The organism is Sphingobium sp. LMA1-1-1.1 (assembly GCF_040676365.1).
In the GTDB taxonomy this organism is placed as follows: domain Bacteria; phylum Pseudomonadota; class Alphaproteobacteria; order Sphingomonadales; family Sphingomonadaceae; genus Sphingobium.
In genome coordinates this window covers 573,971-630,617 of sequence record NZ_JBEGHS010000012.1, presented here as the reverse complement: position 1 = coordinate 630,617, position 56,647 = coordinate 573,971, and the positions used below count along the sequence as shown (strand labels likewise).

The 56,647-nt window shown below is 62.6% G+C and carries 53 protein-coding genes and 1 pseudogene (2 of these 54 cut by a window edge); 19 read left to right on the top strand and 35 right to left on the bottom strand.

Annotation, left to right across the window (positions count from 1 at the left end; all coding sequences use genetic code 11):
• Positions 1-717, top strand: the 3' portion of a protein-coding gene (locus MRBLMA1_RS10285) for an NAD(P)/FAD-dependent oxidoreductase (protein ID WP_363736576.1). 609 nt of this gene lie to the left of the window's left edge; the window shows 717 of its 1,326 coding nt (coding positions 610-1,326); its start codon lies beyond the left edge, outside the window; the stop codon is at positions 715-717.
• Between the two features lie 111 nt (positions 718-828).
• On the opposite strand, the gene MRBLMA1_RS10280 is transcribed toward MRBLMA1_RS10285, so the two are convergent.
• The 20 genes from MRBLMA1_RS10280 to MRBLMA1_RS10185 all read right to left on the bottom strand — a co-directional run bounded on the left by MRBLMA1_RS10280 (position 829) and on the right by MRBLMA1_RS10185 (position 23,495).
• Positions 829-1,977, bottom strand: coding sequence for a M20 aminoacylase family protein (locus tag MRBLMA1_RS10280; protein ID WP_363736574.1), 1,149 nt, complete (start codon positions 1,975-1,977; stop codon positions 829-831).
• A 9-nt stretch (positions 1,978-1,986) separates the two neighbouring features.
• Positions 1,987-2,481: an Lrp/AsnC family transcriptional regulator gene (locus MRBLMA1_RS10275; RefSeq protein ID WP_133651527.1), complete on the bottom strand. Its 495-nt coding sequence runs from the start codon at positions 2,479-2,481 to the stop codon at positions 1,987-1,989.
• 18 nt (positions 2,482-2,499) lie between these two features.
• Positions 2,500-3,885, bottom strand: coding sequence for an aspartate aminotransferase family protein (locus tag MRBLMA1_RS10270; protein WP_363736572.1), 1,386 nt, complete (start codon positions 3,883-3,885; stop codon positions 2,500-2,502).
• Between the two features lie 141 nt (positions 3,886-4,026).
• Positions 4,027-5,097 carry a tartrate dehydrogenase gene (locus tag MRBLMA1_RS10265; protein WP_363736571.1) on the bottom strand — a complete coding sequence of 357 codons (1,071 nt, stop codon included), beginning with the start codon at positions 5,095-5,097 and terminating at the stop codon, positions 4,027-4,029.
• 91 nt (positions 5,098-5,188) lie between these two features.
• Complete coding sequence (locus MRBLMA1_RS10260) at positions 5,189-6,652, bottom strand: NAD-dependent succinate-semialdehyde dehydrogenase (RefSeq protein ID WP_363736570.1); 1,464 nt, start codon at positions 6,650-6,652, stop codon at positions 5,189-5,191.
• A complete protein-coding gene (locus MRBLMA1_RS10255) occupies positions 6,649-7,506 on the bottom strand; it encodes a GNAT family N-acetyltransferase (RefSeq protein WP_363736569.1) in 858 nt (285 codons plus the stop codon). The genes MRBLMA1_RS10260 and MRBLMA1_RS10255 overlap by 4 nt, the downstream gene beginning before the upstream one ends.
• 203 nt (positions 7,507-7,709) lie before the next feature.
• The gene (locus MRBLMA1_RS10250) at positions 7,710-8,378 is read right to left on the bottom strand and encodes a haloacid dehalogenase type II (RefSeq protein ID WP_133651522.1); all 669 of its coding nucleotides are present in this window, start codon (positions 8,376-8,378) and stop codon (positions 7,710-7,712) included.
• A gap of 139 nt (positions 8,379-8,517) precedes the next feature.
• Positions 8,518-9,444 (bottom strand): 2-hydroxyacid dehydrogenase, encoded by a 927-nt coding sequence (locus MRBLMA1_RS10245; protein ID WP_363736568.1) that lies wholly within the window; start codon positions 9,442-9,444, stop codon positions 8,518-8,520.
• Complete coding sequence (locus MRBLMA1_RS10240) at positions 9,441-10,490, bottom strand: PepSY-associated TM helix domain-containing protein (RefSeq protein WP_363736567.1); 1,050 nt, start codon at positions 10,488-10,490, stop codon at positions 9,441-9,443. The genes MRBLMA1_RS10245 and MRBLMA1_RS10240 overlap by 4 nt, the downstream gene beginning before the upstream one ends.
• A gap of 100 nt (positions 10,491-10,590) precedes the next feature.
• On the bottom strand, positions 10,591-12,753 hold the full coding sequence (locus MRBLMA1_RS10235; RefSeq protein ID WP_363736566.1) for a TonB-dependent siderophore receptor: 2,163 nt from the start codon (positions 12,751-12,753) through the stop codon (positions 10,591-10,593).
• A gap of 375 nt (positions 12,754-13,128) precedes the next feature.
• Entirely contained in the window at positions 13,129-13,743 is a 615-nt protein-coding gene (locus MRBLMA1_RS10230) for a hypothetical protein (RefSeq protein ID WP_363736565.1), read from the bottom strand.
• Position 13,744: 1 nt separating this feature from the next.
• Complete coding sequence (locus MRBLMA1_RS10225) at positions 13,745-14,473, bottom strand: HupE/UreJ family protein (protein WP_363736564.1); 729 nt, start codon at positions 14,471-14,473, stop codon at positions 13,745-13,747.
• A 9-nt stretch (positions 14,474-14,482) separates the two neighbouring features.
• Positions 14,483-14,863, bottom strand: coding sequence for a hypothetical protein (locus MRBLMA1_RS10220; RefSeq protein WP_363736563.1), 381 nt, complete (start codon positions 14,861-14,863; stop codon positions 14,483-14,485).
• A gap of 28 nt (positions 14,864-14,891) precedes the next feature.
• Entirely contained in the window at positions 14,892-15,635 is a 744-nt protein-coding gene (locus tag MRBLMA1_RS10215; RefSeq protein ID WP_363736562.1) for a DUF4198 domain-containing protein, read from the bottom strand.
• A gap of 295 nt (positions 15,636-15,930) precedes the next feature.
• The gene (locus tag MRBLMA1_RS10210; RefSeq protein WP_363736561.1) at positions 15,931-17,730 is read right to left on the bottom strand and encodes an ABC transporter ATP-binding protein; all 1,800 of its coding nucleotides are present in this window, start codon (positions 17,728-17,730) and stop codon (positions 15,931-15,933) included.
• On the bottom strand, positions 17,727-18,554 hold the full coding sequence (locus MRBLMA1_RS10205; RefSeq protein WP_363736560.1) for an ABC transporter permease: 828 nt from the start codon (positions 18,552-18,554) through the stop codon (positions 17,727-17,729). The genes MRBLMA1_RS10210 and MRBLMA1_RS10205 overlap by 4 nt, the downstream gene beginning before the upstream one ends.
• Positions 18,551-19,531 carry an ABC transporter permease gene (locus MRBLMA1_RS10200; RefSeq protein ID WP_363736558.1) on the bottom strand — a complete coding sequence of 327 codons (981 nt, stop codon included), beginning with the start codon at positions 19,529-19,531 and terminating at the stop codon, positions 18,551-18,553. Before MRBLMA1_RS10200 ends, MRBLMA1_RS10205 begins: the two co-directional genes overlap by 4 nt.
• A complete protein-coding gene (locus tag MRBLMA1_RS10195; RefSeq protein ID WP_363736557.1) occupies positions 19,528-21,066 on the bottom strand; it encodes an ABC transporter substrate-binding protein in 1,539 nt (512 codons plus the stop codon). The genes MRBLMA1_RS10200 and MRBLMA1_RS10195 overlap by 4 nt, the downstream gene beginning before the upstream one ends.
• 187 nt (positions 21,067-21,253) lie before the next feature.
• On the bottom strand, positions 21,254-22,441 hold the full coding sequence (locus MRBLMA1_RS10190) for a DUF1624 domain-containing protein (protein WP_363736556.1): 1,188 nt from the start codon (positions 22,439-22,441) through the stop codon (positions 21,254-21,256).
• Between the two features lie 271 nt (positions 22,442-22,712).
• A complete protein-coding gene (locus MRBLMA1_RS10185; protein ID WP_363736555.1) occupies positions 22,713-23,495 on the bottom strand; it encodes an aspartate aminotransferase family protein in 783 nt (260 codons plus the stop codon).
• Between the two features lie 82 nt (positions 23,496-23,577).
• Here MRBLMA1_RS10185 and MRBLMA1_RS10180 point away from each other — a divergent pair.
• Positions 23,578-24,072 (top strand): annotated as a pseudogene (locus tag MRBLMA1_RS10180) (Lrp/AsnC family transcriptional regulator).
• Between the two features lie 55 nt (positions 24,073-24,127).
• Here the strand turns inward: MRBLMA1_RS10180 and MRBLMA1_RS10175 are convergent.
• On the bottom strand, positions 24,128-24,841 hold the full coding sequence (locus MRBLMA1_RS10175) for a copper resistance protein B (protein WP_363736554.1): 714 nt from the start codon (positions 24,839-24,841) through the stop codon (positions 24,128-24,130).
• Positions 24,842-25,128: 287 nt separating this feature from the next.
• On the opposite strand from MRBLMA1_RS10175, the gene copC reads away from it, so the two are divergent.
• Both copC and copD read left to right on the top strand, forming a co-directional pair.
• Positions 25,129-25,503: a copper homeostasis periplasmic binding protein CopC gene (gene copC / locus MRBLMA1_RS10170; protein WP_363736552.1), complete on the top strand. Its 375-nt coding sequence runs from the start codon at positions 25,129-25,131 to the stop codon at positions 25,501-25,503.
• A gap of 6 nt (positions 25,504-25,509) precedes the next feature.
• Positions 25,510-26,373 carry a copper homeostasis membrane protein CopD gene (copD, locus tag MRBLMA1_RS10165; RefSeq protein ID WP_363736550.1) on the top strand — a complete coding sequence of 288 codons (864 nt, stop codon included), beginning with the start codon at positions 25,510-25,512 and terminating at the stop codon, positions 26,371-26,373.
• Between the two features lie 20 nt (positions 26,374-26,393).
• Here the strand turns inward: copD and MRBLMA1_RS10160 are convergent, their stop codons facing one another.
• From MRBLMA1_RS10160 to MRBLMA1_RS10145, 4 genes are read right to left on the bottom strand one after another with little or no spacing between them, the layout of a single operon-like run.
• Positions 26,394-26,822: a GlcG/HbpS family heme-binding protein gene (locus MRBLMA1_RS10160; RefSeq protein ID WP_363736548.1), complete on the bottom strand. Its 429-nt coding sequence runs from the start codon at positions 26,820-26,822 to the stop codon at positions 26,394-26,396.
• Positions 26,791-28,128, bottom strand: coding sequence for a glycolate oxidase subunit GlcF (glcF, locus tag MRBLMA1_RS10155; RefSeq protein ID WP_363736546.1), 1,338 nt, complete (start codon positions 28,126-28,128; stop codon positions 26,791-26,793). The genes MRBLMA1_RS10160 and glcF overlap by 32 nt, the downstream gene beginning before the upstream one ends.
• Positions 28,129-29,274, bottom strand: a complete 1,146-nt coding sequence (locus MRBLMA1_RS10150) for an FAD-binding protein (RefSeq protein WP_363736544.1) — start codon at positions 29,272-29,274, stop codon at positions 28,129-28,131.
• A 25-nt stretch (positions 29,275-29,299) separates the two neighbouring features.
• Positions 29,300-30,793: an FAD-linked oxidase C-terminal domain-containing protein gene (locus tag MRBLMA1_RS10145; RefSeq protein ID WP_363736542.1), complete on the bottom strand. Its 1,494-nt coding sequence runs from the start codon at positions 30,791-30,793 to the stop codon at positions 29,300-29,302.
• 284 nt (positions 30,794-31,077) lie between these two features.
• On the opposite strand from MRBLMA1_RS10145, the gene MRBLMA1_RS10140 reads away from it, so the two are divergent.
• Complete coding sequence (locus MRBLMA1_RS10140; RefSeq protein WP_363736540.1) at positions 31,078-32,178, top strand: Gfo/Idh/MocA family oxidoreductase; 1,101 nt, start codon at positions 31,078-31,080, stop codon at positions 32,176-32,178.
• Positions 32,179-32,215: 37 nt separating this feature from the next.
• The gene (locus tag MRBLMA1_RS10135; RefSeq protein WP_363736539.1) at positions 32,216-33,118 is read left to right on the top strand and encodes an NADP-dependent oxidoreductase; all 903 of its coding nucleotides are present in this window, start codon (positions 32,216-32,218) and stop codon (positions 33,116-33,118) included.
• 58 nt (positions 33,119-33,176) lie between these two features.
• On the opposite strand, the gene MRBLMA1_RS10130 is transcribed toward MRBLMA1_RS10135, so the two are convergent.
• The 4 genes from MRBLMA1_RS10130 to MRBLMA1_RS10115 all read right to left on the bottom strand — a co-directional run bounded on the left by MRBLMA1_RS10130 (position 33,177) and on the right by MRBLMA1_RS10115 (position 37,272).
• Entirely contained in the window at positions 33,177-34,361 is a 1,185-nt protein-coding gene (locus MRBLMA1_RS10130) for an epoxide hydrolase family protein (RefSeq protein WP_363736537.1), read from the bottom strand.
• Positions 34,354-35,166: a metal-dependent hydrolase gene (locus MRBLMA1_RS10125; protein WP_363736536.1), complete on the bottom strand. Its 813-nt coding sequence runs from the start codon at positions 35,164-35,166 to the stop codon at positions 34,354-34,356. The genes MRBLMA1_RS10130 and MRBLMA1_RS10125 overlap by 8 nt, the downstream gene beginning before the upstream one ends.
• 69 nt (positions 35,167-35,235) lie before the next feature.
• A complete protein-coding gene (locus MRBLMA1_RS10120) occupies positions 35,236-36,078 on the bottom strand; it encodes an alpha/beta fold hydrolase (protein WP_363736534.1) in 843 nt (280 codons plus the stop codon).
• Between the two features lie 96 nt (positions 36,079-36,174).
• Positions 36,175-37,272: a helix-turn-helix transcriptional regulator gene (locus MRBLMA1_RS10115; protein ID WP_363736533.1), complete on the bottom strand. Its 1,098-nt coding sequence runs from the start codon at positions 37,270-37,272 to the stop codon at positions 36,175-36,177.
• Positions 37,273-37,369: 97 nt separating this feature from the next.
• Between MRBLMA1_RS10115 and MRBLMA1_RS10110 the strand changes: the two genes are divergently transcribed.
• The 3 genes from MRBLMA1_RS10110 (at position 37,370) to MRBLMA1_RS10100 (ending at position 40,140) form a co-directional block, all read left to right on the top strand.
• Positions 37,370-38,566 (top strand): DUF1214 domain-containing protein, encoded by a 1,197-nt coding sequence (locus MRBLMA1_RS10110; protein WP_363736532.1) that lies wholly within the window; start codon positions 37,370-37,372, stop codon positions 38,564-38,566.
• 37 nt (positions 38,567-38,603) lie between these two features.
• On the top strand, positions 38,604-39,767 hold the full coding sequence (locus tag MRBLMA1_RS10105; RefSeq protein ID WP_363736530.1) for a sulfotransferase family protein: 1,164 nt from the start codon (positions 38,604-38,606) through the stop codon (positions 39,765-39,767).
• 91 nt (positions 39,768-39,858) lie between these two features.
• Positions 39,859-40,140, top strand: a complete 282-nt coding sequence (locus tag MRBLMA1_RS10100) for an SDR family oxidoreductase (RefSeq protein ID WP_363736894.1) — start codon at positions 39,859-39,861, stop codon at positions 40,138-40,140.
• Positions 40,141-40,184: 44 nt separating this feature from the next.
• On the opposite strand, the gene MRBLMA1_RS10095 is transcribed toward MRBLMA1_RS10100, so the two are convergent.
• Complete coding sequence (locus MRBLMA1_RS10095) at positions 40,185-41,261, bottom strand: helix-turn-helix transcriptional regulator (protein WP_363736528.1); 1,077 nt, start codon at positions 41,259-41,261, stop codon at positions 40,185-40,187.
• A gap of 582 nt (positions 41,262-41,843) precedes the next feature.
• Here MRBLMA1_RS10095 and MRBLMA1_RS10090 point away from each other — a divergent pair.
• The 6 genes from MRBLMA1_RS10090 to MRBLMA1_RS10065 all read left to right on the top strand — a co-directional run bounded on the left by MRBLMA1_RS10090 (position 41,844) and on the right by MRBLMA1_RS10065 (position 47,553).
• Entirely contained in the window at positions 41,844-42,629 is a 786-nt protein-coding gene (locus MRBLMA1_RS10090; protein WP_363736527.1) for an SDR family NAD(P)-dependent oxidoreductase, read from the top strand.
• Positions 42,626-44,275, top strand: coding sequence for an AMP-binding protein (locus MRBLMA1_RS10085; protein ID WP_363736526.1), 1,650 nt, complete (start codon positions 42,626-42,628; stop codon positions 44,273-44,275). Before MRBLMA1_RS10090 ends, MRBLMA1_RS10085 begins: the two co-directional genes overlap by 4 nt.
• Positions 44,272-45,363, top strand: a complete 1,092-nt coding sequence (locus MRBLMA1_RS10080) for a tartrate dehydrogenase (RefSeq protein WP_363736525.1) — start codon at positions 44,272-44,274, stop codon at positions 45,361-45,363. Before MRBLMA1_RS10085 ends, MRBLMA1_RS10080 begins: the two co-directional genes overlap by 4 nt.
• Before the next feature lie 56 nt (positions 45,364-45,419).
• Entirely contained in the window at positions 45,420-46,610 is a 1,191-nt protein-coding gene (locus MRBLMA1_RS10075; protein ID WP_363736524.1) for an acyl-CoA dehydrogenase family protein, read from the top strand.
• A gap of 88 nt (positions 46,611-46,698) precedes the next feature.
• Positions 46,699-47,139, top strand: a complete 441-nt coding sequence (locus tag MRBLMA1_RS10070; RefSeq protein WP_363736523.1) for a nuclear transport factor 2 family protein — start codon at positions 46,699-46,701, stop codon at positions 47,137-47,139.
• 3 nt (positions 47,140-47,142) lie between these two features.
• Positions 47,143-47,553 carry a nuclear transport factor 2 family protein gene (locus MRBLMA1_RS10065; RefSeq protein ID WP_363736521.1) on the top strand — a complete coding sequence of 137 codons (411 nt, stop codon included), beginning with the start codon at positions 47,143-47,145 and terminating at the stop codon, positions 47,551-47,553.
• Here the strand turns inward: MRBLMA1_RS10065 and MRBLMA1_RS10060 are convergent.
• Positions 47,526-48,467 (bottom strand): TauD/TfdA dioxygenase family protein, encoded by a 942-nt coding sequence (locus MRBLMA1_RS10060; protein WP_363736519.1) that lies wholly within the window; start codon positions 48,465-48,467, stop codon positions 47,526-47,528. The genes MRBLMA1_RS10065 and MRBLMA1_RS10060 overlap by 28 nt on opposite strands.
• Positions 48,464-50,206: an N-acyl-D-amino-acid deacylase family protein gene (locus tag MRBLMA1_RS10055; RefSeq protein WP_363736518.1), complete on the bottom strand. Its 1,743-nt coding sequence runs from the start codon at positions 50,204-50,206 to the stop codon at positions 48,464-48,466. The genes MRBLMA1_RS10060 and MRBLMA1_RS10055 overlap by 4 nt, the downstream gene beginning before the upstream one ends.
• Positions 50,207-50,268: 62 nt before the next feature.
• On the opposite strand from MRBLMA1_RS10055, the gene MRBLMA1_RS10050 reads away from it, so the two are divergent.
• Both MRBLMA1_RS10050 and MRBLMA1_RS10045 read left to right on the top strand, forming a co-directional pair.
• Complete coding sequence (locus tag MRBLMA1_RS10050) at positions 50,269-50,913, top strand: TetR/AcrR family transcriptional regulator (RefSeq protein ID WP_363736517.1); 645 nt, start codon at positions 50,269-50,271, stop codon at positions 50,911-50,913.
• Between the two features lie 99 nt (positions 50,914-51,012).
• Positions 51,013-51,885 carry a VOC family protein gene (locus MRBLMA1_RS10045; protein WP_363736516.1) on the top strand — a complete coding sequence of 291 codons (873 nt, stop codon included), beginning with the start codon at positions 51,013-51,015 and terminating at the stop codon, positions 51,883-51,885.
• 145 nt (positions 51,886-52,030) lie between these two features.
• Here MRBLMA1_RS10045 and MRBLMA1_RS10040 read toward each other — a convergent pair whose 3' ends face one another.
• From MRBLMA1_RS10040 to MRBLMA1_RS10030, 3 genes are read right to left on the bottom strand one after another with little or no spacing between them, the layout of a single operon-like run.
• On the bottom strand, positions 52,031-52,267 hold the full coding sequence (locus MRBLMA1_RS10040; protein ID WP_363736515.1) for a ferredoxin: 237 nt from the start codon (positions 52,265-52,267) through the stop codon (positions 52,031-52,033).
• Between the two features lie 31 nt (positions 52,268-52,298).
• Positions 52,299-53,408 (bottom strand): Rieske 2Fe-2S domain-containing protein, encoded by a 1,110-nt coding sequence (locus MRBLMA1_RS10035; RefSeq protein WP_363736514.1) that lies wholly within the window; start codon positions 53,406-53,408, stop codon positions 52,299-52,301.
• 41 nt (positions 53,409-53,449) lie between these two features.
• Complete coding sequence (locus tag MRBLMA1_RS10030; protein ID WP_363736513.1) at positions 53,450-54,652, bottom strand: cytochrome P450; 1,203 nt, start codon at positions 54,650-54,652, stop codon at positions 53,450-53,452.
• A 154-nt stretch (positions 54,653-54,806) separates the two neighbouring features.
• On the opposite strand from MRBLMA1_RS10030, the gene MRBLMA1_RS10025 reads away from it, so the two are divergent.
• Positions 54,807-55,292 (top strand): nuclear transport factor 2 family protein, encoded by a 486-nt coding sequence (locus MRBLMA1_RS10025; protein ID WP_363736511.1) that lies wholly within the window; start codon positions 54,807-54,809, stop codon positions 55,290-55,292.
• 43 nt (positions 55,293-55,335) lie between these two features.
• A protein-coding gene (locus tag MRBLMA1_RS10020) for an FAD-dependent oxidoreductase (protein ID WP_363736510.1) crosses the window boundary here: on the top strand, positions 55,336-56,647 show its 5' portion. Its footprint extends 419 nt past the window's final position; only the first 1,312 of its 1,731 coding nucleotides appear in the window; it begins with the start codon at positions 55,336-55,338; the stop codon falls past the right edge of the window.

Below are 56,647 nucleotides of genomic sequence, written 5' to 3'. Positions count from 1 at the left end.
ACCATCGCCACGAACCTTGTGATTCATGCGGGCGGAGCATGGGCATCGTCGTTCATGCGGCAGCTTGATGTGCGTTTTCCGCAGGCCACCGTGCGCCAGTCGATCCTAGCGGTAGGCACCGGCCACATGAGTCTGCCGGACGCGTTCTATGGCGATTCCATGTCGATCACGCGGCGCGGCGACGGGGCCCATAGCCTGGCCTATAGCGGGCGGGCCAAGGTCGATCCGACCATGCAGTTCCTGCGGTTCCAGAAGCAGTTCATCCCGATGTTCAGGCAGCGCTGGAAGAAGGTGTCGCCCGGCGGGCTGCAGGGCTTTCGTGCAGGGCACGAAACGCTTTCGCGCTGGGTGCTTGACCGGCCGACGCCGATGGAGGCGCGCCGCATTCTCGATCCCGTTCCCGATCCCAAGACTATCCGGCTTACTGTCGAGCGCGTTTCTCGGCTGATCCCGGAAGTGGCGCGGGCGCCCATGGTGGGGGCGTGGGCAGGCTTTGTCGACAGCACGCCCGATGGCGTTCCGGTGATTGGCGAGATACCGGCCGTTCCTGGCCTTATCCTTGCGGCGGGCTTCAGCGGCCACGGCTTTGGTATCGGACCCGGCGCGGCGCATCTGGTCGCCGATATCGCCACGGGCCATGACCCAATTGTCGATCCGCACCCCTACCGGCTGGCGCGTTTCACGCCGGGCCAGAAGATCGACGTCTCGGAATTCTGAGGCGCTGCAGGTGGAACGGGCAGGAGGGGGCGATCAATGTCTCCTCCGGACGCGAGAAAAAACGCAACGGATCGACGCCGGGTCACAGCCAACGGCCCGCCAGGCAAAGGGTCAGGGCGCCAGATGACGCTCGGCCAGCGCCACATGGAGCCGAACGCCCAGTTCCAGTACATCGTCGTTGAAGTCATAATGCGGGTTGTGCAGCGGGGCAGATCCCTCCGCCCTAGCCTGCCCCAGCCAGATATAGGCCCCCTTGCAGGCCTGTAGCATGAAGGCGAAATCTTCCGAAGTGAAGGCCGGGTCCGGCGCAAGGACCGCAGTGCCCACCGACGCGGCGGCGGCGAATGCCTCCTGTGCGGACTCGGCATCGTTGATCGTCGCGGGATAATATCTTGTGTAATCGACCGAGACGGTGAGCTCCCCCGCCTGCGCGACGCCTGCGGCGATCTGCCGTATCGAGTTTTCGATCCGGTCCTGGACCTGAAGATCGAATGTCCGCACCGTACCGGTGACGGTGACGGCGTCGGGGATCACATTATGGGTGTGGCCTCCGTGGATCTGCGTGATCGACAGAACTGCCGAGGCGGTCGGCGGGATTCGACGCGATATGATGCTGTTCAATTGCTGCACCAGCGCGGCGGCGCCCAGTATGGCGTCCGGCGTGCTGTGCGGTATCGCCGCATGGCCGCCGCGACCCTCCAGCCGGATCTCGAACTTGTCGGCCGCGCCCATAATGGGTCCGGGACGCGTCGCGATCGTACCCGCGGGAAGGTCGGGCCAGTTATGCAGGGCGAACACCCGGTCGCAGGGGAAGCGGTCGAACAGCCCCTCCCGCACCATTTCGCCGGCGCCGCCATGGCCTTCTTCCGCGGGCTGGAAGATGAAATGGATGGTGCCGTCGAAATGGCGGGTTCTGCTCAGATGCTGCGCTGCGCCCAACAGCATGGCGACGTGCCCGTCATGACCGCATCCGTGAAAAGTGCCGGGCGTCCTGCTGGCGTAGGGCAGGTTGGTCTGCTCCTCGATCGGCAGCGCGTCCATGTCGGCGCGAAGGCCGATGCTGCGCGAAGACGTGCCGTTGCGCAGCACGCCCACCACGCCGGTCCGGCCGATCCCCTCATGCACCTCCAGCCCCAGCGCGCGGAGTTGTTCGGCAATTCGTCCGGCGGTTCGATGTTCGCGGAAGCCCAGTTCGGGATGGGCGTGAATGTCGCGGCGGAACGCCACCAGCGGTTCGATCAGGTCGGCAATGTCCGTCATGGCCATATTCTATCGCTGCTCGCCGAAGAGATGCTGGATGGGATAATGATGTTTGATGAAAGGGGATTTGATCACGACATAGCTGAAATATTTCTCGATGCCGTAGTCGCTTTCCAGCATTCCTTCGATGATCGACTGGTAATGGGCGACGCCACGCGTCACGAATTTCAGCAGATAGTCATAACCGCCGCTCACCAGATGGCATTCGACGATCTCGTCCAGCTTCCGGATGCGCGCTTCGAAGCGGGAAAAGTCGCCGGAACGATGCTCCGTCAGCGTGACTTCGGTAAAGACGGTCAGATATTCGCCCAGCTTGTGCAGGTTTATCTCGGCGCCATAGCCGGTGATATAGCCCGCCTTTTCCAGGCGCTTCACGCGCGTCAGGCAGGGACTGGGGGAGAGGCCGACCGCGTCAGCCAGCTCGACGTTAGTGATGCGGCCGAATTGCTGAAGCTGGGCAAGGATCTTGAGGTCGATCCTGTCCAGCTTGGGTCCAACCAACATTCTCGTCCCCCTTATGTGCTATCGTAACACGGCCCGAATATCCGCCTCTTCGAGCAGATCGTCCAGCGTCTTGCGGATACGTCCGAAAATCTCGTCCATCTCGCCGTCCGACGCGCAGAGCGCGGGGGCCAGGCCGATGATATTGTCCCCGAAGGCGCGGAAAATGACGCCATTTTCATAACCCTTCGCGAACAGCCGGTCGGGCAGGCCAAGCGTCGGGTCGAAGCGGGTCTTGCTCTGCCTGTCCGCCACCAGTTCGATCGCGCCGAGCAGGCCGCGCCCGCGCGTGTCGCCCACCATCGGATGGTCGGCCAGCCCCGCCAGCCCCGCATCGAAACGCGCAGCGACCCTGCGTCCGTTGGCAAGGATCCCGCCCTCGGTATAGAGGCGCAGCACCTCCAGCCCGACCGCGGCGCTTACCGGATGGCCGGAATAGGTCGCGCCATGGCCGATCACGACTTCAGCCGCAGCGCCATTGGCTATGCCCTGATAGACGGCGTCCGACATGAGCACGGCGCCCATGGGCACATAGCCGGAGGTCAGCCCCTTCGCCACGGTCATCAGGTCGGGCGCCACATCCTCCGCCTCGCACGCGAACATGGGGCCGGTGCGACCGAAGGCGGTGATGACCTCATCCGCCACCATCAATATGTCGAGATCGTCGCAAGCCTGCCGCATGGCCTTCAGCCAGCCGACCGGCGGCACGATCACGCCGCCCGATCCCTGGATCGGCTCGCAGAAGAAGGCGGCGACATTGTCCGCGCCAAGTTGCGCAACCTTGTCCTTCAGCTGCTGGACCGAGCGGGCGATGATGGCCGCGTCGTCCTCCAGGTCGCTGCGATAGGGATAGGGCGAGGGGATATGGTGCTGCCAGCGCAGCGGCAGGTCGAAGCCGCGATGGAAATTGGCGAGCGCGGTCAGCCCCGCGCCGGTGCTGCTGGAACCGTGATAGCCCCGTTCCAGCGCGATGCACTGTTTCTTGTCCGGCTTGCCGATGGCATTGTAATAATGGGTGATGTAGCGGATCGCACTGTCGACCGCATCGGACCCGCCCAGCGTGAAATAGACATGGTCGAGGCCCTCTGGACTGAGTTCGACCAGCCTTTGCGCCAGCCGCACCGCCGGCTCGCTGCCGAAGTGGAAATAGCCGGTGGCGTAGGGAAGGCGGCGCATCTGTTCGGCCGCCGCCTCGACGACGCTCTCCTGGCCATAGCCGACATTGACGCACCACAAGCCGGCAAAGGCGTCGAGCAGTTCCCGGCCCTCCACGTCCTTCAGCCACATGCCCTTGCCGCTGTCGAGCAGCAGCGCGCCATGCGCCTCATGACCGCGGAAGGACGTGACGGGGTGGATCAGGTGGTCGCGGTCGATATCGATCAGAGAGCGGTTGGTTTGCAGCGTCATCGGAAGGCTCGCCCTGGTGGTACTGAAGGTAAAACTAGCCCGATATCGCAGGGCGAAAGCCCGATCTGAGGCGGGCGGCGGCCGGCGGCGTGCCTAATCGCCGACTGCCGCGGCACTTTATGCCGCGGCCGCTGATGCAGATCAGCTCAACGCGTCCGCGATCGCCCGGCCGCATTGTTCGGTATTGGCCTTGCCCTGGAGGTCGGCGGTGCGGAGCGCCGGTTCGGCCAGAACCGTTTCAACCGCGCGCATGATCGCGGCGGCGGCTTCGCTTTCGCCCAGATGGTCCAGCATCATTGCCGCCGACCAGATCTGGCCGACGGGGTTGGCGATCCCCTTGCCCGCGATATCGGGGGCGGAGCCATGGACCGGCTCGAACAGGGAGGGGGCCGTGCGATCCGGATTGATGTTGGCCGATGGCGCTACGCCGATCGTGCCGGTGCAGGCGGGGCCGAGATCGGACAGAATGTCGCCGAACAGATTGGACGCCACGACGACATCGAACCGATCGGGGTTCAGCACGAACTGCGCCGTCAGGATGTCGATATGATATTTGTCATGGGTGATGGCGGGATAATTTCTGGCCATCTCCTCCACCCGCTCGTCCCACCAGGGCATGGTGATGGCGATGCCGTTGGACTTGGTGGCCGAGGTGACATGCCCGCGCGGCCGCGTGGCGGCGAGTTCGAAGGCATAGCGCAGCACGCGATCGGTGCCGTGGCGCGTCATCACCGTTTCCTGGATCACCACCTCGCGATCCGTGCCGGCGAACATCTTGCCGCCGACCGAACTATATTCGCCCTCCGTATTCTCGCGCACGACCCAGAAGTCGATGTCGCCGGGCTTGCGTCCGGCGAGCGGGCAGGGAACGCCGGGCATCAGCCGGACCGGACGCAGATTGACATATTGGTCATATTCACGCCGGAACTGGAGCAGCGAGCCCCAGAGCGAGATATGATCGGGCACCGTGTCCGGCCAGCCGACAGCACCGAAGAATATCGCGTCGGGATTGCCGATCTGCGCCTTCCAGTCATCGGGCATCATCTGGCCGTGCCGGGCGTAATAATCGCAGCAGGCGAAATCCTGCCACTTCTGCTCGATCGAAAAGCCGTAGAGGCTGGCCGCGCGCTCCAGCACGCGAATGCCCTCCACCATCACCTCCTTGCCGATGCCATCGCCGGGTATGACGGAGATGGAGTAGGTGCGGGTCATGGCGGTCGTTCCTTTCGGCGAAATGGGCAGGCGTTCGATGGGTCGTCAGCAAAGGATGTTCCCGCGGCGCGGGAACATGACGAGAGGATGATTAGAGCTTCAGACCCCCGATGTGGAACGTCTTGGTCTCCAGATATTCCTCGATCCCGGCATGGGCGCCCTCGCGGCCCAGCCCGGACTGCTTGATGCCGCCAAAAGGCGCCATCTCCATTGCAATGCCGCCGGTGTTGAGCACAACCATGCCCGCCTCCAGCCGCTCGCCTACGCGGAAGGCGCGGTGGAGGTTTTCGGTGTAGAAATAGCTTGCGAGGCCAAAGCTGGTGTCGTTGGCGAGGGCAATCCCCTCCTCCTCATGGGTGAAGCGGAACAGCGGTGCGACGGGACCGAAGGTTTCCTCGTCGGCCAGCCGCATGTCGCGCGTCGCGCCGGTAAGAATGACGGGCGTGGTGAAGCGATCGCCGCGTGCGCCCTCAGGCGCGCGGGCATAGAGGGTGGCGCCGCGGGCCAGTGCATCCTCGACATGCGCCTCCACCTTGTCGACGGCCGCCCGGTTGATGAGCGGGCCGATTGTCGCGCCGTCCTGATCGCCGGGCGCGACCTTCAGCGCGGATACCGCCTTTGCCAGTTTCCCGGCAAAGAGATCATAGACGCCGTCCTGGACCAGGATGCGGTTGGCGCAGACGCAGGTCTGGCCCGCATTGCGGAATTTGCTGGCCATGGTGGCGGCGACGGCAAGTTCGATATCGGCGTCGTCGAACACGATCAGCGGTGCATTGCCGCCCAGCTCCAGGCTCAGCCGCTTGATGGTGTCGGCGCTCTGGCGCATCAGCAGCGCCCCGACCCGCGTCGATCCGGTGAAGGAAAGCTTGCGCACCGTGTCGCTGCCGGTCAGCACGTTCCCGATCGGCGCGGCCTGCCCGGTCACGATATTGAAGACGCCCTTGGGAAAGCCCGCCCGTTCGGCCAGCTTCACCAGGGCGAGCGCGCTGAAGGGGGTCAGTTCGGACGGTTTGACGACGACCGGGCATCCTGCGGCAAGCGCGGGCGCGCATTTGCGCGTGATCATCGCGGAGGGGAAGTTCCAGGGCGTGATCGCCGCCGACACGCCGACCGGCTCCTTCATCACCAGGATGCGGCGATTGGCTTCAGGGGCGGGGATCATGCTGCCGTCGATGCGGCGGCCCTCCTCGGCAAACCATTTGATGAAGCTGGCGGCGTAGCGGATTTCGCCTTCCGCCTCGGCGGTCGGCTTGCCCTGCTCGGCAGTCATGATCCGTCCGAGATCGACGACATTGTCCATCACCAGCGCATACCAGCGCTCCAGCAATGCTGCCCGCTCGCCCGCTGTCCTGGACCGCCACGGCCCCCAGGCCGCTTGCGCCGCGTCGACGGCAGCCCGCGTTTCATCCTCGCCGCAGTCGGGAATGGTGCCCAGTACGGCGCCGGTTGCCGGGTTGTCGACGTCCAGTGTCGCGCCGGATGCCGCGCCGACCCATTCGCCGCCGATAAAGGCGCGTTCCACGAGCAGCGAGGGGTCGTTCAGGGAGAGAGTCATCCGAGTGCCTGTGTTGTTAGAGTGAAAGTCCTGACGGACGAGCCGGCTTTGACAGGCCTGCCGCGCCGCATGCGCAACACGCTGCCGACGCGGGGGAGGCCAAGCTCCTCCAGCCAGTCGGAAAGGCCGCTTTCCTCTGGCACGTCCAGGCGGCAGAACATGCCGCTGTTGAAGCCCAGCCAATGGGAGATCAGCGCCTTGGCGCCGCTGGTGTCGGGGGCGACGGTCGGCCCGACCACATAGCCGCGCCCGAACCGACGGAACAGCGCGAATCCGACAGGCTGGTTGCTGCGCGTCAGGACCACACCCTGCGCACCGGGAACCAGCGCATCGAGCAGCGCGTCACGGTTCATTCCGGTCGCTTCGCGGGCGAGGGCGCGCAACATGTCCATATCCTTGCTGCCCAGCGGCCGGACCCGTTCGTCGGGGATCAGTTCGGCCATGGGTACGGCGAAGGCGGCGCCCTGATGCTGGAAGACGGGGCCGACCTCTTCGAAGCCGAGCGCGCGGCAGAGTGGCACGCCTTCAGCGGGCGCGTTCAGCAAAACGGTGCGGTCGCCCAGTTCGTCCAGCACCGCATCCATCAGGCGACGGCCCGTTCCCTCGCCCCGCACGCCGGGCGAGACGATGACCATGCCCAGGGTGGCCGCATCCGTGCCATAGAGCCAGGCCATGGCCGTGCCGACCACCTTGCCGTCGCATTCCGCGACATAGCCGAAACCGAGCTGGAAGAGCATTTCCCAGTCCTCGATCCTGTGCGGCCATTTCTGTTCGCGGGACAGGTCGCGGGCAGCGGCCAGATCCCCGGCGACCATGCGCCGCAGATCCACCCTCGTTTCTATGCCTGCCACCATGCACCTTGCTCCTTCGGCGGCGAAGACCGCCCTTGATCCTGAATCGATGGCCGGGAAACTAGGCTGCGCCAACAAGCATTAGCTGCTGCCTTCGCCCAATTTTTGGAAGAAAATCGCGGAGATTTTCCTGCCCGCCCCGGCAAATGCCGCCCTGCTTGCCCCAGGGAGAGGGGAGGCAGGCAGGGCGGCCTTCCTCGACAATGTCAGAGGCCGACGACCGCCGGCAGGCAACCGATGTGCGGGATTTCCACGTCGCGATAGAAGGCGTTGGAAGGTTCATGCCCGCGACCCACGAACACGCGGCAACCGAAATGCAGGTCGGTGGCGGTATTCTGGTCGTAGCGGAAGCTGGAGGAAACATGCATCATTTCTTCCGGCTTCGCGCCCAGCTGGTCGAACATATATTCGAACGCCTGCCGGCGGGGCTTGTAGGCCTGAGCCATCTGCGCGGTATAGACGGCATGGAATGGCGCGCCCAGCAGGGCGACATTGTGGTGGATCTGGTCGTTCATCGCGTTGGACAGGATGACCAGCGGAATCTTGTCGCCGATCTTCGACAGGCCGCCGGGCACGTCGGCATGCGGACCCCAGGTGGGTACGCGGTGGTAGACGGCATCGGCATCCGCCTCGCGATAATCCACGCCCCACTGCTTGCAGACGCGGCGCAGCGAATTGCGAAGGACCTCCTGATAGGGTTCCCACGCGCCAAGCACCTGATCGAAGCGGTAGGTGGCCCAATCCTGGCAGAAGGCCGGAAGATTTTCGGCGGCGATGCGATCGGCCATGAATTCGGTGGCCATTTCAGTCATGCGGAAACGGGTCAAGGTTCCGTAACAGTCGAAGCTGATATATTTCGGTCGGAAATCAGTCATGGATCAATTCCCCCTGATTGGGTCGCTGTTCAACAGGATCATTACGCCACGTCCTGCCCGCAACATGTTTCCGATTGGTCCGGGCAGGACGGTTGTTCGGGCTTTTTGTCGGGGCCTTTCGGCATAGTTTGCCGTGCCTTCAATATCCCTGATTCCGATCGACTTCGCCATCGGGCGGCAGGCCTGCCTGAAGCCGCCTGATATTGGCGATCAGGGCGCGCGCGCCGCTGTCCGCGCGGGTTGAGCTGGCGATATGCGGGGTCAGGATGATGCGCGGATGGTCCCAGAAGGGGTGGGACCGGGGCAGGGGTTCCGTTTCGGTCACATCCAGCACGGCGCCGGAAATATGGCCTTCGTCCAGCAGCGGCGGCAGATCCTGCTCCACCAGGTGCCCGCCCCGGCCAGCATTGATCAGCGCGGCGCCACGCGGCAATCCGGAAAGGGTTTCCCGGCACAATATGCCCCTGGTTTCAGCCGTCAGCGGCAACAGGCAGATCAATATGTCGCAACCCGCAAGGAAGGCGTCCATCTCCTCCGGTCCGGCGTGGCAGGTGACGCCCTCGATCGCATGGCGCGACCGGCTCCATCCCGAAAGCGGAAAGCCGAACGGGCGCAGCGCCTGCAGGACGGCCTGCCCCATCTGGCCCAGTCCCATCACGCCGATCCGGCGGGCGGCGGCGGGAACCAGCTTGATCGCGTCCCAGCGATGCTCGCGCTGCGCAATGCCGTAATCGATGAAGTGGCGGTGCAGCATCAGCGCGCTGCCGCAGACATATTCGACCATGCCCTCGATCAGCCCCGGTTCGATCATGCGGATCAGCCGGACATGCGGCGGCAACTTGCTCATGTCGAACTGGTCGACGCCCGCTCCGATCGAAAACAGCACTTCCAGGCCGGTCAACCGTTCCAGCAGTTCGCGGGAGGGATCCCAGGCGGCGAGATAGCGGACGGCCGCCGGATCGCGCATCTCGTCCGGCGTCATGAAGCCGACATCGGGCGCCTCCGCCGCGAAGATGTCGCGCCATACGCGTCCGCGCTCTGCTTCGGAGGTGTAGAGGAGGGTCATGCAGTCTGCTTTCTGGAGGAGGACCGGCGGCGCGTGGCCTGCGCCTGCCACCACATCAGCGGTCCGGTTAGGGAAAGGGCAAGCAGCGTCAGCGCCGCGACCATCAGCACCACCGGGCCGATCACGCCGAAACTGTCGCCGGCATGCAGGGGCAACACCGTCATCCAGAGCGCGCGGCTGTCTTCGGCCCTCGTTACGCTGACAATATTCGGCCCGGCGATCGTCAGCACCGCGCGATGCACGGCGCGCGGATTGCGTTCGGGGGCGGCGAAATTGACGATGATGCGATCGCCGGTCAGGCGGAAATCGCGCAGGGCGCTGCGCGGGAAGGCCCTGTGCGCCCGCGTCAGTGCCCGGTCGATCGTCGTCGCGCTCGCCGTGGGCCGCAAGGATATGGGGGCGGCTGCGTCGAACAGGTCGGGTGTCGCCAGCAGCAGCCCGGTCAACGCCATGAACGCCAGCAGCGCCGACATGACCACGCCGGCGGTCCGGTGCAACTGTCGCAGCACCAGTCGAAACGCCAGCGTCCAGCGGACCGAGAGCTGCTTTGAAAGCGGGCCGCGCTTTGGCCACCAATAGGCAAGGCCTGTCACCGCCATCGCCAGCAGGGCGAGCGCGTTCAACAGTACGACAGTAGCGCCCGCCTTGCCCGTCATCAGCCGGTAGTGGATCTGGAGCGCGGCCTCGATCGGGAAGGCCCAGGTCGATCCGGCCCGCAATATGCGCCCGCCGGCCGGATCGACCGATGCATAGCGCTGTGCCCCATGGGGGCCGGTGAGTTCGGCAAGAAAGGTCGCGCCTTTCCCGCTGGGCGCGTAGAGGCGGGTGACGGCAAAGCCGGGGAACGCGCCCGCCGCGCGCGCTGCCGCCATGCCGGGGGAAATGCCGGGCGCTGATCCGTGGCTGACCATCCCCGCTGGATCGATCCAGCGCGCCACCGGCCCACGATAGAGCAGCAGCATGCCTGTCATCGCCTGCACCGCCAGCAGAGCCGCCATGGCAAGGCCGGTATATTTGTGCAGGCGAAGCCATTGCGCCCGGGTCATGGGTGATCTCCCAAAATAAAATACCGCCGGCGACCCTTCAGGCTTGGAGGGTGGGTCGCCGGCGGCCGTTCGGGCCTTGAAGGCCCGAATGAACGGAACGTCAGAAGTTGAACGAACCGCGGACCGTGAAGGAGCGGGGCGCTCCCGGCTGGATCCATAGCGCCGCATAAGAACTGGCGTAGTACTTTTTGTCGAAGAGATTATTCACGTCCGCCGATATCTTGATCTGGTCGGTGATGTTGAACGACCCTGTGACCTTCGCCACCGTATAGCTAGGCAAGAAGAAATGCACGGACCCTAGAAGAGGCACACCTGTTTCACCCAGGCGACGACCGACATAGTTCACGCCCGCGCCCAGCATCGCCTTGTGCTCGCCGACCGAGAAGGTCTTGAACAGCAATGCATTGCCCTGATGCTTGGGAATGTTGATCAGCGGGTCGTCCTTCATGACGTTCGCAAACGGGTAATTGTCTGCCCATCCGGCATCGGTATAGGCGTAGGTCAGGAACAGTTCGAACCCGGCCGGTAATTTGGCGTTGAGATCAAATTCCACGCCCTTGCTCTTGGCTGCGCCCACCGGCAGGGAGAAGCCCGCGTTGACGGGGTCGGTGGTCAGCACATTGTCCTTCTTCATCGTGAAGAGCGACAAGGTGCTGGTGATCTTGCCGTCCAGCGACACATATTTCGCGCCGACTTCATAGGATTTGCTGATTTCCGGATCGAAGGGCTGCCCGCTGAAGCCCGTTCCGCTGTTGGGACGGAAACCCTTTCCGTAGCTGGCATAGATGGAAACGGTCTTGGTGGGTTCGAACACGAGACCGGCCATCGGGCTGAACTTGGTATAATGCTTGCTCACGAAGGGGAGGGTGATGCTCGCCCGGTTGGCGATATCCTGCGAGAAATCATCATAGCGCCCGCCAAAGCGAACCTTGAACTGTTCCGTGATCTCGATCTGGTCCTGAGCATAGATGCCCCAGGCCTTCTGGATCTCGGTCGCGTTCTGAACCACGCCGGTTGGAGCGGGGCCAGGAATATTGTAGTTCGGATTGAAGATGTTGATCGAATAGGACTGATCGGCCACAGTCGGACGATAGCGCAATTGGAAGGTGTCGATCTTGAACCGATCCCAGTCCGCGCCTATGCGGATATTGTGCAGGATCGACCCGGTGTCGAACTTGCCGCTGATTTCGCCGCGGAACACCATATGGGTGGTGCTGTAGTCGCGATAGCGACGCTGGCGTGACAGGGTCTGGCCGTCAACGTAGATCATCTGGCGGCTCGGGACCAGTTCAGGATCGCTGGAATAACCGCGGAAGATGGTGTCCTTGTACCCGGCACCCAGCATCAATGTCCAGTCATCGCTGAAATCATGCTGATATTGCGCCTGATGCCCCAGAACCTTTACCTTGATAGGACCATTATTGGGATCGCCCAGGAACCGGGAATTGGGGATAAGGCCGAGCTGATAATTGGTGATCACGCTTCCGACAACTGTCGGAACGGCCACCACGCCGCGGTCGAACGGCACTTCCTGGTTCACATATTCCATTTCATAGGTGAAAAGGTCGTGGTCCGAGAATTTCGCGAGCAGCGACGGCGTCAGCACATATTTGCGGGTGTGCACCGTGTCGCGGAAGCTGTCGGCATCCTCGACCGCGCCATTCAGGCGCACCGCGAACATGTCGTTCAGAGGCAGGTTGAAATCGCCTTCGACCCGATAGGTGTTCCAGCTGCCGCCGGCCACGCCGAAGCTGCCGAAGGATTTTTCGAGGACCGGTTTCTTGGTCACGATATTGACGGTGCCGCCCGGTTCTCCGCGACCGAAGAGCGCGGAGTTCGGTCCCTTCAGCACTTCCACGCGCTCGACATTGGATGCATCGCGCGGACCGCCATAGCCGCGACCGCCGTTGAAGCCGTTGACCAGGAAGCCGCTCGGGAAATTCTCGTCCCCGGCGAAGCCACGAATGGCGAAGCTGTCCCACAGGCCGCCGAAATTATTCTGCTTCGAAATGCCGCTGGCCAGTTCCAGCGCGGTGTCGAGGCGGGTGATGTTGAGATCGTCCAGCAGCTTGCCGTCAAGGAACTGCACGGCCTGCGGAATTTCCTTGACTGGCGTGTCGCCGAAATATTGCCGCTTCATGGCGGTGACGACGATCGTGCCGTCCCCGGCATTTCCTGCCGTCTGGGCCTGCGCGCCCGATGCCAGGGCAAGGGAGGCGGTGCTGGCGGCCAGTGCTATTTGGAACGCTGAAATTGTCTTCATTTTATTACCCCTTTTCTGATCGCCATGTCCTAAGTCCTGCGAATTGGGGTGATCCGGCGATAAGTTTACCCCTCTCCCGTCAGACATCTTGCGTGTCCTTTTGGCCGGCGCCGGTCACGGAGCGTTTTGTCGCCTCTTATTGAAAACAGACTAAGGCTGGATTACAAAAATATTACCGCAAATTCATCTGCCGCCACGGTCGAAAATTGTGAGATGAAGAACCACACGGCAGAATCGGCCGGGCCGTTTCGAGAGATTGCGCAAGGTCCTGGATCCCCGGTGGACATTGGCTTTCCAAGGAGGAGGACAAGCGCGCCATCTCACGCTGCGATGCACTGGTGAGTGCCGCCGCAGGCCCTGTCCATCGCAAGGACGTCATTCGGATTCCGGCACGAAGAGATTCTTGTAGAAACCGACCGTCTTCACCGTAACGGTGACCGGCGTCTCCCCCTTGTTGCGGAAGTACCAACCGTGGGTGCCGTCGAAAGGAGCGGTGAAATCTCCCTGTCCGCCGGTCATTTCCAGTTCCTTCCAATAGTCGGTGAAGGAACCGTCCGTCGCGGCCAGCCTCTCGCCATGCATTTCCGCCTTTACGGGGCCGCCGGATGATTTCCATTGGAAGACGAAGCTGTCGCCCTTCGTCATATGGGCCTTCACTTCCCGGCCGCTGTGCGGCGCCAGGGTGATTGTCTGTTCGTCCTGTCGCCATGCAGTGGTTTTGGCGATTGCATCCTTGGTCGGCATGGGCAGGGCGCCCTTTGCGACGGGTGCCTGTGCTGGCGAGGGGATCTGCTTCGCTTCGCCGGACACCATGCCGGTCAGGCCCAGCGCGGTGCCGATGCCGGTCGGATCGATGCCATATTCCGCGGGCAGGACGAACAGCGTCAGGATTGCGATGGCGGCGGTCGCCGCGCCCCCGGTCGCTTTGGCCAGGCTGGAGCGGGAGGGAGAGATATGCGTGGGAAGCGTGGCAATGGTTTGCGAGTTCATGTCATGCTCCTTGCATGAAATAGCCCGAAAGCTGGAAACCGATCAGAACGAAGCCTGCCGTCATCAGCGCGGCGTTGGTGAAGATGGCGCTGCGGCGAAAGCTGTCGGTCCTGCGCCAGAAGTTCATGAGGATCAGGATGACGGTCAGTGCCATGAACTGGCCCATTTCCACCCCGATGTTGAAGCTGATGAGATTGGGGATCAGACCGTCCTGGGCAAGTGTCAGTTCCTGGATCTTCGTCGCAAGGCCGAAACCGTGAAAGAAGCCGAAGATCAGCACCGCTGCCTTGGGATTGGGCGAAAAGCCGAACCAGGTCCGGAATCCATCCAGATTGTCGATCGCCTTGTACACGACGGACAGGCCGATGATCGCGTCGATGAGGAAAGGATTGGCCCGGATGTCGAAAAGGACGCCCAGCAACAGCGTAGTGCTGTGACCGACGGCGAACAGCGTCACATAGGCGCCGACATCCTTCAGGCGATAAAGGAAGAAGATCACCCCGGCCAGAAACAGCAGATGATCATATCCGGTGACCATATGCTTGGCGCCCAGATACATATAGGGGATGATGTTGACGCCCGAAGCGCCTTCGATGAAGGCCTTGTCGTTTTCGTTGACGCCATGCGCCCAGATCGGGGAGCAGGCGAACAGCAGGGCCAGTCCCACGATGAGCAGCGCGACCCGCCGCACCGTGGAACCATCGAGCGGGGGGAGGGTCGCGTTGTTCATGCTCGCCTCTTACTTGGTCTGGAAGGTGGCGAAGGTCTTTGCGCCGCTCTTGTCGATCACCGCGACGACGACCTTGGCGCCTTTCGCGGGCTTGAAGCCCGGTGCGGTGAGCCTGTTGCCGCCGGCTGCCTTGAGCGGTGCCTCGGTCTTGGCGCCGCCGGCCGTCTGGGTCAGCTTTCCGGTGAATCCGGCCGCCGGGATCGGTTCATCCTCCTCGCTCAGATAGACATCGACGCCCTTTGGCCCGGTGACGAGTTCGAACATGGTCTCCCCGGTCATCTGCACCAGTCCGCCATGCTGCGGTTTCATGCTGCCATGGGCGATGGCCGTGGCAGGCAGGGCAGCAAAGGCGACAACGGCAAGTCCGGTGCAGAAAAGGTCGTATTTCATGGTGCTTTCTCCAAAATCAGACGGGCGATCATTCCGGCAGATGCGGCAGGACGAAGGCGAGCGAGGCGCGATATTCCTCATGATCGACCTTCTTGTCGGCCGTAGGGCCGACATAGATCGCCATCAGAACGTTGATGCCCTGGTTGCGCAGCTTGATCGTCGCTGTGCCGTCGGCTGCGGTCTTGGCAGGGGCGGCCTCGTCGGGATCGTTGACATAATCCTGCATGACGGTCGCTCCGGCGATCGGCTTGCCCTTGTAATAGACGCGCACCTTCATCGGCTCGCCCATCTTCTGGGGGATGTTGAGGTCCGCCGGCACGATCTGCAGCATATGGCCCTCGATCAACGGCACCGGCTTGGTCGGCACCTGGCCCAGATAGACGGCATATTTGAAATTATGCTCGGCCAAGGTCGCATTGGGCACTTCGTCGCGCCCCTTGTTGTGCCACTCGCCGTCGGGCGTCTTGCTCCAATAGCCATAATCCACGACAGCGGCCACCGCAGCGAGCGGTTCGTCGCTGTCGACCACGGGAATGGGGCCTGCCGCACGCAGGGAGGTGTTCACCGGCGCCCAGTCGGCGTCATAGCCGGTCACGGATTTGACCAGCGGCAGGCGCTTCACCATGTCGAGGTCGTCGGCGCCCACGCCATAGATGAGCGCGAGCTGCTTGGCGCGCTGCGCAAACCAGATGCCGTGAGCGCTGGCAGGAACGGCCAGTGCGGCCAGTGCGACGATGCCGATGCCGGCTTTTGCGATGCGGTGTAAGGCCATGTCCGAGCTTTCTCCATTCAACGGATATGCTACGGATGGTGTCTGACTTTCCCGACTTAATGTGCCAAAGTCATGGGTCGCCGGAGCCGAATATGTCAACCCATGGAGGCGCGTCCACATATTATTCTCCGATCTCTTTGCATCGGTCATCTGGAAACTTGCGATTGCATGATGATCGCCGCAGGTCGGGCGGCGAGATGCGTACCATCAGCCGGGAAAGGCCGTTCAGAGCGGGGCTATCGGCCAGCACAACCGCTCTTTTCTCTGTTGCCGGCTTCCCTGACTGGAAATCGCTTTAGGGCACGAGATCCTCTTCGGTCCGGTGACATAGTACCGCGTTACCGGCCGACATCGTGCGGCGTGGCGGCGGCAAGACATCGCAGATGTTCGCCATGGCCATGGGGCAGCGCGGCAGGAAGCGGCACAGGTCGGGCCGTTCCCCCATATGCGCAAAGGGTGCCCTCGCAACGGCGGTTTCGTCCGCCAGCCAGTCGGTACGCATTTCGGGAACGGACGAAATGAGAAGATCGGTATAGGGATGGTAGGGCGCGGCGGCATAGCTTTCGCACAGGCCGCTTTCCACCCGCGTCCCCCGGTAGAGCACGACGATTTCGTCGCACAGCGCCTTCACCGTGGCGATGTCGTGGCTGATGAAAAGATAGGCGACGCCCAGATCCCGGCGCAGATCGGCCAGCAAGTCGAGAATCGCGCCGCGAACGACAGTGTCGAGCGCGGAGGTCACCTCGTCGCAGAGGATCAGGTCGGGCTCTGCCGCCAAGGCGCGCGCAAGGTTGACGCGCTGCTTCTGGCCACCGGAAAGTTCGTCGCAACGGCGACCGGCCACATTGGCGGGAAGCCGGATGAGATCGAGCAATTCAGCGACCCGGCGTTGCGCATCCACCCGGTTCATGCCGTGGTAGAAGCGCAGCACGCGGCCGAGAATGTCTTCGACGCTGTGCGCCGGGTTCAGCGCCACGTCGGCGTTCTGGAACACGATCTGGATGCGGCGCAACTGTTCGCGCGTGCGCCCGCCGACCGTTGGGGCAAGCGGAGTGCCGTCCAGCGAAACGGTCCCGGCGGTCGGCGCGAGCAGGCCGGCGACGACGCGCGCGACCGTGGACTTGCCCGATCCGGATTCGCCGATGACCCCGACGGCGGCACCCCGGCCGACGCTGAGGCTGACGTCGCTCAATACCGGATGAGCCGGACGGCCCGCCTTGTCCACCGCGCCATAGCCGGCGAAAACGCCGTCGATCGTCAGCAGGGGTGCTTTCGCGCGCACGCCAGGGCCGCGTGCCTCGACCACTGGGTTGGCGGCCGCAATCAGCATTCTGGTATAGTCGTCGGCCGGCTCTTCCAGGATCCGGCCGACGCTGTTCTGTTCACGCACCCGCCCGCGATTGAGGACCAGTATCTGGTCCGCCATCTGTGCAACCACGGCAAGATCGTGCGAAACATAGACGCCGGTCGCGCCCTGATCGCGTACGACCTTGCGAAAGGCCTGCAGCACTTCGACCTGGGTGGTCACGTCCAGCGCGGTTGTCGGCTCGTCGAAGATGACGAGGTCCGGTTTCGTGATGAGCGCCATCGCCGCCATCAGGCGCTGAAGCTGGCCGCCCGACAATTCATGCGGATAACGGTTGCCGATCGTCTCCGGGTCCGGCAGCGCCAGCGCACGAAAGAGCTCGACCGCGCGGGCGCGGGCAGAGGCGGCGGATGCAGTGCGATGGATCAGGGCGGGCTCGATCACCTGGTCGATGACGCGGCGCGAAGGGTTGAACGCGGCCGCCGCGCTCTGCGCGACATAGGTAATGCGGTGTCCCCGCTGGGCGCCAAGCGACGCACCGCCCTGTCCGGCGAGGTGCGCTTCGCCGACGCGGATGTCCCCGCTGATGCGGGCGCCGCCGCGGCCATAGCCCATCAGCGACAGGGCGATCGTCGTCTTGCCGGACCCGGATTCGCCGATCAGCGCCAGCATCTCGCCGCGCGCGACGTCGAAGGAAACATCGTCGACGATGCGCAAGGGCCCGCCGTCCGGGCCGCGGACGGTGACACAGAGGTTGCGCACCTCCACATGGGGGGTAGTCCGGTTCATCCTTTCCCTCCCTGCGTCGCCGCGTCGATGAGCAAGTTGACGCCGACCGTCAGGCTGGCGATCGCCGTCGCGGGAACCAGAATGGCAAGCGCGCCTTCGCCAAGGCCCGACACATTTTCGCGCACCAGCGATCCCAGGTCCGCGTCCGGCGGCTGCAGGCCAAGGCCCAGGAAGCTCAATCCCGACAGGAGCAGCACGATGAAGACGAAGCGCAGGCCGATATCGGCGAACAGCGGACGGATCATGTTGGGGAGCATTTCCACCAGCGCGATGTGCAGGCGTCCTTCGCCACGGGCGCGCGCGACCTCGACATAATCGAGACGGGCAAGACCCACTGCAAGGGATCGGGCAATGCGAAAATTGCCGGGAACATAGGTGATGGACACGATCAGCGTCAGCAGCACCAGCGAAGAACCGAAAGCAGCCACCAGGACCAGCGCGAAAATCTTGCTGGGTATGGAGATCAGCGTGTCCATCGCCCGCGACAGCAGTTCATCCAGCCAGCGCGGTCCAACCGCCGCCGTGAGCGCCAGGCCCGTTCCCGCCGCGACCGCCAGCGTGACGGCGATTGCGGAAAGACCGACGGTGAACCGTGCGCCTGTCAGCAGGCGGCTCAACACGTCGCGGCCCAGATAGTCGCTGCCGAACCAGAAATGGCTGCTCGCGCCGGCGAAGACTTCCTCGCTGACGAAGGAGCCGGGCGGATAGGGTGTGACGAACGGGCCGACAATCGCGGCGATGATCCAGAAGGTCACAAGCGCCAGGCCGATCTTGCCCGACGGGGGCAGCGCGCGCGCGCGGCGAAGGAGGTTATGCGGTTTCATCCCTGGCGCAGCCTTGGATTGGCAAGGATCGCGATCGTGTCGGCGATCAGGACCAGCAGCAGATAGGTGGCACAGAATATCATTGCGCAGGCCTGAAGCAGGGGCATGTCGCGCGACGTGACGGCATTGACCATGAGGCTCGCGAGCCCAGGATAGCTGAAGATCGTTTCCACGATGATCGCACCTCCGAAAAGATAGGACAGGCTGAGCGCCATGGCGTTGACGATGGGGCCGACCGCATTGGGCAGGACATGCCTGACGATCAGGCGGTTCTGCGACACGCCTTTCAGCCGCGCCATTTCGACATAGGGGCGGTCAAGCTCCGCGATGATGGCGGCGCGGATCATGCGCCCAAGCTGCGCGACGACGCCAACGGCCAGCACCATGACGGGCATGGCATAGGCGCGCACGAATTGGCCGAAACTGGGATCCTGCGGCACCAGCGCGATGGAGGGTAGCCATAGCAGTTCCACCGCGAAGATCAGCACCGCTATGGTTGCGACCAGGAATTCCGGCAGCGCGACCATCGACAGGGTCAGGATATTCAGCGCGCGGTCCAGCTTGCGGCCGCGCGCGATGGCCGACGCGATCCCGATGAGAAAGGCGAAAGGCAGGGACACCAGGGCGGAAAGCGCCGCGAGCGTCAGCGTGTTGGGCAGGCGCTCCGAAATAATGTCGGCAACCGGCTTGTTGGCGACCAGGGATTGGCCGGGATCACCCACCATCATGCCCTGCAACCAGCGGACGTAGCGGACCGGACCAGGTTGATCGAGACCCATTTCATGGCGCAATGCGGCGACCTGTTCGGGCGTGGCGGTCTGGCCCAGAACCTCCTGCGCGGCATCGCCCGGCAGAAGGCCGCTGATCGTGAAGATCACCATCGAGACCAGCAGCAGCGTCAGCAGCGCCAGTCCAATGCGCCTGGCGATCAGCCGCAGCGGCCCGCGCCAACGGGAAGAGACGGCGGCGGCGCTCATGCGTCCCACCACACATGTTCACCGAAGGTATAGGCCATGAAGCCGCCCAGCGGGATCGGGAATATTCCCTTCAGGCGGCGGTCGAACCCGTCCATCAGGCTTTGGAAGGCCGGTATGGCGACGCCGCCATATTCATGGACCAACCACTGCATTTCGCCATAGATCTCCTTGCGCTTTGCCTCATCGGTCGATCGGCGCGCCTCCAGCAGCAGGCGGTCGAAACGCGCGTTGTTCCAGCCGGATTCATTGGCGAGCGCCTTCGACTGGAAAAACAGGCTGAACATCAGGTCCACGGTCGGCCGCGGATTGGTGTTGCCGAAGGTCATCGGGTGCTTCATCCAGTGCGTCGCCCAGTAACCGTCGCTGGGAACCCGATTGACCGCCAGCTTCAATCCGGCCTGTGCCGCATGTTCCTGAAGGATCGATGCCATGTCCACCGACATGTTCGCCGCCGGCGAGGCATAGACAGCCAGGCGCGCGCCCAGAAGCCCTGCGCGCTTCAGATGAAAACGGGCCCTGTCCGGGTCGAACGGCCGCTGGGGGATGTCGGGATTGTAATAGGGGCTGAAGGGGGGGACCGGATGGTCGTTGGCGATCGTGGCATAGCCGCGGAACAGCGCGCGCTTGATGAGTTCGCGGTCCTGCAGATATTTCATCGCCAGCACGAAGTCGCGATTGCCGGTCACCGGATGCTCCCGCCTCATGATCAGGTCGGTGAACAGGCCTGACTTCGTTTCCATGAAACTGTGATTTGGGGATGCCCGCACCCGCTTGACCGAACCGGGGCTGACGGCGTTGATCATCTGCACGTCGCCCGACAACAGCGCATTGACGCGTGAAATCTCGTCGGGAATGGCGATCACCTCTATCTCTTCCAGATAGGGGCGCCCCGGTTTCCAGTAATTGGGGTTGCGGCGGACGACGGTCCGGATGCCGGGCGCGAAGGCGCGGCAGATGAAGGGGCCTGTGCCGTTCGCCACGCTGAAATCGCGGCGGCCATTTTCGACGATCAGGAAGTGCGGCTGGGCCAGGATGACGGGCAGGTCGGGATTGGGGCCGGTCAGCCGGAATTCGAGTTCAAGCGGGCCGGTCCTGCGCGCGCCGGCAAATTGTTCGGCGACCGCCTGCACCTTCGATCCGGTGGCCGGGTCACGATGGCGCATCAGCGAATAGACGACGTCGTCGGCGGTCAGCGGCTTGCCGTTATGGAAATGGACGCCCTTTCGCAGGCGGATATGCCAGACGATATTGTCACGCGTCTCGATGCGTTCGGCCAGTCCCGGCAGGGCGCGCAGCTGGCCGTCATATTGGGTGAGGCCGCTGTAGATCAGGTACAACCGCATGAAGTCGGTCGAAAGATTGCCCTTGGCAGGGTCCAGCGTGTCGGCGGTCGAGGCGGCGATGCTGGCGACGCGAATGCGCCCGCCTATCCTGGGCCGACCTGTCACCGCGCCCGCACCGCTCAGGGTCGCGCCGGCGGCCAATCCGCCCAGCAGCATCCGGCGGGAAAGATCGGTGGAAATCACGTCAACCATAAGGGTCTTCTCATTCCTCACATATCTGCAATTTCCACCGCCAGCAGCAGTTTGCCGGGGTAACCATATTGTCGGACTGCGCCTCGATCACTGCATGAATAATGTTGATATGTCGGGGCAGCAGTTTCCGTGTTCCTCACGACCGGGTCGGGCGATGCGACATGTGGATCGCCCGACAGCATCGGCCTCAGAAATATTTGAGCCAGCTGATATCGCGACGGCGACGTTTCAGGCGAGCATACCATATCGTGGGCAGGTACAGCGGTACGATCATCGCGACATACCAGACCAACACCCAATTATAGTTGTTGAAGGCGTAGAAGGCGCCGCTGTTCGGTCCCCATATGCCGAGCGCGCTGTGATAGAGAATGCGCAATACGGTAAGGTGCAGGATGTAGAAGAACATTGGTGCGCCGCCGAATACGGCTAGGGCGGTGACCAGGCCTGACGTCCTGATCCGTTCGAACAGCACGAGCAACAATGCCCCCCCGCCGAGCGTCGGCATGAGAAAGAGCAGTGAGGGCGGATATTTGGTCAGCGAGATGAAGGCGATAATCGTGCGGACCGGATCGCCATCGACGACGGACCAGGGCTTGTCGCCATAGACATTGAGCAGGCGGAGGGCAATGAAGCCGGCGATCAGGCCAAATCCCAGGGTGAGAAGGCGTCGCTGCCGGGTTTCTTGCGAAACTTCCGGGCGGAACCAGGGGCCGATGCCGAAGCCGAGGGAAATGACGCCGATCCAGGGCAGGATCGGATAGGTCGTCTTGGCGACGAAGCCGAACGGCAGGGCAAAGGTGTCCCGCTGATGCAGCATGGCCCATAGCGGGAACAATGCATCATCCTGCGTCAGGCGGATCGGATCGAGCAGGTTGTGGAAGCAGACGAGCGCCAGTCCCAGGGCGATCAGCGCCGGCCGGGGCAGCCGCATCAGCGCGGCGAGGATGATCATGCACAGGCCGATGCACCAGATGACCTGTAGCCAGAATGTGGGTTGCGGAACGATGCCCCAATAGAGTTCGCTCAGATAGAAGACTTCGATCGCCATCAGCAGCAGGCCGCGCTTCACCAGATAGGAGGTCGTCTCCTGAACCGTATGATTGATGCTGAACAGATAGACGCCCAGGCCGGTAAGAGCGACGAATATCGGCGCGCAGAAACTGACGGCGAAGCGTGCGAAGCCGATCGCCGGCAAGATCGTGCGCGCGTCGATGGGATCGGTTACCGCATAATGGGCGAACCAGGTTTCGCGCAGATGGTCCAGCAGCATCAGTACCATCACGAAACCGCGCAGCGCGTCGATATTTTCCAGGCGGACTCGCGCGGAAGCCTTCGCGTTTCCTGAAGCGGCACTGCCGGCGGTTGGTAGCGCCATTGATATACTTCCCATCGTCCACTTCCTTCCCGCGGGTTCGATCTCCACGGCATCATCATGACGCGACAGCCAAGTGAAGGACATTGAGTTTGCGCCTGTTGCGGCGCTTGATGCTACATCTTGTCGCCGCTGTGGAAGAATCTGCCGCCCCGGGACTCGCGGTGGAACCGCAGGGACCCGGCCTGTGCCATGCAAGCAGGGCGGCGGAGTCTTGTATCCAGCCGCCCGCCAAAGTCGTCATGCAGGGAAAGCGCCGACCGTGCCGATCAGATCAGGCTTCCAGCGCCTTGTCGAGCACGTCGACGAACAGGTCGACATTCTCGCGGCTGAAGATCAACGGTGGCCGGATCTTCAGGATGTTATGATCTGCGCCGCATGCGCTGATGAGCACGCCATTGTCCCGCATCGCATTCACGACCCTGGTGGTGCGGTCGCGATCGCTGGCCTGGGTTTCCCGGTCGGTGACAATGTCGGCCGCGACGAACAGGCCGGCCCCGCGCACATTGCCCAGACAATCGTGACGCGCCCGCAGCGCGTCGACCTTGCTCAGCAGATAGGCGCCGACATCCCGCGCATTGTCCATGATCCGGTCGCGCCTGATGACCATCAGCACTGCCGCGGCGGCCGCGCACGACACGGCGTTGCCAGCAAATGTATTGAAATAACGAGACTTCTTGCCAAATTCCTCCACCACATCATGTCGGGTGAGAAGTCCGGCGATCGGTTGCCCATTGCCCATCGGCTTGCCCAATGTGATGATGTCGGGATCGATGCCGTGGCGTTGGAAGCCCCACATATGGCTGCCGGTGCGTCCGAAGCCTGGCTGCACCTCATCAGCGACGAAGATGCCGCCGGCCCTGCGGATCGCCTCCGCCGCGCCTTTCAGGAAGCCTGGCTCCTCCGGCAGGATGCCGTCGCTGGTGAAGATGGAATCGACGATCAGCATGGCGGGGCGGATGCCGTGGCGCTTCATGTCGGCGATCGCCCTTTCCACGTCGCGGGTGAAGCGGTCGGCGGAATAATTCCTCCTTTGGGTGGGCGATGAGAATATCAATCCGGTGTTTCGATGATGCTTCCCGACAGATTATGCTGCGGCAAAGCTTATAGCATGGCGCGATGCACACTGTCCCAGGGGGATGAAAGTGGAAAAGCTCGACCGGCTTGATTTCAAGATATTATCCTATCTCCAGGACCATGGCCGCGTCACCAATGTGGGCCTGGCCGATGCCATCGGCTTGTCGGCCAGTCCTTGCCTCAGCCGCCTCTAGCGCCTTGAAGATGCGGGCTACATCAGATCCTACGGCGCGCGCGTCGCGCTGGAAAAGCTCGGCGATTATTTGACGGTGTTCACGGAAGTGACGCTTGCGGACCACCGGATTGCCGACTTCGACCGTTTCCTCGCGCGAGCGCGGGAGATAGTCGAAATCGTCGAATGTCATCATGTCAGCGGCGGCTATGATTATTTCCTGAAGGTCGTCGCGCGCAGCGTCGTCCATTATCAACGGATCTTTGAGTCCCTGCTGGAAAGTGATGCGGGGATCGAAAAATATTTCAGCTATATCGTGCTTGATTCGCCGATCATGCGCGACGTCTATCCTATCGACAGCCTTTTCCGTCAGCGGCAGGAGTGACGTTTACCTCATGTCTTTCGCGCCGCAGTTTTGGGTGCGCCCCTAAGTTGTCGGGTCAGAGGTTGAAGCCGAAACCGATCACCGCCATTGTGGAGCCGACGCTCTCTCCCCCGGAGCGAGCCAGGCGGCGCGTGCTCCCGAGCAGGCGTTCGTGAACGATCGCGGTGTAGAAGGTCGCCTTCTGCGTCAGGCGATAGCGCAAGCGCAAAGACCCTTCCCCTTCAGTAAGACCCGGCTTTACCGACTCCTGGCCTATTGCCTGCGCCGACCAGCCGATCGCGATCCGCGGCTCCAGATAGAAGCGGCGTGAAAGCGGCAATTGATAGATGATCTGCGTTTCCCCGGTCAGATCGCCATCGTCGGACAGAAAGGCATAGCCCTCCCAGTTGAGGCGGGTGCCGACCGTGCCCTGCGCGCCGATCGCCGCATGGGTGTCGCGCGGATGGGGTCTGAAATCCTTGCGCACGCCTAGCAACATCGTCGTATTGCCAAGGCTACGACCGTAGAAGAGCCGCATCTGCACCTCGTCGATCTGCCCGCGCAGCGCGCCCCCGCCATTGGTCACCAGCATGAACTGGTCCCTGATATTGCCATAGGAAAAGGTGCCGTCCCAGAAGAACAGGTCATCTCCCTTGGTCCCGCGCAGTTCGAGCAGGTCGAAGCCGCCGCTCAGCGCCCATGTGCCGGCATCTTCATCCTGGGCCGCAGCCGGGCATGCCGTCAGCGCTGCGCATGACAATGACAAGCCCATGCAGGCGAAACGCAGCATCTACCCTGGTCCATTTTCCGTTTGATTGGGGGAGAGTAAGCGGCCGTGCCCGCCGCGTTGACGCAAAGCGTCCATCGACCCGAACGGTTGATGACAAATTGCAGCGTACGCGCAGCAGCTTATGCCGAACTGATTTTCATTATTAGCTGGCGGCCGAAGCGGGCGCCGACGAGGGACGGGCGTTCCCGCATGTCGATCGGCCCGCATGGGAAAAAATATGCGCGCAGAGTAAGGGATAATCTGGGCTGGTGCGTAGTTGCCGTCATCACCCCGATGGAGACAAAGCCATGACCCGCGCATTCCTGACCTTCGCCGCTGCCTTTGCGATGGCGTTGCCCGGCGTTGCCGCCGCGCACAGCAAGTTGGTCTCGTCCAGCCCGGCCGCCGATGCGACCGTGACGAAGATCAACAAGCTGACCCTCACCTTTTCGGAGACCTTCCTGGCGCCGATGAGCGGCGCTGAACTGACCATGACGGGGATGCCGGGCATGGCCAATCATGCGCCGATGCCGATCAAGGGCTTCAAGACCAGCGTCGAGGGCAAGACAATGACTCTCGCCTTGCCCCGCGCTCTGCCCGCCGGCACCTATAATCTCAAATGGCATATCGTCGGCGCCGACCAGCACAAGATGGAAGGCGGCTACAGCTTCACGGTCAAATAAGCTGCCATGACCGAGGGGGCGCTCATCGCCGCGCGCTTTGCGCTGATGCTCGACCTTGCCCTGCTCATGGGCCTGCCGCTCTTCTGGTGGGTCATGGGCATGGCGGGCCGAAGCGCGACGCTGATCATTCTCGCCATCGCCGGGGCGGCGCTGTCCGTGCTCTGGTTGATGGCCAGCGCGGCATCGATGACGGGCGCACCGATCACGTCGCCGGATTGGGCGACGGCACGGATATTGCTGACAATGACGCCCATCGGCCCCGTGCTGGCGGTCCGGGCCGCCGCACTGCTGCTGGCGCTCCTGCTTGCCGGCATCGGCTCGATCCGCCCGACACTCCTGCCGGCTGCCATTGCCGCTGCGACGCTGGCCTGGACGGGTCATGCGGGCGCAACCGAAGGGCTGGCGGGCACGATCCATCGCGTGGCGGATGTCGCGCACATCTGGGCCGCGGCAGGCTGGATCGCCGCGCTGGCGGTATTGCTTCACGCCCTGCTGACGGTGAATCCCACCCGCACGGAAGCGCGACGCGTCGCCAGGATGCTGGCGCATTTTTCCGTCATGGGTACGCTGCTGGTCGTCACCCTGGTGATCAGCGGCGCGGTCAACGCCGCCATGATCGTGGGGTTGTCCGATCTGCCCGCATTGAGGAGCAGCCGGTACGGCTTGCTGCTGGGCATGAAACTGACGCTGTTTGCCCTGATGCTGGCTCTGGCGGCGCTCAACCGCTGGCGGTTGACGCCAGCGCTGGAACGCGGAACACCGCAGCAGGCGACAAGGCATCTGCGACTGTCCCTGACGGTCGAGACGATCGCCGCCCTCGCCATCATCGGCCTGGTGGCCTGGCTTGGAACGCTTGACCCTCTGGGGTGACGATCATCGCCTTTCCGTGCCTAGGCCTGTGGCGAGAGACCTGCGGCCATGATGCCCGCGAGGACGGCCTTTTCATCATTGTCGGAAAGATCACCGGAAATGCCGACGCCGCCGATCGGCTGGTTATCCGCGTCGACGACGATGACGCCGCCGGCCGCGGGAATCAGGCCGCCCGCTGCGATCGGACCCAGCGAGGCGATGAAGGTCGGACGTTCCGCCGCCATGTCCGCGATCTTGCGGGATGAAAGACCCAGCATCAGCGCACCGCTGACCTTGCCGAGCGCGATCTGGAAGCGCCCTGTCGAGGCTCCGTCCTGCCGCTGATAGGCTATGACATGGCCCCCGGCGTCGACGACGACTGCGGCAAGCGGCTTGTATTTGGCTTCTGCGGCATGGGCGAAGGCGGCCGCGATGATCCTATTGGCCTGGTCGAGGGTGATGCGGGTCATGGGAATATCCTTTTTCCAGATGTTTGAGGGACGAAGGGGCCGGCCCTCCGCTTGCCCAATCGAGAAGTTCTATCGTGTGCGCGATGGGGGTCGCCGCCCGTTGGCCGATCTGCATCGCGCAACCGATATTGCCGGTTGCGATGACGTCTGCCTCGAGCTGGTCGAGATTGGCGGCCTTCCGCTCGCCGAGTTGGCCGGCGATGTCGGGCTGAAGGATATTATAGGTGCCCGCCGATCCGCAGCATAGATGCGCTTCGGCCGGACTGCGGACGGTAAAGCCCGCACGGGTTAGAAGCTGCTTGGGTGCTTCCGTCACCTTCTGGCCATGTTGAAGGGAACAGGCGGCGTGATAGGCGACGACGAGGCCATGTCCGTTTGCTGCCGGCATGTCCACCGTGGCCAGGAATTCGGAAATATCCTTGGCAATGGCCGAGACGCGCTGCGCCTTTTCGGAATAGGCGGGGTCGTTCCGCAGCATGAAGCCATAGTCCTTGATCGTCGTGCCGCATCCCGAAGCCGTGATGAGGATCGCGTCGAGACCGGCGCCGTCCATTTCGCGCATCCAGGCGTCGACATTGCGCCTTGCGGCGGATAGGCTTGCCTCTTCCCGCCCCATATGGTGGACGAGCGCACCGCAGCAGCCTTCGCCCTCTGGCACCGCGATGTCGAAGCCGGCGCGGTCCAGCACACGGATGGCGGCGGCGCGAAATTCGGGTCGGAGGACGGGTTCCGCGCATCCCTGCAACAACGCAACGCGGCCCCGCCGGGTGGCAGAGAGACGCTGCGGATCGGGAATTTTCGCGGCAATCCGGGCGGGCGCCAGTTTCAGCATCGCGGCGAGCGGGCGCAGGGCCGGCCATTTCTCGAACAGGGGCGCCGCGGGCCGTGCCAGCCTCGCCAGCCGCAGCGCAAGACGGAAACGTGCAGGATGGGGCAATGTCCACGCGAGCAGCGCGCGGAACAGCCGATCCTGAAACGGCCGCTTGTACCGGTCATGAATATAGGCGCGGGCATGATCCACCAGGTGCATGTAATTCACGCCCGACGGGCAGGTGGTCATGCAGGAAAGGCAGGAGAGGCAGCGGTCGATATGCTTGACGATTTCCTGCGTCGGTTGTGCCTGCTTCTCCAGCATGTCCTTCATCAGGTAGATGCGTCCGCGCGGACTATCCAGTTCGTCGCCCAGCAGGACGTAGGTCGGACAGGTGGCGGTGCAGAAGCCGCAATGCACGCATTTGCGGATGACCGCTTCGGATGCCTGCATTGCCGGGTCGGCCAGCGCCGCTTCGGAGAAATTGGTCTGCATCTAGAACCGCCCTGTTTCGAACACGCCGTTCGGATCGAAAGCGCGGCGCACCCGCGTTTCAAGCGCCGCGACGGCTGGCGCGGCGGGATGGAAGGCGGCGATCCGATCGCGCAAATCCGTTGAGCCGCGCACCAGCATGGCATGGCCGCCCACGCGCGCCGCCGCATCGCGGATGATGGCCGGATCGCCATCCACGGCTGCCCAGATCAGGCCGCCGCCCCAGTCCAGCATCCATTTCGCGCCCAGCGGCTCGATCGCCGCGACGATGGCTGCTCCTTCGCGTGGCGCCACGTTGATCCGCCAAAGGGGAGCATCGCCCGCCAGCGGCCTCAGTGTCCTGAGTTCGGACCAGAGATGATCCGCGACATCGCCGTCCAGCTGCGGCAGATTCCCGACGTCGGAAAAGAGCGCGTCCAGCATGGCGCACCGTGCCGTCACGGAAGGCCCGAATCCCTCGACCTTCAACAAGGTGAGCGACGCGCCGCCTTGGACCTGCCCCGGAATATGCGCCGCGGCCGAGACATCGGCCTGCGAGCCGAGCGCGCGTGACATCAGGCGTATGGCATCGGCGGCGGCGAGGCCTTCCATGGCTTTCGTCACGGAAAGGCGGGGCCGCGGCAACACTTTCAGCGTCACTTCGGTCAAGGCGACAAGACGCCCCCAACTGCCACTGACCAGCTTGGAAAGGTCGTAGCCGGTCACATTCTTGACCACCTTCGCCCCGGCGATGAATGTTTCTCCCCGGCCGGAAACTGCGCGGAAGCCAAGCAGATGGTCGCGGGCGCTGCCCTGGGACACGCGTTGCGATCCCGCAATGCCTGCGGCGACGACGCCCCCGATGGTGCTGGCGCCTGCGGGTCGGCCAAAGACAGGCCCGTAATCGAAAGGAGCGAAGGGCAGTTTCTGTTCGCGGCTGGCGACCAGCGCCTCCACCTCGGCGAGCGGAGTGCCCGCCCCGACGGTAAGGACCAGCTCCGCGGGATCATAGTCCACGATGCCGGAAAAACCGCGCATGTCCAGGCAGCGGGCATTTTCGACATGCCGGCCAATGTCGGCCTTGGTCGCGCCGCCGGTGATCGCCAGCCTTTCCCCGTCGCCTGTTGCCTGGGCAATCGCGTCGCACAGATCGGCCTCGGACCGAGGCATGAGGTTGTTGCTCATCGAAACCCTATCAGAAGCGCGGCAGGTCGGGGAAAGGAAGCTGGCCATGATGCACATGCATGCGGCCGAGTTCCGCGCAGCGATGCAATGTCGGAAATACCTTGCCGGGGTTGAGCAGCAGATCAGGATCGAAGGCGCATTTGACCCGTTGCTGGTGGGCAAGGTCGATTTCCGAATACATTTCGGGCATCAGGTCTCGCTTTTCGACGCCCACGCCATGCTCGCCGGTCAGCACGCCGCCCACCTCCACGCACAGCCGCAATATGTCGTTGCCGAACGCTTCGGCCCGGTCCAGCTCTCCCTCCTTGTTGGCGTCGTAGAGGATGAGCGGGTGCAGATTGCCGTCGCCGGCGTGGAATACATTGGCGACGCCCAATCCATAATGGTCCGACAGCTGCCGCATGCGTTGCAGCACTTCGGGCAGTCGACGGCGCGGGATGGTCCCGTCCATGCAATAATAATCGGGCGCGAGACGACCCACGGCGGGAAAGGCCGCCTTGCGTCCGGCCCAGAAGGCCATGCGCTCGCCTTCGTCCTGTGAAATCCGGCAAGACACTGCGCCATTTTCATTGGCGATGCGCTCCACCTCGCCGATCAGGTGGTCGCATTCGGCGGCCGGGCCGTCCAGTTCGACGATCAGCAAGGCTTCGACGTCGAGCGGATATCCGACCTGAACGAAGGCTTCGGCGGCGTGGATGGCGGGCTTGTCCATCATCTCCATGCCGGCGGGAATGATGCCCTCGGCGATCACGTCGGCCACGCACTGTCCCGCGCCTTCGACAGTCGAAAAGCCGATCAGAAGCGCGCGCGCGGTCTGGGGCTTGGGAAGGATCCGCACCGTCACTTCGGTAACGACACCCAGAAGGCCCTCGGATCCCACGACGACGCCCAGCAGATCAAGGCCCGCCGGATCCAGTTGCCGGCCGCCCAGCCGGACGATCTCGCCATCCATCAGCACCAGTTCGACGCCCAGGACGTTGTTGGTGGTCAGCCCATATTTCAGGCAGTGCACGCCACCCGAATTTTCCGCGACATTGCCGCCGATCGAACAGGCGATCTGGCTGGAGGGGTCGGGCGCGTAATAAAAGCCGCGATCCTCCACGGCCTGGGTGATGGCGAGATTGGTCACGCCCGGCTGCACGATGGCGATGCGGTCCTCATAGTCGATGTCGATTACGCGCTTGAACTTGCCAAGGCCAAGCAGGACAGCGTCGGCCAGCGGCAGCGCGCCACCGGAGAGCGACGTGCCCGATCCACGCGGCACCACCTTCACCCCCTCGGCATGGCACCAGGCGAGTATCCGGGACACTTGCTGCGTCGTTTCGGGAAGGACGACGAGCAGGGGCGGCTGGCGATAGGCGGTCAGCCCGTCCGATTCATAGGGGCGCAACCCGTCCGGGTCTTCGATCACGCCCTCGCCGGGGACGATCGCGCGAAGCGCCGCCGCGATCTCCGCCCGTCTGGCGATCACATGTTGGTCCGGGGCGGGCATTTTGAGCGACATCGCAAATCCTTCTAATCGAGCGTTAGAGGATGCGCCATTGCTGTTTCGACATGCAAATGGACGATGCCGCCGTGTGAAGCTGTGCCACAGGATGCTTTGGCAACTAAGGAAGGTGCTATCATCGAAATGCCGGGTTCCATGACGCCGGGATATGGTCTCCCCCTCTCAGACCGGGGCCATCGAACGATGCCGCGCCGGGTTCGGCGAGGGTATCGGGTCCGCCCATGCCGCATGGCCTCCAGCCTCTTTCGCTGACCGGCAATCGCATCGGGAGAGAAAAGTCCATGAAAGACCTGAAAGTTGCCGTTGTCGGCACCAACATCGGCTGCACCTTGCACATTCGCGCCCTGCGCGCTGCCGGCTTCACCGTGACCACGCTCGTCGGAAGGGATGCGGAGAAGACGGCGTATCGCGCGTCCCATTTCGGCATCCCCCATGCGCTGACCTCCTATGAGGCTGCGCTCGACAGCGACGTCGATGCCGTCGTGATCGCGACGCCGCCCCAGACCCACCATGATTTCACGATGCGCGCCCTGGCGGCGGGCAAGCATGTCATTTGCGAAAAGGCGTTCGCGCTTGATATCGGCCATGCGCAAGAAATGCGGGACGCCGCCTCGGAGGCCGGGGTCGCCAACATGATCAGCCATGAATTCCGCTGGTTCCGGCAAAATGCCCTGGCGCGGCGGCTGGTAAAGGAAGGAGCGCTGGGCGCCCCCATCCACGTCGTCGCGCAGTTCGATCATACGCTCTGTGCGCCTCGCTCGCTGGAACTGCCGGACTGGTGGATGACGCATGAGGGCGGGGGCGGCTGGCTGCGCAACTACAATGCGCATGGCATCGACCTGATCCGTTATATGGTCGGCGAATTCGCGGCGGTCGCGGGTACGGTGCATCCCGGATCGGACCGGGGCATGACGTCCGATGACAGCTATGCCTTCGCCTTCCTTCTGGACAATGGCGTCCAGGGCGCGATGACCGGGACGTGCAGGACGTGGGATCCGTTCGCGACGACGCGCATCACCGGCGCCGACGCCGGCGTATCGATCGGCTGGACCTATGATGTGGCGATGAGCAGTGCGGACGGCGTGCAGCAGGTGGCGGCGCCGGACGATCTGCTGCAGGAGCTTCGCGGCGGAGGCCCGGAGGTGAGCGCGCCGCAGGAAGCGCTTCCGACCATGGAGGATACGCCCTATGTGCAGACCCACAGCAGCGATTACGGCTTCGTGGAGATGGTTGGCCTGACGTCGGCATTCGCGTCCTGGATACGCGATCCCGCTTATCGGAATCCGGCCATCGCCACGTTCAGCGACGGGCTGGCCCATGTCAGGGTCATCGATGCGGTCGAACGGTCGCGCAAGGAAGGGCGCTGGATCGAGCTGGCCTGACCAGCGATGGAATTTCCACTGTTTTAAGGAGAGTGACGTGAAGGCTGTACAATTTGAAGAGCATGGTCCGCCCGAAGTGCTCAAGCTCGTCGAGCTCGACCCACCCATGGCGGCGGCCGGGCAGGTCCAGATACGGGTGACTGCGATCGGGGTGAACCCGGCCGACTATAAGTGGCGCAACGGCTTCAGCCTGCGCTATTATCCGCTGCCCCTGCCGCATGTGCCGGGTTATGACGTGGCGGGCACCGTGTCGGCCGTGGGGGATGGCGTGACGGCGCTGCGCGTCGGGGACCGCGTGTTCGCGACCGTCAATGGCGCCTATGCCGAATATGCCGTCGCCGACGCGGCGCATTGCGCGGTCATTCCGGACAATGTCGACGACGCGCAGGCCGCTGCCCTGCCTTGCCCTGCTTTGACGGGAGTCGAGATGGTGGAGGAGGGGGTGGCCCCGCTCGGTGGCCAGACTGTGCTGGTCACCGGCGCGACCGGCGGCGTGGGCCGCTTCGCCGCCTGGGCGGCCAAGGGGCTGGGATGCCGGGTCATCGTTGCTGTCCGTGACGCCTATGCCGATGAGGCAAGGGCGTTGGGCTTTGAGGAGGTGGTTGGTTTTGACGATCCGCTGCCTGACGATCTGCGCTTCGATCATGTTGCGGACACAGTGGGCGGAGCCGCAGTCGGCCGCCTTTGCCGCAACCTCAAGCCCGGTGGCAAGATCATCACCGTGGCCACGACGCCGATCGAAGGCGAAGGATTGCCTGCTGAGCCGAAGATCTTCGGCTATCATGGCGATGGGGAGCGGCTCGCCCGGATCGTCAATGCGATCGCCACGGGGGAAATGAAGATGCCCGTTTCACGGACATTGGCTCTCGCTCACGCAGCGGAAGCGCACCGCCTTGTCGAGGACGGCGGCGTGCGCGGCAGGGTGATCCTGATGCCCTGATCCTTGAACCGAGCCGGCGGCCCTCGTGCGGGGACGCCGGCCGGTGAGCCGGTTCGGCCTATCTGAATGCCCTGAAGAAGCCGGTCAGTTCTGCAACGAACAGATCCGCCGCATCCTGTGCCGGAAAGTGCCCGCCATGGGGATGAACCGCATAGTGACGCACATCATAGACACGCTCAAGCATGCTGCGCGGGACGGGCGGAATCAGGTCGTCGGCAAACAGCATGAAACCCGCCGGAACGCTGATCCGCGTTCCCGGCGGGATGACGCTTTCATGCAGGAACCCATAAAGCCACATCGGCGCCGACGGCCCGTTGATCCAGTATATCATGATGTTCACGAGCAGATCATCGATCGGGAAAGGCGGGCCACCATCGGCGGCGGGCGTGCTCCAGGACCTGAACTTGTCGATGATCCAGCTTGCCAGGCCCATCGGCGAGTCGCTCATCGCCATCGCCATCGCATCGGCTTTATGGCCCTGGATCGCCTGATAGGCATATTCGGGATCGGGCGCCAAAGCGCGCTCGAGCCACTGGGCTTCCTCCGGGCTAGGGCCGGGGCCAGCAGGATCGGGCGCGATAAATCCGCCTGACGTCGAGAACAGGAGCGCCCGCAACCCTTCGGGCGCAAGCTCCGCGAGATGCCGTCCCGCCAGACTGCCCCAATCGGACCCGAAAATGACATAATGATCCAGTTGTAGCTGGCCGCACAGCTTGTCCCACAGCGCGCTGATCTGTGCGGCCGATATCGGGCTGGCGGGCGGCGGGGAAAAGCCATAGCCCGGCATGGACGGTATGATGACGGTAAAGGCGTCCTCAACCGCCCCGCCATGTCGTTCCGGATGCGCCAGCCGGTCGATCACCCCGTCAAATTCGACGAAGGAACTGGGCCAGCCATTGAGCAGCACCAATGGCAGCGGGTCGGGGCCGGAACCCGGCTCCACCACGACATGAATGTCCTGCCCGTCGACGTTGACCATGCGCTGGGCAAAGCGGTTGAGGCGTTGCTCGTGCGCCCGCCAGTCGAAACCCTTGCGCCAATGGTCCAGCAGCTTTGCCGCCGCTTCCAGCGGCATCCCGTGCCGCCAGCCAGCGCCGGTTTCGACGCGTGGCAAGCGGGTCCGTGCCAGCCGGTCCGCAAGATCGGCCAGCACGTCGTCGGCGACGGCGATCCGGAACGGACGGCCCGCCTTCAGGCAGAGTTCGGCGGCAGTTTCAGCCTGCCCTTCAAAAGCATCAGACAAGGGCAGTCTCGATCTTTGCCATGTAGGAACGATAGGCCCTTGGCTCAGGGTCCTTGCGTGGATCGTGGAAAGGCAGCAACGCCTTGAGAATGCGGGGCAGTGCCAGTTTCATCACCTTTCGGCCAACGGCTTTGGATCGTTTATGCATTTCGGCGATCTGCTCGGGCGTCATGGCGAGTGAATCCTGGGTGAAGAGATAGTCCTTCACCATCCTCGACATGCCCTGCAGGTGCTTCAGCTGGAAGAAGAAGCCATGGATACGCTGGAAATAGCCGACGCCGAACATGCGCGCGACGTCGTGGCAGACGGTACGATGCTCATATTCCTCCATCAGGTGCCACTTCCACAATGTCACGACATTCTGATCCGCATTGCCGATCAAATCCTCTATCTCATCGAGCCAGACGAGAGCCATGGGCGGGCCGAGCGTCTCGAAGCCTTCGCAATAGGCGCACAGGAATTTGAAGGACTTCGTAGCCAGCAGCCGTTTGAACTCCGCTTCGAAATGGCGTTCGAAATGGGCGATATCATATCCCCCGCGCGGCAATATCGCGTTGAACGCGGCATGGAGCGCAGTGTGATTGCCTTCCTGGCGGATGAAGGTGCGAATGTCCGCCTTGAGCCGCGCATGCCCGGGCTTGGAAGCGTCGAGCTTCGCATTCGCCTGGGACATGACGCGGTTCAGAAAACGCTCGAGATGGGGAATCCAGAGCGACGAGGCGTTCATCTGCTGCGCGAATTCGCCATGGGGCGCCCATCGCGCGGAGGTTTGGGAAAAATCCACATCTGGCTTGCGAACGCGCATGACGAACAAACCTCCGGCTCCATCCTTCCAACATAGCAGTTTTCCGGCAACCGCCCCCGGCCGTCCGGACTATTCGCGGGTCAGGAACGCCATGACCGCGCTTTCGAACGCGGCTTTCTGCTCGATCATCGCCCAGTGGCCGCATTTGGGGAAAATGTGCAGTTCCGCATTGGGAATGAGGCGAAGGGGAAGCAGCGCTCCGTCCAATGGCGTGACCCGGTCGTCACGACCCCATGTCAGCAAGGTGGGCGCCTGGATCTTGGGGAGGTAGGCGAAGCTCTGGACGGCGTCGGGTCCGGCCATCGCCTGCGCGATGGCGGCAAGGCCGGCGCGGGAGTAGATTTTCCGGTTGGTTTCCAGCGCCTGGGGCTGCGTTGCGGTACTGAATCGCGCATCGATCAGCTCCTCGGTCAGGATCGACTGGTCGAACACCATCGAGCGGAGCCAGAGAATGATCTGCTCCCGCGTCGGGTTGGCCACGAATTCCGCGAGCCGTTCGACCCCTTCATAGGGGAAAGGGTTGAAGATCGGCACGCCCACGCCGCCGATCGTCACCAGCCGCGTGACGCGATCGGGATGGGCGGCCGCCAGCCGCGCCGAGATCAATCCGCCGAAGGAGTTGCCGACCAGGCTCGTGCGTTCGATCTTCAGGCTGTCCATCAGGTGGATGACCGCATCGATGGTGCCGGCAAAGGGATCGCCGGCGATGCCGGAACTCTCGCCATATCCGGGAAGGTCGGGAACGATGCACCGGAACCGCTCTGCGAAGATCGGAGCGTTGCCGGAAAAATTGCGCCACCCCGTCACGCCGGGCCCCGACCCGTGCAACATCAGCAGAGGCGCGCCGTCACCCATGTCATGATAGGCGATCTGGCCTTCGCCAAAGGGTATCGTCATCTGGGTTTCCGGCATTCTGCTTCTCCTTTCGCGAACTGATTCGCGAGGGGTGGACCAGAGCGTTCCGACCCGCCACGGCGGAGGGGACTAGATCGGAAATTTATTCGCCCGCTATTGGCTCATCGCAAGGGCGAGAACGCTGGTCAGCACGAACCGGACCACGTCCGCCTGCCCCCGGGCACCCATCTTGGCATAGATCCGCTTGGAATAGTTGCGAGCGGTCGCTTCCGAAATGCCCATCTGCGCGGCGGCCTCCGCAATGGATGCGCCGCGACAGATTGCGACGGCAAGGCGCGCTTCGCTGGGGAGCAGGCCGAACAGTTCCGCGATCTGTTCATGCCGGTCGACCATGGAATTTTCATCGTCCTGCAGGAATGCGGTCATCACGGCGGTTCGTCCCGTCGATGCGATGGGATTGGCGATGGGGACGAGCAGGAGGGAGAGCCATGGATCGTTGCTGATGCTGAGCGCCCGCGGCTGGGTTGCGCGGCGCTGCGCGATGTCGCTCACTGCAGTGGAGAGGCGCATGTTGAGATCCCTGCCCGAAGCCGTCAGTCTCCCCGAAGGAGAGACAGTGAGCGGTCCGTTGCGACGCAGCATATGACGCGCCTGATGGCTTGCCTCCACAATGGTGCCGGTGGCGTCCAGGCTGATCCAGCCGAAATTCAGACGGCTGATGGCATTGTCGGAAATCGCCGCATGCACGCGCTGATTTTCCATCGTCACATACGTCTGGAGCGAAATGCGGAAATGCGCGGCCACCTGCTTCAGAATGACCGAATGGTCGGGGGAAAATGGCAATTCGTCCCGGCCAAGATAGAGCCACGCGCCAATGCCGCTCGGTTCACGGACACGCACGCCCAACATATGGCGCAAGCCCCGCGGGATGAGCAGTTCGTCGACATAACGCCTGTGACCGGGATTTCCGTTGTCGATCAATCGGTCCAGTCCGTAGACTTCCCCTTCCTCCAGATTGCCGTTGAGATAGGGGTCTAGCCTGTAGAATCCCTCCTCATACATGCGGGGGATATCGGGCAGGGCGGCTGGACCGGCGAACAGTTCCAGGGGGCTGTTGGGCGGCCGGTCCATCGGTCGGAACAGAATACCGGCATAATTGGCATGGCAGACATCCCTCAGCCGATGCAGAAACCGATCCCATGGAGGCGTTTCGAACGGTCCCCCATGCAGAGCGATGAGCAGCTCGCTCATTTGCGTCACGTCCAGCACTGCGAGAGTCCCATTTGGTAGGTTCGGTACCGCCAAGCCATGCCTATCTTCCGCGCAAACAGCAAATGAGGAGAGTCGCATGGCTGCGGAACTGGAACAGGGTCATGACCAGATCTGGGCCGATTATCTTGCCGGGCAGAACATGGCCAGGGATATCTGGATGAACTCCCCCTGGGTTCGCGATCGGCAGGAACGAAGCAGGGCGTTGATGCAGGTGACGTCGTCAGCCCATGTGGCCTTCAACATCGCCATCTCGCCCCGACACAACTTTCCCTTTTTCGACAGGCATCCCTTTCATCATCCGGTTGCCTATAGCTGGGGACTGTGCTGCCCCGACTTTCACTATCGTCATGCATTTGTCGACGGCGCGCGCAGCTACAGGATCACGGGCCGCCGCGGCAGTTCCCCCTGGAACGAGTTTCACCTGATGTCGGAATTCTGGGGTGATCCCGACTATGTGCAGGCCGGCGCCTGGGATCTTGATGATTTCGAAATAGCGGATGATGGCCGCTTCGAGATCATCCTGTCGGCCGAGCATCATGACGGCAACTGGATTCCGCTGGATGCGAACCGCCACAATTACATGATCGTGGTGCGCGATGCCATTTGCGACTGGACCCGCGACCAGCCCTGCGAAGTGACCATAGAAACGATCGACCGGGATCCGAAGGATATCGGCTTCATAGACGAAGCCGATCTTTACCGGCGTATCGGCAAGGCGCGCAATTTCGTCATTGCTTCCGCCAGGCACTGGGTCCAGCGGACGCAAGATATTGTCGATGACGTCGGCTTTAACCAGTTCTGGGAGGGGCGCGAACAGAATCTGGGCGGTATCCAGCATGCCGGCTACCATTTCATGGTCTTTGACATCGACGACGGGGAAGCATTGGTCATTGAGGTCGAGATTCCGCGCAGGGCCCGTTTCTGGGCGATCCAGCTCGCGGATCTTTGCCAGCACACGCTCGATTACATGAATCACCAGTCGTCGCTCAACATGATGCAGGCGGATGTCGATCCGGACGGCAAGGCGCGCTTCGTCCTTTCCCTGTCCGATCCGAGCGTTCCCAATTGGCTGGACAGCGCCGGCAACAGGCGCGGCATCGCCGCATGGCGCTGGGTCCATGCCGATTTCGTGCCGCGGTCGACGGTGACGAAAGTCGCCCTGGCTGACCTGCACGACCATTTGCATCCCGATGGCCGAAGGATCTCGCCGGCGGAGCGGGAAGCAACGATCGAAGCGCGCAGGAGCGGCGTCAAGCGGCTTTACGGGCTTTGAAGCCGATCCGCGGCAGGCGCAAGGAAGGAGACGGAATTTGAACAGGATAGCGGATGCGCGCGCGCTGATGCATGGCGCAGAACTGGAAACCGGACGATCGGACTGGGATGCGCCATTTACGGGAAACCTGCTGGAGCCACTGACCATATTGGTTGATGACCTGAATTCGACGGCCCGTCTCCATGAATTGGGTGCTCGTCGCATCTATCGGCAAATACATGAAAATCTGTGCTCGCGGCTCGTCTACCTGGACGACCGCAAAAGATTGAAGGGGGTTGGGGACGAGCCGATCGACAGCCCAGTCTTCATCCTCGGTCTTCCCCGGTCAGGGACGACATTCCTGCACAATCTGCTGGGTTCTGATCCTGACAACCGTGCGCCGCGCATGTTCGAAATGCTGTCGCCCGGGCCGAAGAATCCCGATCCCATGCATCGGGCGTTGCGACTGCAACGGGCGCGGGAAAGCGCGCAGTTCAACGGGCTGATGGATGATGACTGGCAGGGCGTGCACCCCAGCGATGCCGATCGGGCGGAAGAATGTCCGTTCATGTGGGAAATGTTTCTGCAATCGGTCAACTATGCAGCGCGCGCACATATTCCGAATTTCGAGCGCCATGTCTTCTCCCGGGATTTCGCGCCGCTTTATCGGGAACAGCGCGCCCTGCTCCAATATCTGCAATATGGCGAGCCGCGTCGCCGGTGGATCCTCAAGACGCCGATCCACGTGCGCTTCCTGCAGGAGATCATCGATGTCTTTCCCGACGCGCTGTTCGTGCATTGCCACCGCGATACGGCGAAAATCTATCCTTCCATGGGCAGCCTGACCTCCATCCTGCATTCGAAGCATGGCGATCAACCTCCCGGCTCGGCCGCGGTGATCCAGGATTATGATGGAACCTGGGTTGATGCGCTGGCCTTCCGCAAGCGCCCTGGCATGGCCGATCGGTTCATCGATATCCAGTTCGTGGACCTGCAGGCCGACCCCATGGCGACCGTCGATAGCATCTACCGCCATTTCGGCATCGCGACCGACGACGGCCGACGGCAGGTGATGCGGCATTGGCTGGAGGAAGACAGGCGCATCAGGGCGGGCCGCAGCCATCACGCCTACACCCTGGAAAGCGCCGGCCTGACGCTCGACGACATAGACCGGATGACCGGGGACTATTTGCGGGCTTTCTCAGTGCCGCTCGAACGCTGAGACCATTTACGGACATATTTGCGGAACTTGGAAACAGAGTGGTGGTGGTGAGCCGCACCGCCGGAAAGATCGAGGAGGTCGTTGACACGATCTGCGGGGCAGGGGGCAGGCCATTGCCTGCACGGCCACCGTCAGCCGCGAAGACGATGTGGCGCATCCGATGCAGAGGTTCGGAACGATGGATGAGATCGCGGCAGCGACCGTCTGGCTCTGTTCCGATGAATCAAGCTATGTGACGGGTCAGATATTGCCGGTCGAGGGCGGCTATAGGGCATCATGCCTTACCGTGACAGCGCCGCCCGGAACGCAATATGACAGCTATCAGGCCGAGCATCAGGCATCAAATAAGATGGAGCGCGCTGCGTTGGATTAAACGCAGTGCGCTCCAGGCTGTCCGGGAACGGACAGGGTGATCTCCTATTGCAGCGGTGTCGAACTCATGCGCCCCAGCGGGACCAGGCTGTTGGCCAGCAGCGACACCAGTTGCGCCTGTCGCGACACGTCCGCCTTGGCGAACATCGAACGCAGATGCGCACGCGCCGTGTTGTGACGGATATTGAGTTGGGATTCGACGTCCTTCAGGCACAGACCCTTGGCCAGCCCGACCGCGAGATTGGCCTCCGTCGCGGTGAAGGAGAAAAGCTGCTGCAGCAATTTCTTGTCCGCTTCGCCGACTATTTCCTTGACCCGCAGGAAGATCAAGGCGGATGTCTCCGTCTCGCCGGAAATCATGGAACTGTGCCGCCGTGAACTGACGACGAGATGCAGGCGACGGTCGTCATCCCCGCTGTTGATCAGCATCGCCCGCGAACCGGCCGGCTCCTTCTCGCACAAAGCCGCCCGGAGCGCCTGCTGGAAGGCGCCATCGTCGGTGCGGTCCACGGCCCGCAGCCCGCGCGCCGTCAGTTCCAGACCGACGCCTTCATCCAGCGCATCCTGAGCCGTCTGATTCAGCAGGACATGGCTGCCCGCGCGGTTGATGAGAATGGCCGCAATGCCCAGGCTGTCCAGCGCCTCTGTCTGGAACTGGCTGACGACCTTGCTTTGCATATTCTGGCGGCGAAGCGCCATGGCGCGACGGAAATGCTCCGCAATCTGCCGGAAACTGTCCAGGTCTGCGGACCGGAATTCCGAATCTTCAAAACCCCTGCTGCAATTGAGCGTATATTGGGCATCATCGATTACATCGACGCATACGGTCGCTGTCACCGCGATATCATATCGCTGCAACAATTTGGAGCATTGAACGGCATTGCTGACAAGGCGCCAGTCGATGACGGTGGTTTCGCCTGGCTTGAGATCCTGCGGTAGCAGTTCCCGGGAATTTATCTGTTCCCACTCGCGAATGGAGTCTTCGGTCGCATGAGGTCCTGAGGCGAAAAGATATTGCCGATGGGTCTTGGATTGCTGCGCGATGCGCAGGCAGGCCACATTGGCCCCCAGATAGCCCCGAAGGATGTCGAGCGCCTCAGGCCAGGCATCGTCGTCGTCCACGCTGCGATATATTGCTGAGATAAGGGCGTCGTAGGAAATGCTGCTTTGGGAAGCAGGAAATTTCAATTGGGCTACCGCCATGCGTGCCTCTCCTATCGTGCTTACCGGCGTTGCCCTCGGCAGGCCCACCGAATCTTGCCATGCATTTAAATGCACATGAATGGAGAATTATGTCAATATGGCTTGGCGTCCTTTTGTAGGGTCCTGCGCCACGGTTCTCCTTATCCCAATATTCTCGATATCCCGCTGAAAACGGCCATTATGTCGGAATGTCCTTGCTGCATGGCAGCATTTTTTGTTCCCGAACCGCGCAGCACCAATCTCGGCTTTATATCCATATATTTACAAATATGGTCATTTAACGCCGTTGCCGCACGGCTGGCCGCGTGCGGCCTAGTTCAGTTGGACGAGGCGCATATCCGTGCGGCGTCTATGCCTCTGGCAGCCGCGACGCGGCACGTTCGGCCGATATGAACGGTCGGCTTGCGAACTGAATTCTGATCCTTGGGGATATTTGTACATGATCGGGCAAAAGGACGACTCCAACGTGCACCTTTCCTGCTTTCTCCATGGAGACGGCCAATGAGCGTTCAGGACCGGAAAGTCGCCATATTGACGGGAGCGGGAACGGGAATAGGCCTGGCGACGGCGCGTACGCTCGTCGCCAACGACGTCCGCATCGTCGCCGTGGGCCGCACGCGCGAGTCGCTTCAGCAGGTCGAGGACGAACTGGGGAGCGACTCCGTCGCCCTGCATGTCGCCGACATCACGGCGGCAGAGGCACCGGCGGCCTCAGTGGCCATGGCGATCGAGCGGTTCGGTCGTCTCGACTATCTCGTCAACAATGCAGGCAAGGGCAAGCCATCGCCCGTGCATGAAACCACGGACGAGATACTGGACGATTTCCTGGACGTGCTGCTGCGCGCGCCCTTCCGTTACTGTCGGGAGGCGATCGCCGTGATGAAGCCGGGTTCCGCCATCGTGAACGTGTCCTCGACCTTTTCGATCCTCGGTGGTCTGCGCGGCGGCGCCTATTCGGCGGCGAAGGCCGGCATCAATGGCCTGACCCTGCACATGGCGGCGCAATATGGCTTTGAGGGCATTCGCAGCAACGTCGTCGCGCCGGGCGTCACCGAAACGCCGATGACAGCCTATAATTGGGAGAATGAAGTCTTCCGGCGGATGAATTTCGAGATGACGCCGATGAACCGGACCTGCACGGCAGAGGACATCGCCAACGCGATCTGGTTCCTGCTGTCGGATCAGGCGGGCTTCATCAACGGTCAGATCCTGGCCGTGGACGGCGGCTGGACCACCACCAAATTCCTGAGCGAGGAAGCGCGTCTCGCCGAAAGGGTCGCGAAATGACGCCAGCGCAATCCGGCATCACCCGTCGCGTCGTGGATGGCTGGTCGATCAGGCACGACCCCGACCGCGAAGCGCAGGCGCGCGCGGGCGGCTGGTGGCTCGACACGACCATCGGCGAAGCGGCGGCCCGGCTTGCCGCGCAGGAGCCCGAACGGGTGCTGCTGATCGATGGAGAGATCCGGTTGACGGCGGGCGACCTCTATCAATCGGCACGCCGCCTGGCGGACGCCATGCGGCGGCGCGGCATCGGGCGGGGCGATGTGGTCTCCTTCATGCTGCCCAACTGGCATGAGGCCTGCGTCGTCTATCTCGCCACGGCATTGATCGGCGCCGTCAGCCACCCGCTGGTCACCAATTTCCGCAACGCCGAACTGCTGTTCATGCTTTCCGACTGCAAGAGCAGCGCGATCTTCATTCCCGCCGAGTTTCGTCGCGTCGATTATCGGACCATGATGGCGGAAGTGGGCGCGCAGATGGAAAGTCCGCCCCTTGTCGTGGTCCTGCGCGGCGATCCGGGTGACGGCGTGGGATATGAGCAACTGGTCGCGGAGGGCAGTCCCGAGGCGACGTTCGATCCGGTCGATCCGGGCGCCGTGCGGATGATCCTGTACACGTCGGGCACCACCGGTCGTCCAAAGGGTGTGCTGCACACGCATAACACGATCAATGCGGATATCGTCCAGCTTCACCGTTTCTGGAACCGGGGGGAGGATGCGCGCTATCTGGTCGCGTCTCCGGTCAGCCATATCGGCGGATCGCTCTATGCCTTCGAGATGCCGCTTCTGTACCGCACCAGCGCGGTGCTGATGGACATGTGGGACGGCGCGACCGCCGCAAGGCTCATCGAGCAGGAGCAATGCACGCACATGGCGGGCGCCACGCCTTTCCTGCAGCATTTGCTGGACGCCTGCCGGGTTTCCGGCGCCTGTCTTCCCAGCCTGCGTATCTTCATCTGCGGTGGCGCTTCGGTGCCGCCGTCGCTGATCCGCGAGGCCACGTCATGGTTCGATAACTGCATCGCCACCCGCGTTTATGGTTCGACCGAGGTGCCCACCATCACATTGGGGTCGATCGATGCGGGCGACACCGACCATGCGGCTGAAACCGATGGAAAGATCGGCGCGGCCACGGTGATCATCCCCGCCGCCGACGCGGAAGGCGTGGGTGAACTGCTCGCCAAGGGGCCGCAGATGCTGGTCGGCTATCATAATATCGAGGATGAGGCCGCAGCGTTCGACGATGCGGGCTATTTCCGCATGGGCGACCTGGGTCGCATCGTGGACGAAGACTATGTCGTCATTACCGGCCGGCAGAAGGATATCATCATCCGCAACGGCGAGAATATCAGCCCCAAGGAAATCGAGGATCTTCTGACGCTCCATCCCGATGTCGCGGAAGTGTCGGTCGTAGGGATTCCGAGCGAGAAGACGGGAGAGATGGCCTGCGCGGTCGTTCTGCCGGCAAGTTCCGCAAGGCCGACATGCGCCGACTTTGCTGCCTTCCTGGCGGATTTCGGCATTGCCAAGCTCAAATTTCCTGAACATGTCGTCTTTCGCAACGATCTGCCCCGCAATGCGACGGGCAAGGTCCTGAAGCATGTGCTGAGGGACGAGATATTGGCCGACATGGCGGGAGGCGCCGCGTGAAGCGGTACTCCATCGCGGTCATTCCAGGAGACGGCATAGGCAAGGAAGTGATGCCCGAAGGCATTCGGGTGCTGGACCGCGCCGCCGATATCTTCGGCTTTTCCTTCGACTGGCATCATTTTGACTGGAGTTGCGAAACCTGGCACGCGACGGGCGCGATGATGCCCGACGACGGCATCGACCGCCTGTCGCAACATGATGCCATCTACCTTGGCGCGGTCGGTTATCCGGGTGTTCCCGACCATATTTCCCTATGGGGCCTGCTGATCCCGATCAGGCGCGAATTCGACCAATATGTGAATTTGCGGCCGGTGCGATTGCTGCCCGGCATCGATTGCCCGCTGAAGGGCAAGCAGCCCGGAGACGTCGATTTCTGGGTCGTCCGGGAAAATACCGAGGGCGAATATTCGCGCCTGGGCGGCAGGAGCGGGAGCGGGGAAAACGAGTCCGTCATCCAGACCGCCCTGTTCACCCGGCGCGGCACCGATCGCATCCTGCGCTACGCCTTCGACCTCGCGCGTCGGCTGGATCGCCGCCATGTGTCCTCGGCGACCAAGTCGAACGGGCTGTTCTATTCGATGCCCTTCTGGGACGAGCGCTTTGCCGCGATTGCGGCGAAATATCCCGACGTGCGGACGGACAGCCATCATATCGACATCATGGCGGCGCGCTTCGTGATGAAGCCTGAACAGTTCGACGTCGTTGTCGGGTCCAACCTGTTCGGGGACATATTGTCCGACCTTGGGCCCGGCTGTACCGGCACGATCGCCGTCGCGCCTTCCGCCAATCTCAATCCGGAAGGTCTTCATCCCTCCATGTTCGAGCCGGTTCATGGTTCTGCACCGGACATCGCCGGGCGCAACATCGCCAATCCGATCGGGCAGATCTGGGCCGGGGCGATGATGCTGGACCATCTGGGGCAGCAGGCGGCGGGCGCCACCATCCTGCAAGCCATTGGCGACGCCCTGCTGGCCGGGGACGCGCTGACGCCGGACCTTGGCGGCCTGGCATCGACGCAGGACCTGGGCGCTGCGGTGGAGGCAAGGCTTTCTTTGCTCGCGGGTGATTGCAAACGTCCGAACGGATGATGGTGGGCGGCAGTCCGGGGCGTAGGTCATCAGGAAACAGTATTTGGGAGTGATCCATGTCGGCTGTCCACGCTGATACCAAGAACGAAACCATCCCGTCGGTCGAGCAGCTTGTCGATCGGACGCACGCCTTGATCCCGCTGCTGCGGGAGCGTGCCGCGGAGGATGAGGCGAACCGGACGGTGAATCCGGACACGGTCCGGCGAATGAACGAGGCCGGATTGTTCCGCGTCCTTCAGCCGCGCCGCTGGGGCGGCTATGAGCTTGGCCAGCGCGCCTTTGCCGAGGTGCAGATCGCACTGGGCGAGGGCGACATGTCCGTGGCCTGGATCTATGGCGTGATCGGCCTGCACAGCCTGCACATCGGCCTGATGGATGACCGCGCGGCGCAGGACGTCTGGGGCAACGACAGCTCGGTGCTGGTCGCCTCGCCCTATATGCCGGGCGGCACGGCGACGCCTGTCGAGGGTGGCTTCGAATTTTCCGGTCGCTGGTCCTATTCCAGCGGCAGCGAGCATTGCGACTGGACCTTCCTGGGCGGTTTCGTCAATGGCGATCCGACCGACTATCGCGCCTTCCTGCTGCCCAGGGCGGATGCCAAGATCGTCGACACCTGGCGCACAACCGGCCTGGCCGCGACGGGCAGCCACGACATCGTGGTGGAAAAGGCCTTCATCCCCGAATATCGGACACATAAATTCATCGACGGCTTCAACGGGACCAGTCCGGGCCGGCAGTGGAATGACAACCCCCTCTATCGCATGCCCTTCATGCTCGTGTTCATGCGGGGGATCACCAACGGCCAGATTGGCGCGCTGCAACACTTCCTCGACCTGTTCAAGGCCTATGCCAAGGACAAGGTATTCATGGGCAGCAAGACCGCCAAGGATCCCGACGCGCAGTTGGCGGTGGCATCGGCCGAAGCGGGCATAGACGAGATGAAAAAGGTGATGTTCGCCAATTTCGAGATCATGCAAGACTATGCGGAGCGCGACGAGATGCCGCCGCTGGACATGCGGCACATGATGCGGTTCCAGAGCGCGAGCGTTGCCGACCGCTGTGTCAAGCTGGCCGAAGGCATGCTGACGGTCGCGGGCGGCGGCGGCGTGTACGACACATCCAACATGGGCCGCATCTATCGCAACATGCTGACCGGGCGTCAGCATGCCGCAGCCCAGTACCGCATCTACGGACGCACCTATGGCGACAAGCTGATGGGCGGCGAACCGTTCGACATGATGCTCTGAGCGGCAGGGTCCGGGATTCGGCGGACCGCAACGTCCCCGGTCGGACCCTGTTTTCGCACGCGCTTCGGCTGTGATGAAGGAGAGGAAGATGAGTGGCAAGACCAGAGCGGTACTCAATCTCGTCGAAGCATGGGCGCGCCGCGACATCGACTTCATGATGGCGCAATTTGCCGATGATGCGATATTCGAGAATGTGCCGATGGACCTGATCGTCGGCAAGGACGACATACGGGCAGCCAATCAGGCCTTCATGGCCATGTATCGGGAGGCGCCATGGGAAATCCATCATATTGTGGAAGCGGCCGATGGCACGGTGCTGACCGAACGGTCCGACATATTCATCCTCAATGACGGACGCAGGACAGAATGTCGCGTGATGGGCGCCTTCACGGTGAACGACGGCAATCTCATCGTGCATTGGCGGGATTATTTCGATCTTGCGGACTGGAACCGGCAGCTGGGGGCGGATCCGGATTTCGGCCGTAAGGGGTATCGGCAAACGGAAATGGCCACCACGGCTGGGGAGTGATCCATGTTGAAGGACATGTTCGTCGAAATGGCCAAGGGGCGCGAAACGCCGGCTGGCGACAGAATTCGCGACCTCATCACCCGGTATCTCGCGACCTTTGCGACGGGCGACATAGAGGCGCGCGTCGCTTTATTTGCGTCTGATGGGTCATTCGAGGACCCGGTCGGCACCCCGCCCATGGTCGGCCATGACGCGTTGCGTGCCTTCTTCTCTCAGGGCAGCGCCATGAAAATATCCGCCGAACTGGAACGGATCGTCATTTGCGGCAATGAAGCTGCCTTCGCCTTTCGCGCCCGGCTGGACGCGGGGGAGGGTGGACAGGTCACTATCCACCCGTTCGAGACGCTGGTGATGAACGATGACGGCCTCATTGTACAGATGCGCGCCTATTTCGACGCCGGCTCCATAAGCTGATTTTCGGAAGCAGCCAGGAAATCCGGCAGGCCCTTGACGCTGATGCGATAATTCAGCCGTGCCTTGTCCGGCGCGTCGGAATATTCGATGGGCGTTGCCCGGTGCATCACCGACAGATTGTCCCACAGCAGCACGTCGCCCGGCATCAATTTATAGTCCTGCACGAATATCGGCGCGGTCGCGTGGCTTTTCAAATCGTCCAGAAGCGCCAATCCTTCCGCTTCGTCCATCCCCTCGACCGCGAAGGCGGAACCACCCAGCCCGTATAGCGCCTTCATGCCCGTAACCGGATGCGTGCGCACCAGGGGATGGAGGACAGGCGCGGGTATGTCGACATGACGCTGCATGTCTTCGGGAAGATCCTGCGGACGGACGATCGTCTCATCCTTTCCCGGCGTGGCCGCGCTGATACCGTGACGGACCTGCAGCCCGTCAATGCGGTCCCGCATGTCTTTCGGCAGGGCCGCATAGGCGGCGGCCAGATCCGCAAAGAGCGTCTCGCCGCCCTCCGCAGGTGCCTTTACCCCAAGCAGCATGGTGACGGTCGCCACCTCATCTTCATAGGAGCTGTCGCAATGCCAGTGGGACGCGACGTTGCGCATGAAGGCCGGCGCGGACCCCGAATTGGACTGGACGATCATTTCGGGATGCTCGCCATGCCGGTTGCGGCGGGAAACGAGCAGGACGGGCCGCCCCCAGCGCTTGCCGAAGGCCACATATTGATCGTTGGACATGGCCTGCCCCGGCACGACGAGGATCCGGTTCTGGAAAAGGGCGTCGGCCAGGCCGCGCAACAGGGCGTCGTCCGCATGGGTAAGGTCGACGCCGACCGCCCGGACGCCAAAGGCGCCCGGCAGTGGTTCAAGGACAAGGCCCTGCTTCGTCCTGTCCTGCATTTCGACCCCGCCGTTCACGCCGCGGCGCCCATGGGAACATGGGCGTCGGTGGGTGCGCTACGCGTGCCACGCACCAGTTTCCCGGGCAACGCGCCTGTGGGGATGCCGTTGCGATAGGTGAGGTTGCCTGACACCAGCGTCGCGACATAGCCCTGTGCTTCCTGCCGCAACCGCTTGCCGCCGGCGGGAAGGTCCGCCTGGATCTGCGGACGGTGCAGCACGATCTTTTCGGGATCGAGAATGTTGATATCGGCCTTGTAGCCGGGCGCGATCCTGCCGCGATCGAGCAGGCCGACCGATTCCGCGGGCTGGCTGGTCAGCGACCGGACCAGCCGGGGCAGGTCCAGCCCCTCCCGGCCCAGGCGATTGGCCAGCATATAGGTGGGATAGGCAGCGTCGCAGATCATCGCATAATGGGCGCCGCCGTCACCCAACGCCACGATCATATTATCCTCCCCGATCAACGCCGACGTCCGTGCGACGGTATCGCGGACATTGCTGCCATAGGCGCAAAGAATCGCCCGGCCTTCGCTTTCCAGCAAGGCATCGTAGATGACGTCGGCAAGGGGACGGCCGCTCCGCGCGGCTTCAGCCTGAAGACTTTCCTCCTCGGCGAAATCATAATTTGCCGGCTCGCCGAGGCGATAGAGGGTCAGCCCCGCCTTCAGCAGGCCGACAAAGGCGGGATTGGGGTCTTCCGGCTCCTCTGAAAGGAGGCGGGCGCGCAGCGCGGGGTCCCGCATTTTCCCGACCTTCTCGGCCAGCGGCAGGTCCGCCAGGGCGCGGTAGCTGGGGTTGAGGCTGAAAGGATGGAAGCTCAGATCGAGTCCGAAAAGGACACCCATCGCGCGGGGCAGGAACTGGCCGTTCAGACGCAGGCCCTTATCCTGCGCCGTGCGAATCGCATTCACATAAATGTCCCAGTTCGCGGGGTTGCCCGGCATGGGGATGAGGCTGAAATTGACCGGACGTCCGCATTCCTGCGCTATGGCCTCCAACATCCCAACCTCGTCCGCACCGTTGCCGTCGATGTCGGGAATGCATTGGAAGACGCCGTCTCCCGCGTCCTTCAATCCGGCTGCCAGTGCCTTCAGTTCGGCCAGTTCGGAACGGACGCTGGGCGCGAGCTTCCCGTTGCGGAACCGATGGAACAGGTTGCGTGACGTCGACACGCCGAGAGCGCCCGCCTGGATCGCCTCCGCGACCAGCCTGCGCATATGGCCCAGATCCTGCTCGTTCGCCGGCTCCAGATCGGCCCCGCGTTCCCCCATGACAAAGACCCGCAGGGGCGAATGCGGGATCTGCGTGGCGAAATCGACGTCGCTCTGGCGCTGTTCCAGCGCGTCGAGATAGTCGGGGAAGCTTGTCCAGTTGAACGGCACGCCGGCGGCCATCACGACATGAGGAATGTCCTCCACCCCTTCCATCAGGCGGATCATGAGATCCTCGTCCCCTTTCCGGCACGGGGCGAAGCCGACGCCGCAATTCCCCATGACGACGGTGGTGACACCATGGTTCGAGGACGGCGCCATCCGGCTTTCCCAGGTGATCTGACCGTCATAATGAGTGTGGACGTCGACGAAGCCGGGCGTCACGATCAGGCCGCTGGCGTCGATTTCCTCTTCCGCGGTGCCATGAATCTGTCCGACCTTGACGATCAGGCCGTCCTGTATCGCCACGTCGGCCGCCACAGCCTTGCCGCCGCTTCCATCGACGACGGTTCCGCCGCGGATGATCAGTTGATAATCAGCGCTCATCGGACTCGCTCTCCACATGTGGGTTGTTATTAGTCAGTGATCACTATCTAAAGGACATGCAATTGGCAGGCAAGGGGACGCGGAACAAAATAGAAGATGGCGCAGGCGGTCGCCGCCGTCGTGGTTCGGCCGAGGTCCGGTCGCTCATTCTGGATTCCGCCCGCGCCCTGTTCGCGGCCGACGGCCTGGCAGGCACGACCACCAGGACCATTGCAGAAGGCGCCGGTGTCGCCGAGGCCCTGATTTTCCGCCATTTCGAATCCAAGGCGAAATTGTTCGAAGCGGCGATCATCGAACCGTTCAAGACTGTCTTTACCGCTTTCCTGCAGAGCATGGACGTGGAGGCTGAGGGCAAGGAAGCGCGTAGCCTTTCCACCATGCAGGCGCTCTTCCTGTTCCTCAGGGAGAATGCCGACCTCCTCCAGGCGCTGGCGAAGTCGGTGAGCGCTGGCGATCTGCCCCTGTCCCATGCCCTCGACGATTATTTTCTCGCTGCCGAGAAGAGGGTAAGGCTGTTCTACCGCGATGAGGATGGAGGCTATGACATCCCGCCGGCCATATTCGTGCGCTATGCCTTTGGCATGGTGGCGGCCGCGGTCCTGTTCGAAGGATGGTTTTTCCCGGACGAACCACTCGACAATGACATGGCCGCCGCGATCCTGGCCCGCATGAGTTACAAGGCGATCCTGCCTGCGAGGGATAATTAGCCGGCAAGCCCCTATCCTTGTCTTTTCGGACGATTGCCGCCGCCGCGATGCGCGCTAGGCGCGCTGATGAGAACCGTCGTCCGGAGCAAGGAACAGGACATGAAGATCGCTGAATTGGGCTATCTGCTGGTTGGAGCACCGGAGGTTGCCGAATGGAAATTCTACGCTGAAAAGGTTCTGGGGGCCATGGCTCTGGATGGACCGGCGGGTGCGCTCTACGTGAAGATCGATCACCGCGCCTTTCGCATCGCGATCCTGCCGGGCCAGGACAATGGCCTCATCGCCAGCGGCTGGCTTGTCCAGACGGAGGATGACTTCCATGCGGCGAGGGCCGAACTGACGGATGGTGGCGTCGAACTGGTCGAAGGAACGGCGGAAGGCGCGCAGATAAGGCAGGTCCAGGGATATTTTTCCTTCAAGGATCCCGAAGGTCACAGCCATGAACTGGCCTGGGGCCCGATATCGGATTTCCAGCCCTTCGTCTCCCCCGCTGCCGTCAGCGGCTTTGTGACCGGTGATATGGGCCTTGGTCATGTCGTGCTCACGGCAGTCAAGGATTTCAAGGCCGAAGCCGACTTCTGGACCAGCCTTGGCGGCTTTTCTCTGTCGGATATCCTGCATGTCCCCATGCCGGACGGGAATGCCAGGGTGCATTTCCTTCATTGCCGCAATCGGCGGCAGCACAGTCTCGCCTTTGGCGAACTTCCCATACCGGGGGGCTGCATCCACATCATGCTGGAGGTCGGGAGCATCGACGATGTAGGCCGGTGCCTGGACCGGGTCGCGGAACATGGCGTCAAGGTGACCGCCACATTGGGCCGCCATGTCAATGACGACATGATCTCCTTCTACATGATGACACCGGCGGGCTTTTCGCTCGAATATGGCTTTGGCGGAAAGCAGATGGACTGGTCGGAACATGTCGTGTTCGAAACGACACGGGGCAGCGATTGGGGCCACAAATTCCAGTGATCGCGGGTTGAGCAAGCCACGTGCTGTACCGGACCGCCTGAAGCGGTCCGGTACAGCACGAAAACTTCAGAAACAAAAATCCGGCAGGAAGGGACATAAACGTCCGTTTCTGCCGGATTTAACATTTTAGCGCATTAAAGTCGGATCAAGTGCTGCGCGGCGTCTTCTTGACCTGCTGTCCTTCGGCATCGAACATCTTGATAACGCGCTCGGGGCAGGCGAGCGAGCCGCGGAAGGCCGCGACTTCCTCGCCCTCCGGCACGTCGAAGCCCGTCGTGGCGATATAGCCGCTCTCATCCAGCTTGAAGAGGTGCGGGGCGACGTTCGCGCAACGCGCATGGCCGACGCACTGGTCCTTGTCGATTACGATCCGATATTTCATGATTGCTCTCTATATGGTGGTCCGGGATGGATCAGCCGGCTATCGCAGCTTCCAGTATTTCCTTGCGCGCGCCGCCATCCTCCGCGCTGGGGACGCCCGGAATGATGTAGCGACCTTCGCTGCGGGCCAGAATGTCGGCCGCTGCGGAGCGCGGATTGTAGAACTGCCTGTACCAGGTCCTGACTTTCAGGAAATTGCCGTCGCCCGGCATTTGCATCGGCCTGAAACACGGCATCTTGTTCGACCAGATCTCGAAATCCTGCGCGAACGCGTCGCAACTCATCTGCTGTTGCGCCTTCGCCGTCGCGATGTCCTCCTCGGTGGGGTTCCTGTCGCTGGGCTTGCTCAGAACCGCATGCCATACGAACACGGATCCGTCATCGATCGGCGTGTGACAGATGAACATGATGGAATCATTGGCATTGTTCGCCACGTAGCGGGAAAGCAGGATGCCCGGCCCCGTATAATATGTGTTGAATTCCGACATGCCTGCATCCGCGCCGAGCAATTCATGGCGTCCGCCCAGCAGTTGCTGCGCGACATGGCCGTGAAGGATCGTTTCGAAATAATAGAATTTGGTCGTGGCATGCACGGGCGCCAGATGCTGGATGTCGCCGATATTGTCGACAACCTCGATCGGATGGAGGTTCATCGATCCCAGATGGTCGATGTCCCATTTCACATAATGGGGATCATCCCATTCGGGGATGGCGGGCAGGTCATAGTCCGGTTCGCCCCCCTCCGGATCATGCCAGTGGAACACGACGCCATAACGCTCCACGACCTTGAAGGATTTCAGTTTGGCGAGCGGCGGAATCTTGTCGGAATAGGGAATCTTGTTGCAGACGCCGTCTGGCCCGAAGCGCCAGCCATGATAAGGGCAGTGGATCGATTCACCCTCAATTTGTTTGCCCTGCTGGGCCATGAACGAGGTCGAACTCTTGCCGATATGGGTGTTCATATGAGGGCAATAGGCGCTCACCATGTGCAGCTGGCCGCTCTCGCCCCGGTAGATCACCATGTCCTGTCCGAAAAAACGGACCGAATAGGGCGCTTTTCCGATCTTGCTGGCTTCTGCGACCATGAACCATCCGCGCGGGAAGGTGAATTCCCCCAGACCATATTCCGCAGTTGTCGCCATTTTACTCTCCTGAAGGTCCGCTATGATTGCCGCCTGTGCGGTCAGACCGTGATCTCGATCTTCTTGAAGCCGGCGATCGTGCCGATATCGTCGCCCAGTTCGACGCCGCCGTCGACCAGCTTGTAATTGGGTGCCTTTTCCAGCAGGACCTGGAACATGGTCTTGGCCTCCAGTCGCGCCAGATGCGAACCCAGGCAACGGTGTGGCCCGACGCCGAAGGAGAAATGACGGATATTTTCCCGGCGGAAGTCGATCTCATGGGGATTTTCATAGTCGTCGGGATCGCGATTGGCCGCGGCCCAGGACATGAACACCTGTTCCTCAGGCTTGATGACATGGCCCGCCACGGTGATTTCCTTGGTCGCGCGGCGTGAATTGCCTTGCGTTGGCGGGAAAACGCGCAGGAATTCCTCTATGGCGTTGTCCAGAAGCTCGGGATGATCGATCAGCTCCTGGCGGCGCTCCGGATTGCGCGCGAGATAGACGCTGGCCATGCCGAACAGCGCCTGCGTGGTGTCCAGCCCGCCGCCCAGCATGATGAGGATGAAGCTGTCAATCTCATCGACGCGCAGCTTCCGCCCGGCCATGTCCACATTATAGAGATATTCGATGACGCTGCCGGGAACCGGATCGTCCTTCAGACGGCGGATTTCGGTCCGCATGCGATCGATCATCACCGCCATGTCCTTCAGGCGCTCTTCCATGGGAAGGCGGCTGTAGATGAGCTGGTGGAGCGGCGGCGCATAATGCTGCCAGTCCTCCGGCGGCAGGCCCGCCAGCTTGAGCGTCATGATGCCCGTGAGCGGCAGGGCGAAGTCCCATTTGAGGTCACCGCCGCCCTTGGCGACGATCTTGTCCATCAGCTCGTCGGCCACCTGGCGGACATAGGCCGCGTGCAGCTTGACCTTGTTGGGCGAAAACAGCGGATTGAGGATGGCGCGATAGTCGTAGAGTTCGGGCGGATCGACATTGATGGGGATCATCAGCGTCGGTTCGAGCGCAGGGATCACCTCCGCCGGCCAGTTGGAGAAAACGTCGGCGTTCTTGGCGACCTCCAGGCAATCCTCCGCCTTCGTTGCGACATAGAATCCGCCATATTGGGTGCTGTGGGTGAAGGGGCATTTGCCGCGCATGTGCATCAGGATGTCGATCGAATTGCTGCGATATTCCTCGCTATGATGATCGAAATCACTGGCGAGCTTGTCCAGCGTCGCTTCGGAAAGGTCTTTGGTAAGCTCGAACACAAATAGCTCCCTTAAGGAAGGTCTGATATGGCCTGTCCACTAGCACGGGGAACGGCGAATGTGTGTCGTCCACTCGGACGAGGCATTGGCAAAGATTTTTCCCCTATGTCGGATGATGCCCAACAAGGCTGAAAAATCCGCGGGAGAGAGTTTCATGCCGTCAGCACCCCGCACGCTGGACGACCTGGTCGCCATCCACAGCGTGTCGCAGCTCAAGGCTCGTTATTTCCGGTTCATGGACACCAAGCAGTGGGACTTGTGGGAAGCGCTGTACACGCCGGACGCGGTGCTGGATGCGCGCGACGACGGGCCGGCGATGGCGAAGCTGGGCTTCCCGGCGCCGCCGGCCGACGCGCTGCTGTTCCGCACGGCAAAGGGCATTCGCCAGGCCGTGTCCACGGCGCTGGAGGGGGTTCGCACTGTCCATCACGGGCATATGGGAGAATTCGAAATATTGGCGCCGGATCGGATCAAGGCCATCTGGGCGATGCAGGACATCATTCGATATCCGGCAGGTGCGCCCACGCCGATACGGGGCTTCGACGGGTTCGGCCATTATGAGGATCATTATGTGTACCGCGATGACAAATGGCTGATCGAGAGCGTGAAGCTGACCCGGCTCGTCCTGATGCCCGTTTGACCCTGATGCCTGTTTGACGATGTCGCGCTATGAAGGAGCCGGGATGGCTGAAATGATGGAATATGACGTTCTCGTCGTGGGGTCGGGCGCGGGCGGGATGGTGTCGGCGCTGCGCGCTCACGATCTTGGCCTGCGGGTGGCGGTGATCGAAAAGGCCGATCGCTTCGGGGGCACGAGCGCCGTGTCCGGCGGCGGCATCTGGATTCCCAATAATCCCGCCATCGCGCAGAATGACAGTACCGAACTGGCCATGGAATATCTGCGCGCCTGCACCAAGGGGCGGGTGCCTGACGCGAAGCTGCAGTCCTATGTCGTGAACGGCCCCCGGCTGCTTGACGAACTGGCGAAGTGGAAGGTCGGCTATTTCAGCGTGCCTGGCTATGCCGACTATATGCCCTGGCTGCCGGGCGCGTTGCAGACCGGCGGCAGAACCATGATGCCATTGCCGTTCGACGGGCGGCTCCTGGGAGACGAGATCTTCAAGATGCGTGAACCCCACCCGACGCACAAGGTGCTGGGTCGCATGCAGATCGACCTGACGGAAATGGGGCCGCTCATCCGCCGCAACAGTACCTGGTGGCTGACGGCAGGCAAATTGGTGTTCCGTTACCTGCGCGACATGCCGTTCCGTCTGAAGAGCAGGCGGGACCGTCGGTTGACGACGGGCAACGCCATGATCGGCGCGCTGCGCAAGGCGATGATGGACAGGGACATTCCCCTGTTGCTCGACACCCGACTTGTCGGCTTCACCGAGGAAACGGGCAGGGTGACGGGCGCCACGGTGTCCAGGCGCGGGCGCACCTATGATATCAGAGCGTCGAAGGGAGTCATCGTTGCGTCGGGCGGTTTTGAAAAGAACCAGACGCTGCGCGACCGGCATATGCCCGTGCCTACGCCCGTCGATTTCAGTCTGACGCCAGGCCTGAACAACAGCGGAGACGCGCTGATCGCCGGCGAGGCGATCGGGGCGGACAGCGAATTCCTGGACCAGGCATGGTGGGTTCCGACGATGCGCGTTCCCGCGCCCGGCTTCAACAATGCGGACATGCGGGCGGCCTTCTTCATGGAGCGGGGCTATCCCCACACCATGTGCGTGAACAGAAATGGGGAGCGTTTCGTCAACGAAGCCATTTCCTACAATGATTTCGGCGCAGAGATGATCGCCGACCAACAGCGGACGGGCGCTAACACGCCATGCTGGATGATTTTCGACGCCACGGCGCGGTGGCGCTATCCGATCGGCGTTGTCATGCCTCCCGTCATCATGCCTGACATGCTCGTCCCCCGCGAATGGTGGGACAATGTGCTATACAAGGCCGGTTCCATTCAGGAACTCGCCCGCAAGATCGAGGTCG

What these genes read in the sequence shown, in the direction of transcription:
- MRBLMA1_RS10280 (WP_363736574.1), bottom strand. Translation starts at nt 1,977, where the DNA reads ATGACGGACATTGCCGACCTGATCGAACCGCTGGTGGCGTTCCGCCGC.
- MRBLMA1_RS10275 (WP_133651527.1), bottom strand. Translation starts at nt 2,481, where the DNA reads ATGTTGGTTGGACCCAAGCTGGACAGGATCGACCTCAAGATCCTTGCC.
- MRBLMA1_RS10270 (WP_363736572.1), bottom strand. Translation starts at nt 3,885, where the DNA reads ATGACGCTGCAAACCAACCGCTCTCTGATCGATATCGACCGCGACCAC.
- MRBLMA1_RS10265 (WP_363736571.1), bottom strand. Translation starts at nt 5,097, where the DNA reads ATGACCCGCACCTACTCCATCTCCGTCATACCCGGCGATGGCATCGGC.
- MRBLMA1_RS10260 (WP_363736570.1), bottom strand. Translation starts at nt 6,652, where the DNA reads ATGACTCTCTCCCTGAACGACCCCTCGCTGCTCGTGGAACGCGCCTTT.
- MRBLMA1_RS10255 (WP_363736569.1), bottom strand. Translation starts at nt 7,506, where the DNA reads ATGGTGGCAGGCATAGAAACGAGGGTGGATCTGCGGCGCATGGTCGCC.
- MRBLMA1_RS10250 (WP_133651522.1), bottom strand. Translation starts at nt 8,378, where the DNA reads ATGACTGATTTCCGACCGAAATATATCAGCTTCGACTGTTACGGAACC.
- MRBLMA1_RS10245 (WP_363736568.1), bottom strand. Translation starts at nt 9,444, where the DNA reads ATGACCCTCCTCTACACCTCCGAAGCAGAGCGCGGACGCGTATGGCGC.
- MRBLMA1_RS10240 (WP_363736567.1), bottom strand. Translation starts at nt 10,490, where the DNA reads ATGACCCGGGCGCAATGGCTTCGCCTGCACAAATATACCGGCCTTGCC.
- MRBLMA1_RS10235 (WP_363736566.1), bottom strand. Translation starts at nt 12,753, where the DNA reads ATGAAGACAATTTCAGCGTTCCAAATAGCACTGGCCGCCAGCACCGCC.
- MRBLMA1_RS10230 (WP_363736565.1), bottom strand. Translation starts at nt 13,743, where the DNA reads ATGAACTCGCAAACCATTGCCACGCTTCCCACGCATATCTCTCCCTCC.
- MRBLMA1_RS10225 (WP_363736564.1), bottom strand. Translation starts at nt 14,473, where the DNA reads ATGAACAACGCGACCCTCCCCCCGCTCGATGGTTCCACGGTGCGGCGG.
- MRBLMA1_RS10220 (WP_363736563.1), bottom strand. Translation starts at nt 14,863, where the DNA reads ATGAAATACGACCTTTTCTGCACCGGACTTGCCGTTGTCGCCTTTGCT.
- MRBLMA1_RS10215 (WP_363736562.1), bottom strand. Translation starts at nt 15,635, where the DNA reads ATGGCCTTACACCGCATCGCAAAAGCCGGCATCGGCATCGTCGCACTG.
- MRBLMA1_RS10210 (WP_363736561.1), bottom strand. Translation starts at nt 17,730, where the DNA reads ATGAACCGGACTACCCCCCATGTGGAGGTGCGCAACCTCTGTGTCACC.
- MRBLMA1_RS10205 (WP_363736560.1), bottom strand. Translation starts at nt 18,554, where the DNA reads ATGAAACCGCATAACCTCCTTCGCCGCGCGCGCGCGCTGCCCCCGTCG.
- MRBLMA1_RS10200 (WP_363736558.1), bottom strand. Translation starts at nt 19,531, where the DNA reads ATGAGCGCCGCCGCCGTCTCTTCCCGTTGGCGCGGGCCGCTGCGGCTG.
- MRBLMA1_RS10195 (WP_363736557.1), bottom strand. Translation starts at nt 21,066, where the DNA reads ATGGTTGACGTGATTTCCACCGATCTTTCCCGCCGGATGCTGCTGGGC.
- MRBLMA1_RS10190 (WP_363736556.1), bottom strand. Translation starts at nt 22,441, where the DNA reads ATGGCGCTACCAACCGCCGGCAGTGCCGCTTCAGGAAACGCGAAGGCT.
- MRBLMA1_RS10175 (WP_363736554.1), bottom strand. Translation starts at nt 24,841, where the DNA reads ATGCTGCGTTTCGCCTGCATGGGCTTGTCATTGTCATGCGCAGCGCTG.
- copC (WP_363736552.1), top strand. Translation starts at nt 25,129, where the DNA reads ATGACCCGCGCATTCCTGACCTTCGCCGCTGCCTTTGCGATGGCGTTG.
- copD (WP_363736550.1), top strand. Translation starts at nt 25,510, where the DNA reads ATGACCGAGGGGGCGCTCATCGCCGCGCGCTTTGCGCTGATGCTCGAC.
- MRBLMA1_RS10160 (WP_363736548.1), bottom strand. Translation starts at nt 26,822, where the DNA reads ATGACCCGCATCACCCTCGACCAGGCCAATAGGATCATCGCGGCCGCC.
- glcF (WP_363736546.1), bottom strand. Translation starts at nt 28,128, where the DNA reads ATGCAGACCAATTTCTCCGAAGCGGCGCTGGCCGACCCGGCAATGCAG.
- MRBLMA1_RS10150 (WP_363736544.1), bottom strand. Translation starts at nt 29,274, where the DNA reads ATGCCTCGGTCCGAGGCCGATCTGTGCGACGCGATTGCCCAGGCAACA.
- MRBLMA1_RS10145 (WP_363736542.1), bottom strand. Translation starts at nt 30,793, where the DNA reads ATGTCGCTCAAAATGCCCGCCCCGGACCAACATGTGATCGCCAGACGG.
- MRBLMA1_RS10140 (WP_363736540.1), top strand. Translation starts at nt 31,078, where the DNA reads ATGAAAGACCTGAAAGTTGCCGTTGTCGGCACCAACATCGGCTGCACC.
- MRBLMA1_RS10125 (WP_363736536.1), bottom strand. Translation starts at nt 35,166, where the DNA reads ATGCGCGTTCGCAAGCCAGATGTGGATTTTTCCCAAACCTCCGCGCGA.
- MRBLMA1_RS10120 (WP_363736534.1), bottom strand. Translation starts at nt 36,078, where the DNA reads ATGCCGGAAACCCAGATGACGATACCCTTTGGCGAAGGCCAGATCGCC.
- MRBLMA1_RS10115 (WP_363736533.1), bottom strand. Translation starts at nt 37,272, where the DNA reads ATGAGCGAGCTGCTCATCGCTCTGCATGGGGGACCGTTCGAAACGCCT.
- MRBLMA1_RS10110 (WP_363736532.1), top strand. Translation starts at nt 37,370, where the DNA reads ATGGCTGCGGAACTGGAACAGGGTCATGACCAGATCTGGGCCGATTAT.
- MRBLMA1_RS10090 (WP_363736527.1), top strand. Translation starts at nt 41,844, where the DNA reads ATGAGCGTTCAGGACCGGAAAGTCGCCATATTGACGGGAGCGGGAACG.
- MRBLMA1_RS10085 (WP_363736526.1), top strand. Translation starts at nt 42,626, where the DNA reads ATGACGCCAGCGCAATCCGGCATCACCCGTCGCGTCGTGGATGGCTGG.
- MRBLMA1_RS10075 (WP_363736524.1), top strand. Translation starts at nt 45,420, where the DNA reads ATGTCGGCTGTCCACGCTGATACCAAGAACGAAACCATCCCGTCGGTC.
- MRBLMA1_RS10070 (WP_363736523.1), top strand. Translation starts at nt 46,699, where the DNA reads ATGAGTGGCAAGACCAGAGCGGTACTCAATCTCGTCGAAGCATGGGCG.
- MRBLMA1_RS10065 (WP_363736521.1), top strand. Translation starts at nt 47,143, where the DNA reads ATGTTGAAGGACATGTTCGTCGAAATGGCCAAGGGGCGCGAAACGCCG.
- MRBLMA1_RS10055 (WP_363736518.1), bottom strand. Translation starts at nt 50,206, where the DNA reads ATGAGCGCTGATTATCAACTGATCATCCGCGGCGGAACCGTCGTCGAT.
- MRBLMA1_RS10045 (WP_363736516.1), top strand. Translation starts at nt 51,013, where the DNA reads ATGAAGATCGCTGAATTGGGCTATCTGCTGGTTGGAGCACCGGAGGTT.
- MRBLMA1_RS10040 (WP_363736515.1), bottom strand. Translation starts at nt 52,267, where the DNA reads ATGAAATATCGGATCGTAATCGACAAGGACCAGTGCGTCGGCCATGCG.
- MRBLMA1_RS10035 (WP_363736514.1), bottom strand. Translation starts at nt 53,408, where the DNA reads ATGGCGACAACTGCGGAATATGGTCTGGGGGAATTCACCTTCCCGCGC.
- MRBLMA1_RS10025 (WP_363736511.1), top strand. Translation starts at nt 54,807, where the DNA reads ATGCCGTCAGCACCCCGCACGCTGGACGACCTGGTCGCCATCCACAGC.